This is a genomic window from Enterobacter sp. IF2SW-B1 (assembly GCF_001743375.1).
In the GTDB taxonomy this organism is placed as follows: Bacteria; Pseudomonadota; Gammaproteobacteria; order Enterobacterales; family Enterobacteriaceae; genus Enterobacter; species Enterobacter bugandensis.
Map to the genome: position 1 here is coordinate 1 of NZ_MJAA01000001.1, position 57,671 is coordinate 57,671.

49 protein-coding genes and 4 pseudogenes (1 of these 53 running past the window's edge) are annotated in these 57,671 nt (G+C 56.6%); 32 read left to right on the top strand and 21 right to left on the bottom strand.

Features of this window, described 5'->3' with window-relative positions; genetic code table 11:
• Both A6013_RS00005 and A6013_RS00010 read right to left on the bottom strand, forming a co-directional pair.
• Positions 1-8,354: Ig-like domain-containing protein (locus tag A6013_RS00005; protein WP_139128214.1), on the bottom strand; the 8,354-nt coding region annotated here is incomplete at its 3' end.
• Positions 8,355-8,475: 121 nt separating this feature from the next.
• Positions 8,476-9,813: a TolC family outer membrane protein gene (locus tag A6013_RS00010; protein ID WP_048999260.1), complete on the bottom strand. Its 1,338-nt coding sequence runs from the start codon at positions 9,811-9,813 to the stop codon at positions 8,476-8,478.
• A 716-nt stretch (positions 9,814-10,529) separates the two neighbouring features.
• Here A6013_RS00010 and A6013_RS00015 point away from each other — a divergent pair.
• Positions 10,530-11,273 (top strand): DeoR/GlpR family DNA-binding transcription regulator, encoded by a 744-nt coding sequence (locus A6013_RS00015; RefSeq protein WP_069732291.1) that lies wholly within the window; start codon positions 10,530-10,532, stop codon positions 11,271-11,273.
• 13 nt (positions 11,274-11,286) lie between these two features.
• Complete coding sequence (locus A6013_RS00020) at positions 11,287-12,354, top strand: oxidoreductase (RefSeq protein WP_063437351.1); 1,068 nt, start codon at positions 11,287-11,289, stop codon at positions 12,352-12,354.
• A gap of 44 nt (positions 12,355-12,398) precedes the next feature.
• On the opposite strand, the gene cybB is transcribed toward A6013_RS00020, so the two are convergent.
• Positions 12,399-12,929, bottom strand: coding sequence for a cytochrome b561 (gene cybB / locus A6013_RS00025; RefSeq protein WP_032644876.1), 531 nt, complete (start codon positions 12,927-12,929; stop codon positions 12,399-12,401).
• A 189-nt stretch (positions 12,930-13,118) separates the two neighbouring features.
• On the opposite strand from cybB, the gene gap reads away from it, so the two are divergent.
• Positions 13,119-14,120: a type I glyceraldehyde-3-phosphate dehydrogenase gene (gene gap / locus A6013_RS00030; RefSeq protein ID WP_069732292.1), complete on the top strand. Its 1,002-nt coding sequence runs from the start codon at positions 13,119-13,121 to the stop codon at positions 14,118-14,120.
• Positions 14,121-14,173: 53 nt separating this feature from the next.
• Here the strand turns inward: gap and A6013_RS00035 are convergent, their stop codons facing one another.
• Positions 14,174-14,968: a YdcF family protein gene (locus A6013_RS00035; RefSeq protein WP_069732293.1), complete on the bottom strand. Its 795-nt coding sequence runs from the start codon at positions 14,966-14,968 to the stop codon at positions 14,174-14,176.
• 202 nt (positions 14,969-15,170) lie between these two features.
• Between A6013_RS00035 and A6013_RS00040 the strand changes: the two genes are divergently transcribed.
• The 7 genes and pseudogenes from A6013_RS00040 (at position 15,171) to A6013_RS00070 (ending at position 25,118) form a co-directional block, all read left to right on the top strand.
• Positions 15,171-16,823: an MFS transporter gene (locus A6013_RS00040; RefSeq protein ID WP_048959898.1), complete on the top strand. Its 1,653-nt coding sequence runs from the start codon at positions 15,171-15,173 to the stop codon at positions 16,821-16,823.
• A 22-nt stretch (positions 16,824-16,845) separates the two neighbouring features.
• Complete coding sequence (locus A6013_RS00045) at positions 16,846-17,928, top strand: HlyD family secretion protein (RefSeq protein ID WP_047368507.1); 1,083 nt, start codon at positions 16,846-16,848, stop codon at positions 17,926-17,928.
• Positions 17,925-19,304 carry an efflux transporter outer membrane subunit gene (locus A6013_RS00050; protein WP_069732294.1) on the top strand — a complete coding sequence of 460 codons (1,380 nt, stop codon included), beginning with the start codon at positions 17,925-17,927 and terminating at the stop codon, positions 19,302-19,304. Before A6013_RS00045 ends, A6013_RS00050 begins: the two co-directional genes overlap by 4 nt.
• A 102-nt stretch (positions 19,305-19,406) precedes the next feature.
• Positions 19,407-20,066, top strand: a complete 660-nt coding sequence (locus tag A6013_RS00055) for an O-methyltransferase (RefSeq protein ID WP_069732295.1) — start codon at positions 19,407-19,409, stop codon at positions 20,064-20,066.
• 276 nt (positions 20,067-20,342) lie between these two features.
• A pseudogene (locus tag A6013_RS00060) lies at positions 20,343-22,737 on the top strand (type VI secretion system Vgr family protein).
• Positions 22,632-24,629, top strand: coding sequence for a DUF3289 family protein (locus A6013_RS00065; protein ID WP_069732297.1), 1,998 nt, complete (start codon positions 22,632-22,634; stop codon positions 24,627-24,629). Before A6013_RS00060 ends, A6013_RS00065 begins: the two are co-directional and overlap by 106 nt.
• A 3-nt stretch (positions 24,630-24,632) precedes the next feature.
• A complete protein-coding gene (locus A6013_RS00070) occupies positions 24,633-25,118 on the top strand; it encodes a DUF943 family protein (RefSeq protein WP_063942502.1) in 486 nt (161 codons plus the stop codon).
• 502 nt (positions 25,119-25,620) lie between these two features.
• On the opposite strand, the gene hrpA is transcribed toward A6013_RS00070, so the two are convergent.
• A complete protein-coding gene (gene hrpA / locus A6013_RS00075; RefSeq protein ID WP_041910094.1) occupies positions 25,621-29,523 on the bottom strand; it encodes an ATP-dependent RNA helicase HrpA in 3,903 nt (1,300 codons plus the stop codon).
• 205 nt (positions 29,524-29,728) lie between these two features.
• Between hrpA and azoR the strand changes: the two genes are divergently transcribed.
• Positions 29,729-30,334 (top strand): FMN-dependent NADH-azoreductase, encoded by a 606-nt coding sequence (gene azoR, locus A6013_RS00080; RefSeq protein ID WP_008502313.1) that lies wholly within the window; start codon positions 29,729-29,731, stop codon positions 30,332-30,334.
• Positions 30,335-30,423: 89 nt separating this feature from the next.
• A complete protein-coding gene (locus A6013_RS00085) occupies positions 30,424-31,110 on the top strand; it encodes an RluA family pseudouridine synthase (RefSeq protein WP_069732298.1) in 687 nt (228 codons plus the stop codon).
• 7 nt (positions 31,111-31,117) lie between these two features.
• Here A6013_RS00085 and A6013_RS00090 read toward each other — a convergent pair whose 3' ends face one another.
• Positions 31,118-31,657: a DUF2058 domain-containing protein gene (locus tag A6013_RS00090; protein ID WP_069732299.1), complete on the bottom strand. Its 540-nt coding sequence runs from the start codon at positions 31,655-31,657 to the stop codon at positions 31,118-31,120.
• A 276-nt stretch (positions 31,658-31,933) separates the two neighbouring features.
• Between A6013_RS00090 and A6013_RS00095 the strand changes: the two are divergent.
• The 5 genes and pseudogenes from A6013_RS00095 to A6013_RS00110 all read left to right on the top strand — a co-directional run.
• Positions 31,934-32,179: pseudogene (locus tag A6013_RS00095) on the top strand (DUF6883 domain-containing protein); the annotation flags it as partial.
• A gap of 10 nt (positions 32,180-32,189) precedes the next feature.
• Positions 32,190-32,414, top strand: a pseudogene (locus A6013_RS00100) (DUF4926 domain-containing protein); the annotation flags it as partial.
• Between the two features lie 18 nt (positions 32,415-32,432).
• A pseudogene (locus A6013_RS24870) lies at positions 32,433-32,531 on the top strand (type VI secretion system tube protein Hcp); the annotation flags it as partial.
• A gap of 196 nt (positions 32,532-32,727) precedes the next feature.
• Complete coding sequence (locus A6013_RS00105; RefSeq protein WP_069732301.1) at positions 32,728-33,702, top strand: DUF1852 domain-containing protein; 975 nt, start codon at positions 32,728-32,730, stop codon at positions 33,700-33,702.
• A 23-nt stretch (positions 33,703-33,725) separates the two neighbouring features.
• Positions 33,726-34,754: a methionine synthase gene (locus tag A6013_RS00110; protein ID WP_041910105.1), complete on the top strand. Its 1,029-nt coding sequence runs from the start codon at positions 33,726-33,728 to the stop codon at positions 34,752-34,754.
• A 5-nt stretch (positions 34,755-34,759) separates the two neighbouring features.
• Here the strand turns inward: A6013_RS00110 and A6013_RS00115 are convergent, their stop codons facing one another.
• Positions 34,760-35,692: a LysR family transcriptional regulator gene (locus A6013_RS00115; RefSeq protein WP_047365246.1), complete on the bottom strand. Its 933-nt coding sequence runs from the start codon at positions 35,690-35,692 to the stop codon at positions 34,760-34,762.
• Between the two features lie 95 nt (positions 35,693-35,787).
• Between A6013_RS00115 and A6013_RS00120 the strand changes: the two genes are divergently transcribed.
• Together A6013_RS00120 and A6013_RS00125 are read left to right on the top strand one after the other, a co-directional pair.
• Positions 35,788-36,222 (top strand): DMT family transporter, encoded by a 435-nt coding sequence (locus A6013_RS00120; protein ID WP_048960634.1) that lies wholly within the window; start codon positions 35,788-35,790, stop codon positions 36,220-36,222.
• 4 nt (positions 36,223-36,226) lie between these two features.
• Complete coding sequence (locus A6013_RS00125; protein WP_069732302.1) at positions 36,227-36,685, top strand: DMT family transporter; 459 nt, start codon at positions 36,227-36,229, stop codon at positions 36,683-36,685.
• On the opposite strand, the gene A6013_RS00130 is transcribed toward A6013_RS00125, so the two are convergent.
• Genes A6013_RS00130 through A6013_RS00165 form a run of 8 tightly spaced genes read right to left on the bottom strand, consistent with a single transcriptional unit; the run spans position 36,682 to position 42,562 of the window.
• Positions 36,682-37,215 (bottom strand): DUF3833 domain-containing protein, encoded by a 534-nt coding sequence (locus tag A6013_RS00130; RefSeq protein WP_028013063.1) that lies wholly within the window; start codon positions 37,213-37,215, stop codon positions 36,682-36,684. The two genes, A6013_RS00125 and A6013_RS00130, sit on opposite strands and share 4 nt — an antisense overlap.
• Positions 37,212-37,736 (bottom strand): hypothetical protein, encoded by a 525-nt coding sequence (locus tag A6013_RS00135; RefSeq protein ID WP_048960633.1) that lies wholly within the window; start codon positions 37,734-37,736, stop codon positions 37,212-37,214. Before A6013_RS00135 ends, A6013_RS00130 begins: the two co-directional genes overlap by 4 nt.
• A complete protein-coding gene (locus A6013_RS00140; protein ID WP_028013061.1) occupies positions 37,733-38,218 on the bottom strand; it encodes a DUF2878 domain-containing protein in 486 nt (161 codons plus the stop codon). Before A6013_RS00140 ends, A6013_RS00135 begins: the two co-directional genes overlap by 4 nt.
• Positions 38,215-39,435: a cyclopropane-fatty-acyl-phospholipid synthase family protein gene (locus A6013_RS00145; protein ID WP_069732303.1), complete on the bottom strand. Its 1,221-nt coding sequence runs from the start codon at positions 39,433-39,435 to the stop codon at positions 38,215-38,217. Before A6013_RS00145 ends, A6013_RS00140 begins: the two co-directional genes overlap by 4 nt.
• Positions 39,432-40,154, bottom strand: a complete 723-nt coding sequence (locus A6013_RS00150) for a DUF1365 domain-containing protein (protein ID WP_069732304.1) — start codon at positions 40,152-40,154, stop codon at positions 39,432-39,434. The genes A6013_RS00145 and A6013_RS00150 overlap by 4 nt, the downstream gene beginning before the upstream one ends.
• Position 40,155: 1 nt before the next feature.
• On the bottom strand, positions 40,156-41,415 hold the full coding sequence (locus A6013_RS00155; protein ID WP_069732305.1) for an NAD(P)/FAD-dependent oxidoreductase: 1,260 nt from the start codon (positions 41,413-41,415) through the stop codon (positions 40,156-40,158).
• Positions 41,412-42,131, bottom strand: a complete 720-nt coding sequence (locus tag A6013_RS00160; RefSeq protein WP_045261404.1) for an SDR family NAD(P)-dependent oxidoreductase — start codon at positions 42,129-42,131, stop codon at positions 41,412-41,414. The genes A6013_RS00155 and A6013_RS00160 overlap by 4 nt, the downstream gene beginning before the upstream one ends.
• Positions 42,128-42,562, bottom strand: coding sequence for a nuclear transport factor 2 family protein (locus A6013_RS00165; RefSeq protein ID WP_069732306.1), 435 nt, complete (start codon positions 42,560-42,562; stop codon positions 42,128-42,130). Before A6013_RS00165 ends, A6013_RS00160 begins: the two co-directional genes overlap by 4 nt.
• Positions 42,563-42,819: 257 nt before the next feature.
• Here A6013_RS00165 and A6013_RS00170 point away from each other — a divergent pair, with 257 nt between their 5' ends.
• Together A6013_RS00170 and A6013_RS00175 are read left to right on the top strand one after the other, a co-directional pair.
• The gene (locus A6013_RS00170; protein WP_008502331.1) at positions 42,820-43,017 is read left to right on the top strand and encodes a hypothetical protein; all 198 of its coding nucleotides are present in this window, start codon (positions 42,820-42,822) and stop codon (positions 43,015-43,017) included.
• A gap of 1 nt (position 43,018) precedes the next feature.
• Positions 43,019-43,795, top strand: coding sequence for a hypothetical protein (locus tag A6013_RS00175; RefSeq protein ID WP_028013055.1), 777 nt, complete (start codon positions 43,019-43,021; stop codon positions 43,793-43,795).
• A gap of 67 nt (positions 43,796-43,862) precedes the next feature.
• Here the strand turns inward: A6013_RS00175 and A6013_RS00180 are convergent, their stop codons facing one another.
• Both A6013_RS00180 and A6013_RS00185 read right to left on the bottom strand, forming a co-directional pair.
• Entirely contained in the window at positions 43,863-44,264 is a 402-nt protein-coding gene (locus A6013_RS00180) for a VOC family protein (protein WP_028013054.1), read from the bottom strand.
• 85 nt (positions 44,265-44,349) lie between these two features.
• Complete coding sequence (locus A6013_RS00185; protein WP_069732307.1) at positions 44,350-44,931, bottom strand: TetR/AcrR family transcriptional regulator; 582 nt, start codon at positions 44,929-44,931, stop codon at positions 44,350-44,352.
• A 101-nt stretch (positions 44,932-45,032) separates the two neighbouring features.
• On the opposite strand from A6013_RS00185, the gene A6013_RS00190 reads away from it, so the two are divergent.
• The 7 genes from A6013_RS00190 to A6013_RS00220 all read left to right on the top strand — a co-directional run bounded on the left by A6013_RS00190 (position 45,033) and on the right by A6013_RS00220 (position 52,282).
• On the top strand, positions 45,033-45,500 hold the full coding sequence (locus A6013_RS00190; RefSeq protein WP_069732308.1) for a DUF1348 family protein: 468 nt from the start codon (positions 45,033-45,035) through the stop codon (positions 45,498-45,500).
• A gap of 84 nt (positions 45,501-45,584) precedes the next feature.
• Entirely contained in the window at positions 45,585-45,899 is a 315-nt protein-coding gene (locus A6013_RS00195; RefSeq protein ID WP_069732619.1) for a PTS sugar transporter subunit IIB, read from the top strand.
• 196 nt (positions 45,900-46,095) lie between these two features.
• Positions 46,096-46,710, top strand: a complete 615-nt coding sequence (locus A6013_RS00200) for a TetR/AcrR family transcriptional regulator (RefSeq protein WP_047368492.1) — start codon at positions 46,096-46,098, stop codon at positions 46,708-46,710.
• 74 nt (positions 46,711-46,784) lie between these two features.
• Complete coding sequence (locus A6013_RS00205; RefSeq protein ID WP_069732309.1) at positions 46,785-47,894, top strand: efflux RND transporter periplasmic adaptor subunit; 1,110 nt, start codon at positions 46,785-46,787, stop codon at positions 47,892-47,894.
• A complete protein-coding gene (locus A6013_RS00210) occupies positions 47,891-50,980 on the top strand; it encodes an efflux RND transporter permease subunit (RefSeq protein ID WP_069732310.1) in 3,090 nt (1,029 codons plus the stop codon). The genes A6013_RS00205 and A6013_RS00210 overlap by 4 nt, the downstream gene beginning before the upstream one ends.
• A 34-nt stretch (positions 50,981-51,014) precedes the next feature.
• Positions 51,015-51,608 carry a TetR/AcrR family transcriptional regulator gene (locus A6013_RS00215; protein ID WP_069732311.1) on the top strand — a complete coding sequence of 198 codons (594 nt, stop codon included), beginning with the start codon at positions 51,015-51,017 and terminating at the stop codon, positions 51,606-51,608.
• Positions 51,609-51,682: 74 nt separating this feature from the next.
• Positions 51,683-52,282, top strand: a complete 600-nt coding sequence (locus tag A6013_RS00220; RefSeq protein ID WP_069732312.1) for an NAD(P)H-dependent oxidoreductase — start codon at positions 51,683-51,685, stop codon at positions 52,280-52,282.
• A 51-nt stretch (positions 52,283-52,333) separates the two neighbouring features.
• Here A6013_RS00220 and A6013_RS00225 read toward each other — a convergent pair whose 3' ends face one another.
• Complete coding sequence (locus tag A6013_RS00225; protein ID WP_028013049.1) at positions 52,334-52,810, bottom strand: WbuC family cupin fold metalloprotein; 477 nt, start codon at positions 52,808-52,810, stop codon at positions 52,334-52,336.
• Positions 52,811-53,103: 293 nt separating this feature from the next.
• Between A6013_RS00225 and A6013_RS00230 the strand changes: the two genes are divergently transcribed.
• Positions 53,104-53,574: a hypothetical protein gene (locus A6013_RS00230; RefSeq protein WP_069732313.1), complete on the top strand. Its 471-nt coding sequence runs from the start codon at positions 53,104-53,106 to the stop codon at positions 53,572-53,574.
• Positions 53,575-53,616: 42 nt separating this feature from the next.
• On the opposite strand, the gene A6013_RS00235 is transcribed toward A6013_RS00230, so the two are convergent.
• The gene (locus A6013_RS00235; protein ID WP_045261411.1) at positions 53,617-54,543 is read right to left on the bottom strand and encodes a LysR substrate-binding domain-containing protein; all 927 of its coding nucleotides are present in this window, start codon (positions 54,541-54,543) and stop codon (positions 53,617-53,619) included.
• Between the two features lie 186 nt (positions 54,544-54,729).
• On the opposite strand from A6013_RS00235, the gene A6013_RS00240 reads away from it, so the two are divergent.
• Positions 54,730-55,167 (top strand): VOC family protein, encoded by a 438-nt coding sequence (locus tag A6013_RS00240; RefSeq protein WP_083264149.1) that lies wholly within the window; start codon positions 54,730-54,732, stop codon positions 55,165-55,167.
• 45 nt (positions 55,168-55,212) lie between these two features.
• On the opposite strand, the gene A6013_RS00245 is transcribed toward A6013_RS00240, so the two are convergent.
• Both A6013_RS00245 and A6013_RS00250 read right to left on the bottom strand, forming a co-directional pair.
• The gene (locus A6013_RS00245; protein ID WP_069732315.1) at positions 55,213-56,106 is read right to left on the bottom strand and encodes a dihydrodipicolinate synthase family protein; all 894 of its coding nucleotides are present in this window, start codon (positions 56,104-56,106) and stop codon (positions 55,213-55,215) included.
• A gap of 21 nt (positions 56,107-56,127) precedes the next feature.
• Positions 56,128-56,823: a B3/4 domain-containing protein gene (locus A6013_RS00250; protein WP_069732316.1), complete on the bottom strand. Its 696-nt coding sequence runs from the start codon at positions 56,821-56,823 to the stop codon at positions 56,128-56,130.
• Positions 56,824-56,866: 43 nt separating this feature from the next.
• On the opposite strand from A6013_RS00250, the gene A6013_RS00255 reads away from it, so the two are divergent.
• A complete protein-coding gene (locus A6013_RS00255) occupies positions 56,867-57,469 on the top strand; it encodes an XRE family transcriptional regulator (RefSeq protein WP_069732317.1) in 603 nt (200 codons plus the stop codon).
• A 127-nt stretch (positions 57,470-57,596) separates the two neighbouring features.
• Positions 57,597-57,671 carry the start of a LysE family translocator gene (locus A6013_RS00260; RefSeq protein ID WP_069732318.1) on the top strand. Its footprint extends 546 nt past the window's final position, so only the first 75 of its 621 coding nucleotides appear in the window; it begins with the start codon at positions 57,597-57,599; the stop codon falls past the right edge of the window.

Sequence of the window (57,671 nt, forward strand, 5' to 3'; positions counted from 1 at the left end):
AGGCCCGCCAGATCCGCAGCCGGCACGGTATAGGTCCAGTTGCCGTCTGCTTCTACAGTAGTGGTGTAGATTTTACCGTTCAGGCTCAGGGTGACGGTCTGCCCGGCTTCCACGTTAGTGGTCGCGCCGGACAGCACCAGATCCGCCCCTTTCTCCGCCGCGTTGATCACGTCGTCGGTGGCAATGGCGTTGATGCTGATGGCAACGGTAGCCAGATCGACGGTCACGTCGTGGCTGATGGTAATCGGGTTACCCGCCGCGCTGTCGCCGGTGACGCTGATTTTCACGGTGCCTTCCGGCCACGCGCTCACGTCCGCAGACGGAACCGCCGCGCTCCAGGTGCCGTCCGCCAGCACCGTCGCCGCATAGTCTTTGCCGTTCACGGTAACGGTCAGCGCCGTGCCCGCCGCCAGCCCGTCGCTGGAGCCGGTGACGATCAGGTTCTGCGCATGCTCAATGCTGTTGACCACGTCGTCGCCCGCCACGGTGTTCACGCGCAGGCCCGGCAGGTTAGCGTCTATCGCGATCTCACGCTCGCCGCTGCCGNCCGTGCCCGCCGCCAGCCCGTCGCTGGAGCCGGTGACGATCAGGTTCTGCGCATGCTCAATGCTGTTGACCACGTCGTCGCCCGCCACGGTGTTCACGCGCAGGCCCGGCAGGTTAGCGTCTATCGCGATCTCACGCTCGCCGCTGCCGCTGTTGCCCACGCCGTTCGTCACGCTGGCGGTTACAGTCAGATCGCCGTTGCCCAGCGCCGTCAGGACCGATTCCGGTACATCGACGGACCAGGTCAGATCGCTCTGCACCGTTGCGGTGTAGCTGTTGCCGCCAATCGTTACGGTCACGGTGTTGCCCGCTTCGGCATTCACCACGGTGCCGCTAATAGTCTGGCCTGCGGCCACTTCTGCCGCGTTGATGACGTCATCGCCTGCCACGGTGTTGATCGTGACGCCCGGCAGAACGGACTCCACGTTGACGGTGTTCGAGGTGCTGGTGCTGTTGCCGACGCTGTCCGTTGCGGAGGCAGTGACGGTGTAAAGCGCTTCACCCAGTTGACCTACTTCGCTCGCCGGAACGGTCGTGGACCATTTACCGTTGGCCTCAACCGTGGCGCTGTAGGCTTTGCCGTTGAGCATCACGGTCACCACCGCGCCCGCCGCCAGTCCGGAAGCCGTACCGGTGATGGTCAGATCCTGCGTTTTCTCGCTGCTGTTGATCACATCGTCACCGGAGACGGTGTCGATGGTCAGCACCGGCGCGCTCAGGTTGACTTCCACCTCGCGCGTCGCGCTGTTGCTGTTTCCGGCTTTGTCGGTCAGCGCCGCGGTGATGGTGTAATCCCCGGGGGTCAGGGCACCGACGTCCGCCGCAGGCACGCCCACGCTCCAGTTGCCGGACGCATCCAGCGTCGCCGTGTAATCTTTGTTATTGATGGTGACGGTCACCACGTCGCCCGCCGCCGCGCCGGTCACTGAGCCGGTAACGATCAGAGCCTGCCCGTGCTCGGCGCTGTTGATCACGTCGTCATCGGAAACGGTGTTGATGGTCAGCTGTGGCACGGTGGTATCGACCAGCACATCGCGAGCCGCGGAGGCCGGGTTGCCCGCTTTGTCCGACACGACGGCGCTGACGGTATAGTTCCCGTCGTTAATCGCGCCCAGATCCGCAGAAGGCACGGTCACGCTCCAGCTGCCGTTGGCCTGCACGGTGGTGGTGTAATTCACGCCGTTCAGCGTGACGGTCACGGTCTGGCCCGCTTCGGCGTTAGAGACGCCGTTGACGACCAGATCCTGCTGCGCTTCGGCGGCATTGATGATGTTGTTGTCGCTGACGATTTCGATGGAGACCGTCGGCGCGGTGGCGTCCACGCCGTACTCGCGTCCCGCCGAGGCGCTGTTGCCGTTCACGTTGGTGACGCTCACCTGCACGCTGGCGTCGCCATCCTTCAGGCCAGCCAGATCTGCCGACGGCACGGTCGCCGTCCAGTTGCCGCTGGCATCCACTTTCGCCGTGTAGGACTTGCCGCCGAACGTGATGTAAACCGTCTGGTTCTCTTCCACGTTGCTGGTGGTACCTGAAAGCACCAAATCTGCGCCTTTTTCTGCCGCATTAATCACGTCGTCGGTGGCAATCGCGTCAATGCTGATAGCAACCGTCGCCAGATCGACCTTCACGTCGTGGCTGATGGAGACCGGGTTGCCTGCCGCGCTATTTCCCTCGACCTTCACGGTGACCGTGCCTGCGCCGAGCGCGCTGACGTCTGCCGCCGGAATGGCCGCCGTCCAGGTACCGTCTGCCAGCACCGTGGCCGCGTAGGTTTTGCCGTTGACGATCACGCTCAGCGCCGCGCCCGCTGCCAGGCCGTCGCTGGAGCCGGTGATAATCAGGTTCTGCGCATGCTCAATGCTGTTAATCACGTCGTCGCCCGCCACGGTATCGACGCGCAGGCCCGGCAGATTGGCGTCGATGGTGATGTCGCGCTCGCCGAAGCCGGTGTTGCCGTGGCCGTTAGTGACGCTGGCTGACACCGTCACATCGCCGTTACCGATAGCGGTTAAGACCGTGGACGGCACGTTGACCGACCAGCTCAGATCGTCCTGAACCGTCGCGGTATACGTATTGCCGCCTATTGAAAGGGTGACAGTGTCACCGCTCGCAGCGCCGCTCACCTTCCCGCTCAGGGTTTGTCCGGAAGCGACTTCTGCCGCGTTAATCACGTCATCGATGGCGATTGCGTTAATGGTGACCTGCGGCAGCGCGCTGTCGACCAGCACGCTGTGGCTGGCGTTCGCGCCGTTGCCTGCGCTATCGGTCACGCTTGCCGTGACGGTATAGCTCGCTTCGCCCAGCGCAGAGACGTTCGCCGCCGGAACGGTCACGCTCCAGCCGCCGCTGGCGTTGGTGGTCGCGGCATAGCTGATGCCGTTCAGGATCACCGTAATGGCTGTACCTTCCGGCTGGTTGCTGGTGCCCGAAATCAGCAGATCCTGGCCTTTCTCGACCGCGTTTATCACGTCGTCAAGCGCCAGGGTATTGATGGCAATCTTCGGCGCGGCCAGGGAGACGTCAAATTCATGCGTGGCGGTGGTGCTGTTACCCGCTTTGTCGGTGAGGGTCGCGGAGATCGTCTGCTCGCCGTTAGCCAGCGCGCCCACGTCTGCCGCCGGAACGCCCACGCTCCAGCTTCCGGACGCGTCCAGCATCGCGGTGTAGTCTTTGCCGTTCAGGGTGACGGTAATGACGTCACCCGCCTGCGCGCCCGTGACCTTGCCGGAGACGATCAGCGCCTGGCCGTGCTCGGCAATATTCACGATGTCGTCGCCCGCAACGATGTTAAAACTAATCTGCGGCACGGTGGTATCCACCAGCACGGAGGCGTCCGCGCTGGCCGGGTTGCCCGCTTTGTCGGATACGGAAGCCGTGACCGTGGCGTTACCGTCGGTAATGCCCGCCAGATCGGCTGCCGGCACCTCCAGCGTCCAGCTACCGTCAGCCTGCACCTGCGCGGTGTACTGGTTGCCGTTGAAGGTTACGGTGACCGTCTGGCCTGCTTCGGCAGTGGACGTCCCGCTCAGGGTCAGATCCTGCGCTGCCTCAGCCGCATTCAGCATGTTGTCGCCGCTGATGGTATTGATGGTCACCGTTGGCGCGGCGGTATCGACGCTGAACCCCTGCGCAGACGACGCCGCGTTGCCGTTCACGTTGCTCACGCTGACCTGCACGCTGGCGTCGCCGTCCTTCAGGCCGCTCAAATCGGCTGCCGGTACGGTGTACGTCCAGTCGCCGTTGGCGTTCACCGTCGTGGTGTAGGTTTTACCCGCAAAGGTGATGGTGACGGTCTGGCCCGCTTCTACGTTCGCGGAGGAGCCGGAAAGCACAAGATCCTGGCCTTTTTCTGCCGCGTTGAGCACGTTGTCCGCGGTCACGCTGTTGATGCTGACGGCGACCGGCGCGAGATCGACGTCCACGACGGTGCCGATAGTCACCGGGTTGCCGGAAGGATCCTGCGCGCTTGCCTTGATATCCAGCGAACCGTCCGCCCACTGGGACACGTCCGCTGCCGGAACCGCCGCCTGCCAGGTACCGTCCGCCAGTACGGTTGCGGAATAGATCTTGCCGTTAATGGTCACCGTGACGGTGCTGCCCGCTGCCAGATCGGTGCTTGAACCGGAAACAATCAGGTTCTGAGCGTGCTCAATGACGTTAATGACATCATCACCCGCCACGGTATCAATACGCAGGCCCGGCAGTTGGGCGTCGATGGTGAAGTCCAGCGAAGACGAACCGGTATTGCCGTGCGCGTTGGTGACGCTGGCCGATACGGTCAGATCGCCGTTGCCGAGCGCGGTTAACTGGCTCTCGGTTAACGGCAGGCTCCATGAGAGATCGTCCTGCACGGTAGCGGTGTATGTCTGCCCGCCGAGGATAATCGTGACGGTATCGCCCGATGCCGCGTTAGAGACCTTCCCGGTCAGGGTTTGCCCTGCGGTGACTTCCGCCGCGTTGACGATATTGTCTGTCGCGAAAGTGTTGATAGTGACGACCGGCAACGCGCTGTCCACCAGCACATCGTGCGAGGTTGAGGCGCTGTTGCCCACATTATCGGTAACGCTCGCCGTCACGGTGTAATTGGCTTCGCCCAGCGCGCTCACCGCAGAGGCAGGCACGGTGACGCTCCAGCTGCCGCTGGCGTTAGTGATGGTGGTGTAGTTGATACCGTTCAGGTTTACGGTGATGGTGGTCCCTTCCGGCTGGTTGCTGGTACCGGAAAGCAGCAGATCTTCACCCTTCTCTGCCGCATTGATCACGTCATCTACGGCCAGGGTGTTAATACCGATAACAGGCGTCACGGTATTCACCACCACATCCAGAGAACTGCTGCCGGTGTTGCCGGAGCGATCGGTCACGGAGACGTTAATGGTCCAGGTGCCGTCCGTCAGCCCCTGAACGACGGATGCAGGCAGGCCGAGGCTCCAGTTGCCCGCCGCGTCCACCGCGGTGGTGTAGTCCACGTTATTAATAGTGATGGTGACCAAATCGCCCGCCGCCGCACCGGTGACGGAGCCGCTCAGGATCTGCGCCTGAGAATGGGCCAGCTGGTTAACGGTGTTGGTGTCGGTGACAAAGTCATTAATGGTCACCTGCGGCACGGTGGCATCCACCAGACCAACGCGGTCCGCACTGCTGCTGTTACCTGCCACGTCGCTGACGGAGGCCGTCACGGTGACAGTGCCGTCTGCCAGCGCGCCAACGTCGGCGGCAGGCACGTTCAGCGTCCAGGTGCCGTCAGCTTGTACGGTAGTTTGATAGTTTTTGCCGTTCAGCGTCACGGTGACCGTCTGGCCCGCTTCAGCGGTTGTGCTGCCGCTGAGCACCAGATCCTGCTGCGCTTCTGCCGCATTGATGATGTTGTCGTCGGTCAGATTATCGAGCGTAATGGTCGGCGGCTGCGTATCGACGGTCACCACGCGTGAGGCGTCCGCGCTGTTGCCGTTGACGTTGGTCACGCTGACGCTTACCTGCGCCCGCCCGTCGATCAGCGTTTCCATGGCGTGCGCCGGGACGGTCAGGCTCCAGGAGCCATCCTGCTGCACCTGCGCGGTAAAAGTCTGGTCGGCAAATTTCACCACCACGGTTTGCCCCGCCTCCACGCCCTGCGTCTGGCCGGAAAGGGTTAAATCGCTCCCTTTTTCTGCCGCGTTCAGCAGGTCATCGCCGGAGACGGTATCAATGGTGACCGCCACGGCGTTGAGATCGAGTTCAATCGGGTGTTCAGCCGCAACGGTGTTGCCCCAGGCATCTTCTGCGCTGACGCTGACCGTCATACCTCCGGCCGTCCAGGCCTGCAGATCCGCAGCAGGAACGCCAATGCTCCAGCCGCCGCTGGCGGTCACCACGGCGGGATAGTCGACGTTGTTAATGGTGACGACTATCGGCGTACCTGCGGCCAGATGGGTGCTGCCGCCGGTGACGGTCAGGTCCTGCTGCTGCTCAATGGCGTTGATTACGTCATCGCCGGAAATGGTGTTTACGCGCAGACCCGGCAGTTCCGCGTTGATATTGATATCGCGCTCGCCGGTGCCGGTATTACCGTGCCCGTTGGTCACGGAGGCGGTAAAGGTCAAATCCCCGTCGCCGAACGCCTGAAGATCCGCTGAAGGGATCGTGACGTCCCAGGTCAGATCGCTGCCCACCGTGGCGCTGTAACTCTTACCGCCAACGGTAACAGACACCGTATCGCCCGCCGCCGCGCCGATAACGCGGCCACTGAGGGTTTGGTCCACGCCCGCTTCGGCGTTATTAACCAGGTTATCCCCCGCAAAGGTGTTAATGATCACCTTCGGCAGCACGGTATCGACCAGCAGATTCGCCTCTGCGGAGCCGCTGTTACCCACGCTGTCGGTGCCGCTGACGCTGACGCTATAGAGGGTGTTCGCCAGATTCAGGACGTCGGATACCGGCACCTGAACCGCCCAGATACCGTTTTCGACGGTCGCCTGATAGTTGACGTTGTTCAGCGTCACGGTAACGGCGCTGCCGTCCGGCAGGTTGCTGGTGCCGCTCAGGCTCAGCGGCTGCATCGCCTCCCGGGCATTCAGCACGTTGTCCTGGCTGATGGCGTCAATCGTAAATTCCGGCGGGTTGCCGCTCAGCGCAATGCCGTGCGTGGCGCTACCGGTGTTCCCCGCTGCGTCGGTGACGGAGACGGCAAGGGTGTGGTTGCCCTCACCCAGCGCGCCGACGACGGAGGCAGGAACGCCCACGCTCCAGCTGCCGTCTGCCTGTACGATGCCGGTGAAGGTCTGGCCGCCAAGGGTCACGGTGACGACATCGCCTGCCGCCGCGCCGCTCGCCTGCCCGGAAATAATCTGCGCCTGGCCCTGCTCGCTGGTGTTGAGGATATCGTCGCCCGCGACGGTGTTGATGGTGACGACCGGCGCGTTGGTATCTACCGTGAAATCCGCGGTCACGGACGAACCGTTGCCCGCTTTGTCGCTGACGTTCACCGTCAGGGTGTGGTGACCCTCATTAAGGGCCTGCACCTCGCTGGCCGCCAGCGTGACGGACCAGGTGCCGTCGCTGCCCACCGTGGCGTTATAATTTTTGCCGTTCAGCGTCACCGTCACAATCTGCCCGGCTTCCGCGTTGGTTTTACCACTCAGCGTCAGCGGCTGGTTGTGCTCAGCGGCATTAATGATGTTGTCCTGCGCGAGCGTATCGACGGAGAGCGTTGGCGCAGCGGTATCCACGCCAATCGTCTGGCTTCCGCTCACGGTGTTACCCGCCGCGTCTTTGCCGCTGACGCTGACGGTCCAGGTACCGTCGCTGAGCGCCTGCGCGTCTGCCGCAGGCACGTTAACGCTCCACGCGCCGTCTGCTCCCACCTGAGCGGTGTAGGTTTTGCCGTTCAGCGTTACGGAAACGTCGGTTCCCTGCGCCAGATGCTGACTGCTGCCGGACAGCGTAAAGCCTGCGGACTGTTCGCTGGCGTTAATCACGTTGTCACCCGCCGTTGTCGCCAGCGTAAGCGTGGCCTCGGACGTAGAAACGGTCACGGTGATGTTGCCCGCTGACGTGGTTTTACTGCCGTCGATCTGCACCACCGACCAGGTGTGCTCTCCGTCGGCCTGGGTCGGGAGTTTTACCGTCCAGGTGCCGTCTTTACCGACCATCGCGCTGGCGATGGTACTGCCGCTGCCGTCTTTAATCTGGATGGTCGCGCCCGGCTGACCGGTACCGCTGAAGGTCGGCGCGTTATCGTCCGTGAGGGCGTTTGCGCTCAGCACTCCCTGCTTGTCGCCCACCTTGTCCGACAGCAGGAAGGTCGGCGTGGCGCTTTCCACTTCTTTGGTGTTATCAATGACTTTCGTTTTGGTTTCGCCGTCACCGCCGTGGGCCAGCAGTGCGCCGATAGCACCGCCGCCTAACGCCGCCCCTGCAATCCAGCCCCACGGGGCATCGCTCAGGGCGCTTCCCTGCTCCAGGAAGGGTTCAATGCTGCTAATGGGTGTGGCCTGCGCGATTAATTCAGTAGCGGCAACGCCTGACGCTTCCCCGGCATCGGCAAAAGAGAGATGAGTCAGTTCCTGCCCGTCGTTGAACACCAGCTCTGACTGATGTTGGGTTTCAGGATCTTCAACAAAATAGTTATTGCAGCGAATAACGCTGCCGTCCTTCATATAAATGAGAAGGTCTTTACCCTGGCGGACATAACGCACCACGTCCTGAGCAGAGCCCTGAATTTCAATCACGCTCGGCGATGAAATAGAGACCGACAGATTTCCTTCGCCGGTTAATTTCGTTTTCTCCGCCGTTTTGCGAATGATGACATCAACAACCTTTACGTTACTCATATTCCTCTCCTTGCAGGTGTACGGATCCCTGTGGATATATCCACCAGACGGATGTAGCTATCCCTGGGAAAAAACACCCATTATTTTCAGACTTATTTCGTGCAGCTATGCGTGGCTTTTGTTAACTCAAATCGGGTAATTTTGCGGCAGCGTTTTTCTCTATTCCAATAAGCGGCATTAAATTATCAACCGCGGAAGCATAATTAATTGCCGAACTCCAGCCATCATACTCGGCGATTATTTTCGCCGACGTGGCCTGCCAGACATCCTGCTCAACGCTGAGCAAATCATTAATGCTCCGCTTGCTCAGGGTGTATTCATTTTTATAAACCTCGCGGGCCCGCAGCGCATTTTCCAGCTGCCGCTTCCCGGCCTCCATTCTTCCCCGTGCGCCGGTCCAGTCAGCTTGCGCGACGGAGGCCTTTTGCAGCACGTCGAAACGCGCCTGATCGACCTGAGAGGACGCCATCGCTCGTGCACCCTCAGCCTGACGCACGCGTGCGGATACCGCGCCGCCCTGATAAAGCGGTGCGTCAATATTGAGCTGGATCTGGTCGTCCCAGTATGAGCGGTTGTCCGACTCGTAACGCGTGCGTCCCCCCTTCAGGCTCAGGGTTGGCCAGTGCTGGGACTTCGCCGTTTCAACGCCATACTGGGCCGAACGTTCCATATTCTGCGCGGCCATTACCGCCGGTATTAACGAATAATCAATGCGGTTGAGCGAATCCGGCTCAACGGCGAGGTTTGCGGGTACCGGCGAATAATGATCTGCCTGCATTCCGGTTAATACCGCGAGCCTTGCGCGGGCGCTGTTCAACGCGGCGTTATACTGCGCCACCGTCGCCTGCATGCCGGCAATACGCGTGCGGGTCTGGAGTTCATCGGAGGTGGAACTCACGCCCGCATCGGCGCGCAGTTTTGCCAGCTGCTCCACGTTTTTCAGTGCCTGAACATTCTCTTTTGCCGCCTGTAGCAGATCGGAATAACGTTTGACCTCCACGTAGCCGAGCGCCGTTTTTTCCGCCACGTCAGAAAGCGTGGTCATCAGCTGGTAGCGGTAGCTATCGCGCTGTGCGGAAGACTGGCTGATGCTGTTGTTAGTCTTGCCAAAATCGTATATCAGCTGGGTCAGGCTCACCCCCCAGGCCGCAGAGTTCTTCAGCGAACCGCTGGAATCGGTGGTCTGGCTATGCCCCGTACTTCCGTTCAACGCTATTTGCGGCATCCAGCCGCTGCGCGCCTCGTCTATTTGCGCCTGACCAATACCTAACTGCGCGGCCTGCTGGCTAATTGACGGATCGCGATCGATAGCGAAAAGAATACTTTCTTTTAAGGTCGTCGTTGCCATCGGGGCAATACCCACCGCACCACTATTGGCATAAGCCGTATTTAGGGCTAGTGAAATTAACGCCAGCGTAGCTATAAATTGGCGTGAAACAGGCTTGCGTAATATCGTCATTTTATCTCCCTGACTCTGAGTGATACTCAAGCAATTACCCAAAAAGAGGTACAGATAATTAGACAAATATCTTATTTAACTTCCTCGCTAAATTTCAGGTAAAGCTCCCCATACCCATTTCCGATGGAGATGAGATCCGCCTTTGTCTTATTAAATTTAAGAAATTACTTATTTCATAAGTTGATTTGCAGCATAACAAAATGTGGTATAGGCCACTACACCCACAATGTTAATGCGGTGTTACATATAAGAAAAAACATGGGGTTTCTGGACAAAACTCCGAAAGTAGCCTTTCAGATGAAACATCAAAACACACTGTAATTTAAGGAAAATTCTTAATCTCCTCTGCGCACATTTTTGCGTTAATTTCTGAGCGGGTCAGACACAAAGATTTTCAAAGAAGTGTCAACTTAAGTAAGAGCCATCGATTTGTTGAAAAATAATTCCAATAAAAAACATAAATCAGACATTAAATGCTTTATTTTAATTACTTATCAGCATATTCCACCAGTTAATGACAATGCGTTGGTTACATAACCCAAATCGTTGATTAAAACATAACATTAACACTGTGGTTAACATTCAGAACGGCTTAATGATATCCGCTTAATATAATTCCAATAATTAAACATCAACCTGGTTTACGATGCCCCTTCCTTCTGCGTCAAAATGCTGTATTATGCAATTTATTGCGACATTTTGCAGGATTGCTGCCCATGCACAAAACCGCACGTCAACGCTATGTCCTTGATATTCTCAGTGAACAAGGTCAGGCCAGCATCACCGAGCTGGCAGAAAAGCTGCAGGTTTCGGCGGATACCGTTCGTCGGGATCTGACCGATCTGGAAAATCAGGGGCTTGCCCAGAAGAATCACGGCGGGGCTATTGCTCTGAATCTTTCGGCTATGAATCGTCAGGGCCGCAATACCCTGCTGCCGGAAACCAAGCAGCGTCTGGGGAAACAGGTTGCGCAGGCGGTTCCGCCGGGTTCCACCCTGTTTCTGGATGCCGGCAGTACGGTGATGGCCGTCGCCACTTATCTGCAGGGGCCTCACACCGTGATCACTACCTCGCTGGATATCGCCCAGCATTTTAGCGACCGGGGAGACATTGAGCTTATTCTGCTCGGCGGAAAATGGGACCCGAAGCAGCGCCTGTTTGCCGGCAGCGCCACGTTGTCCCTGCTGTCACGCTATCGGGCCGATATCGCCATTCTCGGTGCGTGCGCCCTTCATGCCGAACTCGGTTTGAGTGCCGGTAAAGAAGCGGATGCCGAGGTGAAACGCGCGATGCTCGCCGCAAGCCATGCGCACTGGATTGTTGCCGATCACCTGAAAGTTAACCGCTGCGAGCCGTATCTGGTCTCCGGGCTAACCGATATTCATCAACTCTTTTTAGATCGTCCCTGGCCTGAGCTTGGGGACCCTGGCGCATTACGGGTCACGGTGTGCGCGCAATAACGTGGAGAAGGTCATGAGTAAAGTTCAAACAATCAACATTGCGCTGATCGGGTATGGTTTTGTCGGTAAAACCTTCCATGCCCCGCTGATCCAGTCCGTGGACGGGCTCAAGCTGGCGGTGGTCTCTTCCCGTGATGAAGAGAAAGTGAAGCGCGATCTTCCGGATGTGCTGGTGGTAGCCACGCCCGAAGAAGCCATTCAACATCCTGATGTTGACCTGGTGGTTATTGCCTCCCCTAACGCCACCCACGCGCCGCTGGCGACGCTGGCCCTGAACTCGGGAAAACACGTGGTCGTGGATAAGCCTTTCACCCTGGACATGCAGGAAGCCCGGGACCTGATTGCCCTGGCGGATGAAAAGCAGCTTCTGCTCTCCGTTTTCCACAACCGCCGCTGGGACAGCGATTTCCTCGGCATTAAGCAGATTATTGAGCAAGGCACGGTTGGCAAGGTTAAACATCTGGAGTCGCATATTGACCGCTTCCGCCCGGAAGTGCGCGTGCGCTGGCGCGAGCAGAACGTCCCCGGCAGCGGTCTGTGGTTTGACCTGGGCCCTCACCTGATCGACCAGACGCTTCAGCTGTTTGGCCTGCCAGAGTCTGTTCAGGGAAATATCGCCACGCTGCGCGACGGCGCAGAGGTTAACGACTGGGCGCACGTGGTCCTCAATTACCCGGATCATAAGGTGGTTCTGCATGCCAGCATGCTGGTGGCTGGCGGTACGGCGCGCTTTACCGTTCACGGGGACAAAGGCAGCGTGGTGAAAGCCAGAATCGATCAGCAGGAAGCGCAGCTGCTGGCTGGCGTAATCCCCGGCAGCGACGCCTGGGGCGAAGACGACGACAGCATGGTGTTCTTCGGAGCTGATGGTAAACCCCAAACGATTGCCACGCCAAAGGGCGATCAGCGGCAGTACTACATCAACGTGCGGGATGCGATGCTCGGGAAGATCGCCAATCCCGTTCACCCTGTCGAGGCGTTAGCGGTCATGGCTGTTCTGGAAGCGGCGGTGAAATCGTCAGAGACGGGGTCAACGCAGACGCTGGCGTTAACTGATGAAGAGTGTGCTCTTCTGGGTTAAAAAACAAGCCGGGTGGCGCTGCGCCGCCCGGCACGAGTTAAAGATTACTGACGCTTATTCGGCATCATGCGCAAAAGAGTATTATCTTTCCAGAAATAGTGGTGCATCAGCGCCGCAAAGGCGTGCAGACCAATCACGAAATAGCCCAGGTTTGCCAGCGTAACGTGCCACTCCTTCAGCACATCCACCAGGTCAAAATTCCCCTCCGCCGCGTGAGGCATCGCCAGACCAAAGGCGAACCAGTCGTTTCCACGGTTATACATCATTACAATGCCAATCAGCGGCAGCGCAATAAACAGCAGATAGACGATCAGATGCCCAAGGTGGGACATACCGGTAATCATCGCTTTAGGTTTAGGTTGAATGGGCGGTGCGGGAAACTTCAGGCGGATCAGCAATCTCGCCACCATCAGCACCAGAACCGATATGCCGCAGGAGACATGGATCATGTTAATAAGCGGTCGGTCGGAACGCGGGAAAAAGCCCCTGAATTCCATCGCGCAGTAGGCGACAACGATTAACAAAAACACCAGCCAGTGAATCGTGATTTGCAGGCTTGTATATTTAGTGCGCATGGGATTTCCTGAAAAAAAACAGTCACCGCGCCAACATAATCTCCTTTCCTTAAAAATTCATTAACTTTTCTGTATGGTTTTTCAAATACTTCCCCTCGCATGAAGCATCTTCAATTGCTGCCCTGCCCGTGATGGTCTAAGCCTGGATGAGTTCAAACTGTCGTATCGACACGTTCACAGGAGAACACCATGAGTAAAATTGGCATTAACGGATTTGGACGCATTGGACGCCTTGTGCTGCGCCGCCTTCTTGAAACCCAGGACAGCAATACCGTCGTCGCCATCAACGACCTCACCTCCCCGAAAGTCCTGGCCTACCTGCTCAGGCATGATTCCAACTACGGTGGCTTCCCCTGGAGCGTAGACTTCACCGAGGATGCGCTGATTGTCGCCGGTAAAACCATCGCGGTGTACGCCGAAAAAGAGGCAAAGCACATTCCGTGGAAAGCCGCGGGCGTGGATATCGTCGTGGAGTGCACCGGCTTTTATACCTCAGAAGAAAAATCGCGGGCGCACCTGGACGCCGGTGCGAAGAAAGTGCTGATTTCGGCGCCCGCGGGTGAGATGAAGACCATCGTCTATAGCGTCAATGACGATACCATTGACGCCAGTGATACCATTATTTCCGTCGCGTCCTGCACCACCAACTGCCTCGCCCCGCTGGCAAAAGCCCTGAACGACGCGTTTGAAATTAAAGTGGGCACCATGACCACCATTCATGCCTATACCGGCACCCAGGCGCTGGTGGATGGCCCGCGCGGGAAAGATCTGCGCGCCTCGCGGGCGGCGGCAGAAAATATTATTCCTCATACCACCGGTGCGGCGAAAGCCATCGGCCTGGTGATCCCCGCGCTCAGCGGCAAACTAAAGGGTCACGCCCAGCGCGTGCCGGTGAAAACCGGATCGGTAACCGAGCTGGTAGCGATTCTGGGTAAAAAGGTGACGGTCGAGGAGATCAACGCCGCGTTGAAAAAGGCGACCCAGGGGAATAAATCGTTCGGTTATACCGATGACGAGATTGTGTCGTCAGATGTGATTGGCTCGCACTATGGTTCGGTGTTTGACGCCACGCAGACGGAGGTGTCAGAAGCGGGAGACCTGCAGCTGGTGAAAGCCGTTGCCTGGTATGACAACGAGTATGGGTTTGTGACGCAGCTGGTGCGGACGCTGGATAAGTTTGCGGCGCTGTGATTTTCCCCGCACCCTAACCCTCTCCCCAATGGGGCGAGGGGATTGTTCCGTGCCTAAATTATTTTACGTGCGCCCTTCAGGACAGGATCCTGCTGTAGCTGTTCCCACGCGACAGTCACCGCCTCCGGAAAGGCAACGTGGGCGATAAAATCCCGCCCGGCCGGGCCATAGCCGTTAACGTCATCATACAGCCGCGGCAGTTCACCCAGAACCAGCGACAGATACCGGTCAACGGGCCACAGCCCGGCGTTGACCCCACTAAACTCCACGCCCTCTGTGCCGTTTTGCAGCGCTGGCGTAAACCCGGGATGGCTGATCCACTGCGGTGATGCGGGTTCATCGCGGCACACGCGGGCAAACGTCGCCATCGTGCGGCGCTGCATCGTTGGGTCCTGTACCACCAGCACGCGCCCGCTTGTCCGCTGACGCTCTTTTAGTATGTTCCAGCTAAAGCGCGCGTTTTCACCGCAGTTGGTGGAGCGATCTTCAACCCACACACGCGCCTCGGGGATCTGCCAGAACGCCCGCGCAATATCGGCGAGAATGCTCGCTTCGGCCCGCCCTTCGACTTGTAAGGTGTGATAACGCGGATGATTGCCGATAGCTGAATATAAAAACGCGGTTGAATGACCAATACCGCCGCTAATCAGGAGCGGGATTTCTCGCTGCGCGGCAATACGGCAGGCTGCCTCAATGGTCGGGATCACCGCGTTCCCTGCCAGAATTACCGCATCGACGTCCGGGTGCAGGCGGCTGCCGCTCAGGTCGTCCTGCGCCAGCCATTCACCGACAGTATTGATGGCCGCCAGCGTGGCATCCGGCAGGATGGGAAAATGGGTCTGTTCCATGATGAACTCCTTCTCACTATCCCTTCAGGGTAGCGACTTCAGGTTCTCAACACAACGGCGACATCGGGCCGCTCTTTTTCCTTAAATTTCCCTCGTACATTTGATTAACATGCGCAAATCATATTCACTTGAATTATCATTTGCGGCAGACGTAGAATCGCTAGCCCGCTAATTATTCAATTATTTCTAAGGTAATGACGTTATGCGCCTGCCCGAACGCGACCCTTATGCTCCTCGCGAGTGGCAGCCCCATGAGAAACCCGCCCTGCTGGGTTCGCCTTCCACCCCCGAGCACAGTACGCCAAAACGCGTCGCCTATGGCGTCGTTGGGCTGCTGGTTTGCCTGACGGGGGCGCTGGGCAATGCGGTGGTCACCGCCAACCTGCAAAACCTGCAGGGGACCTTCGGGGCCTGGTCGACCGAAATCGCCTGGCTGCCCGCAGTCTATGTGATGACCAACATCTCCATTAACCTGCTGCTGGTCAAATTTCGTCAACAGTACGGCCTGCGCGCCTTTACGGAAGGTTTTCTGGTGCTGTACGTGCTGGTCACCTTTTTCCACCTGTTCGTTAACGACCTCAGCTCCGCGCTGATGGTACGCGCCGCGCACGGGATGGTGGCCGCCGCGCTCAGCTCGCTGGGGATTTACTACCAAATCCAGGCCTGGCCTGCGAAGCATCGCCTGAAGGCGCTTACCATCGGGATCACCGGATCGTCGCTCGCTATTCCGCTGGCGCGTCTGTTTTCCACTGAGCTTCTCCAGCTGGACGAGTGGCGCGGGCTCTATTTCTTTGAACTGGGGCTGGCGCTGATCTCCCTGGCCTGCGTAATCGCCTTAAAACTGCCGCCGGGTGACCGACGCAAGGTCTTCGAGAAGAAAGACTTTGTCACCTTCTTTTTACTGGCTCCCGGAATGGCCCTGCTCTGCGCCGTGCTCTCTTTAGGCCGTCTTGACTGGTGGTTCGAGGCGCCGTGGATCGGCTGGTCGCTGGCGCTATCGCTGGTGCTGATTGTTTCCGCCATCGTGTTTGAACATAACCGCGCCAACCCGCTGCTGAACACCCGCTGGCTGTCGAGCGGCAGCATCGTTCGCCTGGGGCTGATCATGCTGCTGATCCGCATCGTGCTGGCGGAGCAAAATACCGGCGTCATCGGCTGGCTGCAGTACGTGGGGTTACAGAATGAGCAGATGACCCATCTGGCGTGGTCTATTTTCGCCGGGATCGTCTGCGGGATCGTCACCAGCTGCCTCACCATCAAGCCCACAAAGCTGGCGTGGCCGATTATCACCTCTCTGGCGCTGATGATTGTTGCCTCGCTGCTGGACAGCCAGTCCAATAATCTGACCCGCCCGGATCAGCTGATGGTCAGCCAGTTCCTGCTGGGCTTCGGCAGCGCCTTCTTCCTGGCGCCCGCCATGCTGGCCGCCATTGGCGGGGTAATTGCCGACCCGCGCAACCTGGTCAGCTTTTCGGTCATGTTTGGCATGAGCCAGAACCTCGGCGGCCTGTTGGGATCGGCGATTCTCGGCACCTTCCAGACCTGGCGCGAGAAATACCACTCCAGCCTGCTGGCGGATCAGCTCACCACGCTTAACCCGCTGGTCAACGAGCGGATTCAGCTTTATACCCAGATGTATAAAAGCCTGATTGGCGACAGTACGCTGCTGGGAACGCAGGCCATTACCCAGCTACAGACGGTGACCACCCTTGAGGCAAATATTCTGGCCTACAACGATACTTATCTGCTGACGGCAAGCATCGCTGCCGCCACGCTGGTCTGGATTTTATGGCGCTTGCTGCGCCTGCGCATTACTGCCCGTATGGCGCTGAAGAACGCCACCGGCAACAAATAATTGTAATATTTCTGGAGAGTTTATGAGTCAGCAGGATGCCGCCAAAGAGCAGGCCAACACCCGCAAAAATGTGCGCATTGTTTCCGTTTTCACCGCCGCTGCCATCGGTATTGTTGGCGTGCTGGTCATTCTTTACGCCTGGCAGCTGCCGCCGTTTACCCGCCACGCGCAGTTTACCGACAACGCCTACGTGCGCGGCCAGACGACGTTCATTAGCCCCCAGGTTAATGGCTATATCACCGAGGTGAAGGTGCAGGACTTTGTGCAGGTCAAAAAAGGCGATCTGCTGTTGCAGATCGATGACCGCATCTATCGCCAGCGCGTCCATCAGGCCGAGGCGCAGCTGGCGATGAAAATTGCCGCGCTGAATAACAACCTGCAGCAGCGGAAAAGCGCCGAAGCGACCATTGCCAAAAATGAAGCCGCGCTGAAAAATGCCCGCGCCCAGAGCCTGAAAACCCAGGCGGATTTAAAGCGCGTGAAGGATCTGACGGCGGATGGGTCGCTTTCCATACGCGAGCGCGATGCCGCGCTGGCCAGTGCGGCTCAGGGCAGCGCGGATATCGACCAGGCGAAAGCCACGCTTGAGATGTCGCGCCAGGATCTGCAGACGGTGATTGTGAACCGCGGCGCGCTGGAGGCAGATGTTGAAAACGCCAAAGCGGCGCTGGAGCTGGCGCAGATTGACCTGCAAAACACCCGCATTATCGCCCCGCGCGACGGCCAGCTCGGCCAGATTGCCGTGCGTCTCGGCGCGTACGTGACCGCCGGAACGCACCTCACTACGCTGGTGCCGCCGCAGCACTGGGTGATTGCCAACATCAAAGAGACCCAGCTGGCGGAGCTGCGCGTCGGTCAGCCGGTGAAGTTTACCGTCGATGCCTTAAACAACAAAGCGTATCAGGGCCGCGTGGAGAGCATCTCTCCGGCGACCGGGGTTGAATTTAGCGCCATCACGCCGGACAACGCCACCGGCAACTTTGTCAAAATCGCCCAGCGTATTCCGGTGCGCATTGAGGTGCTCGGTAAGCCTGAAGAGTCCGCGCTGCTGCGTCCGGGTATGTCGGTACAGGTGACGATTGATACGCGGGAGGCGAAGCCATGATCCTTCGCCCGATAGCCGCGCTGGTGGGGGCGCTCATGCTGGCCGGATGCCAGTCCGTTGACGTCAAGCCGGCGCAGCCGACCCTGCAAATTCCGGCTCAATGGCGCGCCGTCTCAGGGCCAACCAGCCCGACGGAACAGCTCTGGTGGCGCAATTTTCATGACAACAACCTCAACCGCTATGTGGACCAGGCGCTAAAAAACAACAGCGACGTGCTGATCGCGCGGGAACGAATTAACGAATATCAGGCGCGGGTCTTTGCCGCCGACGGCAGCCTGTTTCCTTCGCTCGACGCGGTCGTAACCGGGACGCGCGCCCGTTCGCAATCCGCCGCCACCGGGTTGCCGGTCTACAGCACGCTGTACAGAGGCAGCCTGACGGCGAGCTATGACGTTGATATCTGGGGCGTCAACCGCAGCACGGCCAATGCCGCCGAAGCCTCGCTGGAGGCGCAAAAAGCCGCCGCCGCGGCTGCGGATCTCACCGTCGCCTCGTCCGTTGCCTCCGGGTACGTCACCCTGCTCTCGCTTGATGAACAGCTGCGCGTGACCGAATCCACGCTGAAATCACGCGAAGAGGCGTTTAATCTTGCCAAACGCCAGCTTGAGACGGGCTACAGTTCGCGCCTGGAGCTGATGCAGTCGGATTCCGAGCTTCGCTCAACGCGAGCGCAGGTGCCCGTGCTGCGGCATCAGATTGCGCAGCAGGAGAATGCCCTGAGCCTGCTGCTGGGAAGCAATCCCGGTGCGGTAGCGCGTAGCGAAAGCTTTGCGGCGCTGACGCCGCTCACGCTGCCGTCACAGCTGCCCTCCACGCTCCTGAATCGTCGGCCGGATATCGTGCAGGCTGAGCGACAGCTGGTTGCGGCTGATGCCTCGCTTGCCGCGTCACGCGCCAGCCTGCTGCCGTCAATCAACCTGACCGCAACCGGATCGATCCAGGATCGCACCCTTTCCGGCCTGCTGGATAACCCGCTCCAGCTCTGGAGCACAGGCGGCAGCATTCTCGCCCCGCTGCTGAACCGCCAGGCGCTGAACGCGCAGGTGGATATTTCCCAGTCCCAGCGTAACCAGGCGCTGTATGCGTATGAAAAAACCGTGCGTAACGCGTTTGCCGAAGTGAACAACAGCCTTGATGCCATTACGCGCTATCAGGAACAGCTGACGGAACTGCTTGCCCAGCGGGATGTGGCCCGGGAGACGCTGCGCATTGCGCAGAACCGCTATCGCAACGGTTATTCATCCTATCTTGACGTGCTGGACGCGCAGCGCACGCTGTACTCGGTCCAGACCAGCGTGGTGCAGGTAAAAAATAACCTGCTGCTGGCGCAGATTGATTTGTATAAAGCACTGGGCGGAGGATGGGTCAGTGCCTGAAAACCTGCCCGGTGGCGCTTTGCTTACCGGACCTGCATTTCGCACCCGTAGGCCGGGTAAGGCGTAGCCGCCACCCGGCAATCCCTCTAAAGGAGTCAATCTATGCAACAACAATGGTCTGCAGTAGATAATTACATGATTTCTTCGCTTATCCCTGAGGATGAGGTTCTACTGAAGGTTCTTGAGAACAACAAACGCGCCGGGCTACCCGAACACGATGTTGCGGCCAATCAGGGACAGCTGCTGGCGCTGTTCGTGCGCATGACGCAGGCAAGACGCATTCTTGAGATCGGTACGCTGGGTGCCTTTAGCTCTATCTGGATGGCGCGCGCCCTGCCGCCGGACGGAAAGCTGATTACGCTCGAGGCGGACCCAACGCATGCCGATGTTGCCCGCCAGAATATTCGCCTCGCGGGGCTGAACGATCGTATTGAATTAATAGAAGGCCCGGCGCTGAACTCGCTGGAGAATTTCGGTGACGTTCCGCCGTTCGACCTGATCTTTATTGATGCCGATAAGCCAAACAATCCCGGCTATCTGGAGTGGGCGCTGCACTATTCCCGTCCCGGCACGGTGATTATCGGCGATAACGTGGTCCGCGACGGCGAGGTCATTAACGGGCAAAGCGACGACGCGCGCGTGCTGGGCGTGCGGCGTTTTATCGAGATGACGGGGGATAATCCACGCTTAACCGCCACCGCGCTGCAAACGGTGGGGGTTAAGGGATGGGATGGGTTTACGCTGGCGATTGTGAATGTGTGAAAAAATGTGCGGGCTGATGCCCTCACCCCGACCCTCTCCCACAGGGAGGATCTGATAAAGTATTCCGTTTTCTCCCTGTGTCTCCCGACGTATTTCAAATTTTTGTACCCGCGAAATTAAAAAATCAGTCCGGTCAGAGCAAAATCAAAAAAAGTCCCCGCTCAAAAACAATATCCATATCGCTATCAGGGCTGATTTGCATTACATATTCAATATTGTATATTCCTTCAGCAGGGGCAAAGTGATGCCCTGAAAGTCTTTAAAAGGAATACTGATATGGATTTCGCAGAGGCCATTACCGACACGGGGCAATCCCGCTACAGCCTGCACATAAACGACAGCCGCGCAGAGCCTGATGTGCTGCGTTTTCGTGGACGTGAGGCGCTCAGTGCCCCCTTTAGCTGGCGTATTGAGTTCACCACATCACAGGACGATATTGACGGAACGGATGTACTGAAAAAATACGCCACCTTTCGTATGCGCAGCGGTAAATCGGTGGAGGGCGTGATTACCGGCTTTGAAGTGCTGGGGACAACGGCAGACCAGTCTCATTACAGCGTTACCCTCAGTTCCCGCCTTGCCCTGCTGTCTCACACCCGCCGCTGCGCCGTTTACCAGAATGTTTCCGTAACTGAGCTTGTGGAAACGCTGTTACTGGCGCACGGGCTTGAAGGCAGCGATTTTGAGTTTCGTCTTGAACATACTTATCCGGCCCGCGAGCTGATTACCCAGTGGCGTGAAACTGACCTTCAGTTTATCCAGCGTCTGCTGTCTGAAGTGGGCATATGGTTCCGTTGCAGCCTCAATGGCTCCACCGGGCTGGATACGGTCATTTTTGCCGACAGTCAGCTTTATTACACCTTTAACGTCCCCCTGCCATTTAACGAGCCCTCCGGACTGTATGACGGCGCAGAGGAGTCCGTCTGGGGGCTGCGAACGTGGCATAAGGTCGTCACCGGGCAGGTGCACACCCGCAGCCACAATTACCGGGATGCTGCCATGCCGATGGATTCCGTCGTTGCCGTGCGCAACGAGGCTACAACCACCGGGGAGCATTACCGCTACGGTGATAATTTTCTGAACCCCGGAGACGACCACCCTGCCGCCATACCGGAAACCGAAAGCGGCGCGTTTTATGCCCGGCTTCATCATGAGCGCGAACTGAATAAATCCACCCGGCTTCACGTCTTCAGTAACGCCTCACATCTGATGCCCGGACAGGTGCTGGAAACGCCAGGCTGCGGGCTTAAGGATTTGCGGGAAGGGATGGTTATCACGCTCACGACCTTTATCGCCTCACGTGATTCGCGTCTGCATACGTCCGTATGGGGCATTCCTTACCCCGAGCGCTACTGCTATCGCCCGCCCGCCATTCCGCGCCCGGAAATTTCCGGCACGCTGCCTGCGCGGGTGGAAAGCCGTGATACTCATGACCCGTATTCGCACCTCGATGATACGGGACGATATCGCGTAAAACTGGATTTCAGCCGCGAAGATGCAGAGCCCGGTTTTAACTACCTGTGGGTACGTCAGGCAAAACCGTATGCCGGGGATACTTACGGGTGGCATATGCCGCTGGTGGACGGTACGGAGGTCGGGATTGCCTTCCATCATAGTGACCCGGATAAACCGTATATCGCCCATGTCTTCCACGACTCAGAACATGCTGACGTGGTGAACCGCAACAACCGCAGCCAGAACATTCTGCGCACGGCGGGCGCGAATGAACTCCGGATGGAAGATAATCGGCAGGAAGAACACATTGCCCTGTCCACCCCGTCTGGCGCAACGCAGCTTAATCAGGGGTATATCACCAACACGCAGGGAGAACAGCGCGGCAGCGGCTTTGAACTGCGCACCGACGAGCACGGCGTGATAAGTGTGGCAAAGGGCCTGTTTGTCACCGCTGACGAGCAGCAGAAAGCCGTGGGTGACATACTGGATATGGACACAGCCCTGCACGAGATTGAACTCTGCCGCTGTGCAGGCGCGGGCACTGGAAGCGGATATTGCCAGCCAGCAGGCGATGTTTGCGGAACGATTCCGCGAGCTGAACGAGATGATTCATTTTCACGGCCCTGAAGGGGTGGCATTCACCAGCGGTGAACACATGCAGCTGGCGGCGACGGACAATATTGCCGTCAATGCGGGAGGTGATATCTGCACAGGGTCAATGGGCAATACCACTCTGCTCGCCGGAGAGTCTATTGGCATGTTTTCACATACCGGAAAACTCAGTGTGGTTTCGGCTGAAGGTCCGGTACAGGTTCAGGCACAAAATGGTGCGATGCACCTGAGTGCAGAGCAGAAAGTCAGTATCACCAGCCTGAGCGAAATACTGATTGCGGGAAAAAAACGGGTAACGCTGATTGGCGGCGGCAGCTACGTGCGGACCGATGCAGCGGGGATTGAGTACGGCACAATGGAGATATATACCCGCTATGCCAAACGGACTGCTACGTCCGGCCCCGCTGCAACAGAAATTAGTTTCCCTTCACACCCTGAAGCAGGTGACCCCGCTCCCCATAGGATAATCTTTTATTTTCATAAACAAGGAACGTATTCATGCAAATTTCACCTCCGATCCATTTCCCGCATGCTAATAACGAAACGTTTGGTGAGTGGGTTACCCGTTGTATGCCCGTTGATACACAGCGGAGCTATCCGGTAAACCGTGAAGGATCATGGCATGGGGGGATCCATATTCCCCATACCGATACCGGGGAGCAGGCAAATCCGTTGAGGGCCATTGCAGATGGGGTTGTTGTCTATGCCAATTACCCGGCATCATCGGATAAACGCGACCAGAAGCCGTTAAACTATGGCGGCGCGACGGATAACGGCTGCGTACTGATCCGTCATGAAATGCTGATTGGTGAAGAACCCGAAGCATTCACTTTTTACTCGCTGACCATGCACATGAAGCAGGTAAGGTCTGAACTCCGGGTAAAGAACGGCGTGTCTGTTCGCCGTGGAAAGGTGATCGGTACATCAGGAATGGTTAGCGGAAGAAACGGTTATCACTTCCAGATTTGTTGCGCCCCTTCAGCGCTTGAAGCGCTCAGCGGGCGTGCAAACGGTGTTCTTGATCTGCTCAGCAACGGGCGGGAATTACCTGTATACGGAAATCGCTATTACTATCTCCCGGCAGGGCTGCCCGTATTTGATAACGTTCACAAGATAAATATTTCCGCGCTGACTACCACTGAAGCCCTGTTCGTCATCCATGAAGGGACAAAGACCCGGACTCTGCGTAAAATCCAGGACGGATACGAGAGTGTGGGTGACATTGCCGTGACGGTGAATTTTGTCAGCGAACCCGCCTCTGCGGGAGTATTGACTAAAAAATACAGCGAATGGGTAAACATCGAAACGGCAACGGGTCCCTTCTGGGTGGATGTATCCGATATTAATGTAAAATCCTACAGCGATGCAGATATGCCCGACTGGGCTGGCTGGCGTATAGCTGATGATGATCCGACAAAAGACAGCCAGTGCAATTCTGAAATGGTCAAAAAGCATCTGAACAGCCCGCAGGATCTGCTTACACATTTCATCTGTAAATTTCCGTTTGAATGGGATTTTTCGACCTTTGACACCCGTTTTGCGTGGGTGACCGCCCCCGGTTCCCCGCGTGAACTCAGCGGAACGGATTACAGTGAATTGAAAGCCCACGCAAAAGCACTGTGCTTTTTTGATAAACTTTCCCCGGAGGTTCAGGCAGAACTGAGCGGTGAAATCTGGCATTTTGAGCCACGTACGTTTATTACGTTATTGCAAAAAGCAGAGCCGCGCCTGATATATTACAGCGCGAACGGACGTTCAAAACGACAGCTTAACGATTTTATTACCGATGATATGCGGCACGGTGACCTGACGCAGGAGCAGATACTGGCTCAGGGTCAGCTAAATAAAATCAATCTGTTCGGACATGAGTTAAGAACCAATCTCTTCGATTTTAATAAATCCGTTGATGAACATTTTGCCAGCATGGAACAAATGGCCTTCTGGACTGCATGGGGAGAGTATGCCCCGCTCATTCAGATTATGATTAAGAAATTCGGCAAAAATGAAGGTGGCATTTTTCGACACGAGTTGTTGAATAAAGCATTTCTGGATCACAAGACGACAAAAGAGTGTGTTATTGAAATAAATACAATCATATCAGAAACGCTCGATGATAATGACTTTTCTAGATTATCAATAGATAACCTTAGTGACATTTACAATAAAATCACTGCTAGAATCACATTGCCTAAGTTTAATGATTGGGACTGGTTTAACGGTTTGGGGATCACCATTCACGATACCTACTCAACGAAGATTTATCTTGATTATATGGATATAGATGTGCCGTCGGATACCTACGGCCCGCGCCGATACCGTGCAGGCCTGCGTTTTCAGATACAGGATCATTTTGGGCTGGATGTTCCAGACCTTAACGGCAAAGGATTTGAGAATATTCCCTGGTTTTGCTCATGGTTCATTTTGCAACGCTATAAACATTATGATTTTAAACCATTTATTAATGAAGCAAGCTTCATCATTCATATAAATGGGTGAAATATGAAAAACTATAAATTATTAATTATTCTTTTTGGCTTACTGGTGATTGTTGTCAGGTACTTAACATTAAGTCCGGCTATTTCTGCTATATATCAAAAGAGCTATTACGATCCTCAATGGGGGCGTGGCGAATGTAAATCAACTGTTGTTTTGGTTGAACATGCCCCTATAACCCAACAACAAAAAATTGGATTATGGAACTCAAGCAAACATGACATTTTAAAAAAATGGACCCCACTAAACAATAATAAATGCGATGACATTTTATTTGTGAACAACAATGTAGAACAAGTAATTGATAGCATGGGGATGAAAGAATGGATGGGAGAAGAACAAATATGTTTAGAAGGCAAATTGGGTGCAGGGAAATGCATATCTAGAAATGAAAGGCTGTTCTATATTGTGAGAGACAAACCGCTTTCTAATCATGATATCAAGGACACCACAAATGGCGAAACTTTTTACCTACACTTTGTCAATAACTAGTTTTTAATCAAACAAAGGGCGCTGAAACTTCAGTGCCCTATAAGCTGTTATAATGACATTCGCAAGCCTTATCACATTAAATCTCTTACAAAGAGATTGCCCGCGATGCAGGGCTTAAACCGGATGACGTGAAAGCGATGCTGTCAGCGTATGAGCCGCTGGGAACGAATGACGCGTGGGAGGAGCTTTATTCCATCCGCCAGATGATGGGCGCTCTGTTTCGTGGTCTTCCAGAAATGGGACCGAAAAAGAAGCGGGTCTGAGTTTCGTTTTTATCGCCCTTGCTACGGGCGGGATATTCTCCCGGCCCGTGCTTCCCGTATCGTGGTATACTGTGTCTCCCTCTCCGAAATGTAAGCATCTGTAACAGCCTCATTTTCGCCTTCCGGTGGCCAATTTGGGGGCTAAAAAATCAGAAGAAAAAATAATATCTTTTATTATCAATACACTTGCTGATTTCAGAACATCCCCACAGGGAGAGGGAGAAAACCGGGCAAGGACGTTAAGCGGAAATCTGCTCCATCGCCTGCAATATACGTTTATCCGAAATCGGATACGGCGTACCGAGCTGCTGAGCAAAGAAGCTGACGCGCAGCTCCTCGATCATCCAGCGGATCTCCTGCACATCTTCATCGTCGCGGCGCGCCGGCGGCAGCTTGTTTAACCACTGCTGCCACGCCTGCTGCACGCTTTCGACCTTCAGCATCTGCGCGCGATCGCGGTGCGGATCGATCGCCATTTTCTCCAGACGTTTTTCAATCGCCTGCAGATAGCGCAGCGTATCGCCCAGACGCTTAAAGCCGTTGCCGGTGACAAAGCCGCGGTACACCAGCCCCGCCATCTGCGCCTTCACGTCCGACAGCCCCAGCGCCATGGTCATATCCACGCGCCCCTTCAGGCGCTTGTTGATGTTGAACACGGCGGTGAGGATCTGCTCGACCTGTTTGGCAATCTCCACCACGGTGTCGTTCAGCTCGGCGCGAACCTTGTCATGCAGCTTCGCAAAACCTTCTTCCGTCCAGACCGGGCCGCCCGCCTCGTGGATCAGCTTGTCCACGCCGCAGGAGATGCAGTCGTCAATCAGATCCAGCACTTTGCCGTACGGGTTAAAGTAGAGCCCCAGCTTGGCTTTGTTCGGCAGCTTCTCGTGCAGATACTTGATCGGCGACGGGATGTTGAGCAGCAGCAGGCGGCGCAGCCCGCGCCACATCATCTGCTGCTGTTCCTGCGGGTTATCAAACAGTTTGATCGCCACGCTGTCACGTTCGTCCACCAGCGCCGGCCAGGCTTTGACCTTATAGTTGCCGCGCTTCTGCTCGTAGCTCTCCGGAAGCTGGCCAAAGCTCCAGATATGCAGCCCGCTCTGCTCGATGCCGTCGTCCGCCACCGCAGAAAGCGTCTCCTGAACTTTGCCTTTCAGCGCCTCTTTCAGCTCGCTGAGGGAACGCCCTTCCAGCAGCTTTTTGTTTTTATCATCCACCACGCGGAAGCTGATTTTCAGGTGATCGGGCACCTGATCCCAGTTCCAGTCTTCGCGGTCGATGGTGGTGCCGGTCATGCGGCGGAACTCACGCTCCAGCGCGTCCAGCAGCGGCAGTTCCAGCGGCGTGACGCGGCCCAGAAACGCTTCCGCATAGTTTGGCGCTGGCACAAAATTGCGCCGCACCGGTTTCGGCAGGGATTTGATCAGCGCAATCACCAGCTCGCGGCGCAGGCCGGGAATTTGCCACTCAAACCCGCTCTCGTCGACCTGGTTTAACAGCGGCAGCGGAATGTGGACGGTTACGCCGTCCGCGTCGGTGCCCGGTTCAAACTGGTAGGTCAGACGCAGCTTGAGGTTGCCCTGATGCCAGAAGTTCGGGTAGTCGAGCTTGCTGACCGACTCCGCCCCCTCTTTAATCAGCATGCTCTTTTCGAAGTTGAGCAGGTCCGGCGTCGCTTTGCTGGCCTTCTTCCACCAGCTGTCAAAGTGGCGGGCGGAGATAACATCATGGCTGATGCGCTGGTCGTAAAACTCAAACAGCGCCTCATCGTCCACCAGAATGTCGCGGCGTCGGGACTTGTGCTCAAGCTCTTCCACCTCGGCGCGCAGCTTCAGGTTTTCACGGAAGAACGCGTGGCGCGTCTGCCAGTCCCCCTCCACCAGCGCGTGGCGGATAAACAGCTCGCGGCTGAGCGCCGGATCGATCTGGCTGTAGTTGACCTTACGCGCGGCGACCACCGGCAGGCCGTAAACGGTCACTTTTTCGGTCGCCATCACCGCGCCCTGCGCGCGCTCCCAGTGCGGCTCGCTGTACGAGCGTTTCAGCAGGTGCTGAGCCACCGGCTCAACCCATTCCGGGTCGATGCGCGCGGCAATGCGCCCCCACAGGCGGCTGGTTTCCACAAGCTCGGCGACCATGGTCCACTTCGGCGGCTTCTTGAACAAGCCGGAACCCGGGAAGATGGAGAAACGCGCGTTACGCGCGCCGGTATATTCCTGCTTATCCGCATCCTTCATCCCGATATGGGACAGCAGGCCAGTCAGCAGCGCGATATGAATTTCGCGGTACTCCGCCGGTTCACTGTTCACCGGAATGCCCAGCTCTTTCACCACCTGGCGCAGCTGGGTGTAGATATCCTGCCATTCACGCACGCGCAGATAATTAAGGAAATCCACGCGGCACTGGCGGCGGAACTGGTTCGAGGAGAGCGCTTTCTGCTGCTCGCCGAGGTAGTTCCACAGGTTCACAAAGGCGAGGAAATCAGACTCTTTATCGTGGAAGCGACGGTGCTTTTCGTCCGACGCCTGCTGTTTGTCCATCGGACGCTCGCGAGGGTCCTGAATCGAGAGCGCCGAGGTGATGATCATCGCCTCGCGCACGCAACCGTGCTTTTGCGCTTCCAGCACCATGCGCGCCAGGCGCGGGTCGACCGGCAGCTGGCTGAGCTGGCGGCCCAGCGGCGTCAGCTTATAGATGCTCGCCTGCTCGTCGGTGGTAATCGCCCCGAGCTCTTCCAGCAGACGCACGCCGTCCTGAATGTTGCGCTTGTCCGGCGCTTCCACAAACGGAAACGCCGCGATGTCGCCCAGCCCCAGCGCGGTCATCTGCAGGATAACGGACGCCAGGTTGGTGCGCAGAATTTCCGGGTCGGTAAACTCCGGGCGCGACAGGAAATCGTCTTCGGAATAAAGACGAATACAGATCCCTTCCGACACGCGGCCGCAGCGGCCCTTACGCTGGTTAGCGGAAGCCTGGGAGACCGGCTCAATCGGCAGGCGCTGAACCTTGGTGCGGTAGCTGTAGCGGCTGATGCGCGCCGTGCCCGGGTCGATCACGTATTTAATCCCCGGTACGGTCAGCGAGGTCTCCGCCACGTTGGTCGCCAGCACGATGCGGCGTCCGCTGTGTGGCTGGAAGACGCGGTTTTGCTCGCTGTTCGACAGGCGCGCGTACAGCGGCAGGATCTCGGTGTGGCGCAGGTCGCGCTTGCTGAGCGCATCGGCGGTATCGCGAATTTCGCGCTCGCCGCTCATGAAGATCAGGATGTCGCCCGCGCTCTCGTTGCCCAGCTCGTCAACGGCGTCGAAGATGGCCTGCAGCTGGTCGCGCTCGGTATCGTCCGCCTCTTCCACAATCGGGCGATAGCGCACTTCCACCGGATAGGTGCGGCCCGACACTTCAATAATCGGCGCATTGTTGAAGTGTTTTGAGAAGCGCTCCGGGTCGATGGTAGCGGAGGTGATGATGATTTTCAGATCAGGGCGACGCGGCAGCAGCTCTTTAAGATAGCCAAGCAGGAAGTCGATGTTCAGGCTGCGCTCGTGCGCTTCATCGATGATGATGGTGTCGTACTGCATCAGCAGGCGGTCCTGCTGTATTTCCGCCAGCAGGATACCGTCCGTCATCAGCTTGACCATGGTGTTGTCGCTGACGTGGTCGCTGAATCGCACCTTGTAGCCGATGCAGCCGCCTGGCTCCGTCTGCAGCTCTTCGGCAATACGGTTCGCCACGGTGCGCGCCGCCAGACGACGCGGCTGGGTGTGGCCAATCAACCCCTTCACCCCGCGGCCCAGCTCCATACAGATTTTCGGCAGCTGGGTAGTTTTACCTGAACCGGTTTCCCCCGCGACAATCACCACCTGGTGATCGCGGACGGCCTCAAGGATGTCCTGTTTCTTCTGGCTGACGGGCAGGTTTTCCGGGTAGGTGATCGCCGGACGCGCGGCTTCGCGCAGCACAACCTTCCCTGCCGCCTGTTCAATCTCTTTGGCCATCTCCTGGTAAATGGCCTGTTGTGCATCAGGATTTTTAACCTTCTTCACGCCGTGCAGCCGGCGGGAAAACCGCTGTTTATCGCGCAGCATCAGGGAATCAAGCTGTTGCAGGAGCATCGGGAAGGTGATTTTGGGTTGTTCTGTCATAGCGTTAACGGGCAGTGCTCTGCCGGATAAAATCTCTTTTTAATGATTGCTATAGAGTACCACATTGACGCTTTTAGCGCCTTATTCAAAAAATTCGAACATAGGCTTCGATATATTGCGCTATCTCTGTGGCAGGATTGTGAATAAAGTGTCAACAAGCAACGGGGCACCCCCCTTCAATCAAATGCAACAACAGGAATCACCCATGAGCAAAGTATTAGTTTTGAAATCCAGTATTCTGGCAGGGTACTCTCAGTCTGGTCAGCTGTCTGATTACTTCGTTGAACAGTGGCGTGAACAGCATTCTGCAGACGAAATCACCGTGCGTGACCTGGCAGCAAACCCCATTCCTGTGCTGGACGGCGAGCTGGTTGGCGCGCTGCGCCCAAGCGATGCGCCACTGTCCCCGCGTCAGCAGGAAGCCCTGGCCCTGTCCGACGAGCTGATTGCTGAGCTGCAGGCGCACGACGTTATCGTCATCAACGCCCCAATGTACAACTTCAACATTCCTACCCAGCTGAAGAATTACTTCGACCTGGTGGCGCGCGCTGGCGTAACCTTCCGCTACACCGAGAACGGCCCGGAAGGTCTGGTAAAAGGCAAGCGTGCGATCGTCCTTACCAGCCGTGGCGGTATCCATAAAGATACCCCAACTGACCTGGTTGCGCCGTACCTGAGCCTGTTCCTCGGCTTCATCGGCATCACTGACGTGAACTTCGTGTTTGCGGAAGGCATCGCTTACGGTCCTGAAGTGGCGACCAAAGCGCAGACCGACGCGAAAGCCGCCATCGACAGCCTGGTGGCCGCGTAAGATTTCCCCCTCTCACCGCCCGGTGGGAGGGTTTTTCTTTTCCCCGCATTTCGCTATCATCCGCTCCCACTCTCCAGCCGGGCGGCCTGATGTCTGCGATTATCGATTCTTTTATTGCTCCACCGTGTCACGACGACATTGAGATCCTCTGGCAGGATGAACATCTGCTGCTAATTAATAAGCCTTCTGGCCTGCTCAGCCTCTCGGGCAAAAACCCGCAAAACCTCGATTCTGTCCATTATCGTCTGGTCCAGACGTTCCCCGGCTGCACGCTGATACATCGTCTGGATTTCGGCACGTCCGGACTGATGGTGGTTGCGCGCAATAAGGCCATCAACTCGGCGCTTTGCCAGCAGTTCAGCCAGCGCAGCGTGGAGAAAGTCTACAGCGCCCTGCTTTATGGGCATCTGGAAAACGACGAGGGAATAATAGACGCGCCCATTGCCAAAGACCCGGCGCTGTTCCCGCTGATGTCGATCTGCGCCATCAACGGTAAACCCGCCCGTTCCCGCTATCGGGTGGTGGAACGTTTTTTTCGGGGGACAGGAGTGCCGTTAACGCGGGTGGAACTGACGCCGGAAACCGGGCGAACCCACCAGCTGCGCATCCACTGCCAACAGCTCGGGCACCCTATTCTGGGCTGCGATCTGTATGGCGGTCTTGACGCGGCGGTGGCTGAGGAAACGCCCCGGCTGATGCTGCATGCCAGCGAGCTGAATTTTATTCATCCCGTGAGCGGAGAGCCGGTTAACGCCCGCCACGCCGCCCCGTTTTGAACGCGGTTTACCACATCAAATCGTCAGGAATTTTGAAGTCCGCGTACGGATCGTCTTCGTCCTGCTCTTCCTGACTGAGCGCGCTGTTTAACACGATGCTGTCGACATCGCGCTGGGCAATTTTATCAGCCACCACCGCCGGAATGATCGCGTATTCACAATCGCCGTTTGCATTGAGCACCAGGCGCGCAATGGCCAGACGGCCGTTGATCAGCTGGGTTTGCGTCTGCTTGTCGACCTCAATTTTTTTGATCAGATTACCGTCGGTGAAGTTAAAGGTGATGTTGCCCTTCGCCACGGTGATGCGGTTCATCTCGATCAGCTGCTTCACCTGCGCTTTAAACTCTTTCGCGAGTACGGCCTGCTTCTGCTGCTCGCTCAGCAGCTTGTCACGCTCGATCTGCGCCTTCTTATTCTCTTCTACCGCTTCCCGAGCCTCACGTGCCTGAACGCGTGATTTCTTTGCCGTGCGCTGCACTTTCGCCGCTTTCTTGCTGCTGACCAGGCCCGCTTTCAGCATCTGCTCTTGTAAGGTGAGTTTTGTCATGATCGTTTCTAAACCGGTTGGAAATTTTGGGGATTATAGCGGGAATTGAGGATGGTGTACCAGAGAAGCAGATATGGCGTTTAGCTGCCTGAATCTGGTTCATTATTGATTCAACATATACTCACGCTAACGCCTAAAAAAATGGTTAAAAATTGCCTGGTTATTTTCTTAAAAAAAATGAGCAGTTCATAAATATGATGTGGGTTGAATATCTGTGTTCGCTTCAGGCGTAGGCTGCTTTTTCTTATTAAAGAATGAAAAAATATGCCCTTGAAAGAAACAAGGGTGTTTGAGTCAGCGCTGGGATACAACCCAACTAATGCAGATGTTTTAGCAGCAAGAATTCAGGAAGGCGTATTATCGGTCCCAGCAAAAGTGTTGCAGGCCAACAATTACGGTCAAACAATGGCTGTCGATATGCCCATTTTAGGCGTCAACGGTGAAACAGCGATCGTGCGTACAGGCTGGATGTATGAAACTGACGCGCTAGTTCCTCGCCTGACAACCCTATTCGTTAAATGAGAAAACAAAAATGAAAAGAGCCGAATTAGACGTTGTGGTTTTAGACGAGGATTTACCTGATGAAGGACTGGTAAAAGGGGCTGTTGGTACGATTGTTATGGTATTCGATACCCCGACACTGGGCTATCTTGTCGAATTTTGCGACGAGGAAGGAAGAACAATAGCAATGCCTGCTTTGCTACCCGCTCAGCTAAAGAGTTATTTCATTCCTGGCACCCTCAAAACGCGGTTGGTTCGCCCCGAATAAAGCGTGGTTGAAAGCGTAAGCCTGCAGTATGAAAAAATTACCTGGCGCATCGCCGCTGGGAACATCATGCACAGCGACGCCTGGGACGAACGTCCTACAGCATAGCCCAAAGGGGCCCGATGCCCCTTACTCTTTCACTTCCCTGCCTGAAGCAATCTGAAGTTTCCACTCAGCGTCTCCCTGTTCATGAACTTCCCTCATGTTGCATTGAAATTAAGTCACTTCCCCTGCGCCGCGGGCTCAGGCATAAATTATGCATGAGTAACTTCTTAGCAACATGAACTTAGGATGCATAACCACAATGAGCAAAGCTTTCACATATACCCTTAAGCGCAGTTGCTTCGATGAGAATTACAACCCGTCAGAAAATACGCGTACGACCACCAACTTTGCCAACCTGGCACGTGGGGAAAAACGTCAGGAAAACCTGCGCAATACGCTGGTGATGATCAATAACCGCTTTAATGCCCTGGCGCGCTGGGATAACCCGACCGCCGATCGCTACGCGGTTGAGCTTGAAATCATCTCTGTCGATTTGAACATTGGCGCGGAAAAGCCGTTCCCGGCCATTGAGATTTTGCAGACGTATATTGTCGACAAGAAAAATAACCAGCGTATCGCAGGCATTGTCGGGAATAACTTCTCCTCTTACGTGCGGGATTATGATTTCAGCGTCCTGCTGCTGGAGCACAACAAGAACCAGCAGCACTTCAGTATTCCGGAAAAGTTTGGCGAACTGCACGGCAATATTTTCCGCCATTTTGTGAACTCGCAGGAATACAAAGAGAACTTCAGAAAGGGCCCGGTGATCTGCCTGAGCGTCTCGAGCAAAGACACCTATCGCCGCACCGGTAACCAGCACCCTGTTCTGGGTATTGAGTACGCGCCGGATGGCGAATCGTTAACGGAACTGTACTTCGCAAAAATGGGCCTGAAGGTCCGCTACTTCATGCCTGAGAACAGCGTGGCGCCTTTCGCGTTCTTCTTTACCGGAGACTTGCTGAGCGATTACACCGATCTGGAACTGATCGGCACCATCAGCACGATGGAAACGTTCCAGAAAATCTATCGCCCGGAAATTTATAACGCGAACTCGGCGGCGGGACTGTTTTATCGCCCGGACCTGAACCAGCAGGATCATTCATTAACCAAAATTGTTTATGACCGCGAAGAGCGAAGCCGGCTGGCGATTGAACAGGGTCGATTTACCGAAGAATATTTCATTAAGCCTTATAAACACATTCTCGAGCAGTGGTCTGATAACTACACGCTTTAATTCATCAAAAAAGGTCTTTTATTATGAAAACATTGCTCCCGACGTCTACGGCTGGCAGCCTGCCTAAGCCGACCTGGCTTGCGCAACCTGAAACGCTCTGGTCTCCGTGGAAACTGCAGGATCAGGAATTACTGGCGGGTAAACAGGATGCACTGCGCCTGTCCCTTGACGAGCAGATCCGTGCGGGAATCGATATTGTCAGCGACGGGGAACAGACCCGTCAGCACTTCGTCACCACCTTTATTGAACACCTGAGCGGCGTCGATTTTGAAAATCGCCAGACCGTGCGCATTCGTAACCGCTACGACGCCAGCGTGCCGACCGTGGTTTCTGCCGTTGCGCGTCAGAAGCCGGTATTCGTGGACGATGCAAAGTACCTGCGCCAGCTCACGGACAAGCCGATCAAATGGGCCCTGCCTGGGCCAATGACCATGATCGACACCCTTTACGACGCGCATTATAAAAGCCGCGAAAAGCTGGCCTGGGAATTCGCCAAAATCCTCAACCAGGAAGCGCGTGAATTAGAAGCCGCGGGCGTGGATATTATCCAGTTCGACGAGCCGGCGTTTAACGTCTTTTTTGATGAGGTCAACGACTGGGGTATCGCCGCGCTCGAGCGCGCCATTGAGGGTCTGAAATGCGAAACCGCGGTACACATCTGCTACGGCTACGGCATCAAGGCCAATACCGACTGGAAAAAGACGCTCGGCTCAGAATGGCGCCAGTATGAAGAGGCCTTCCCTAAGCTGCAAACCTCTAACATCGACATCATCTCCCTGGAGTGCCACAACTCCCGCGTACCGATGGATCTGCTGGAGCTGATTCGCGGTAAAAAGGTGATGGTTGGGGCGATTGACGTGGCAACCAACACCGTCGAAACGCCAGAAGAGGTCGCCGACACCCTGCGTAAAGCGCTGCAGTTCGTCGACGCCGACAAGCTTTACCCCTCAACCAACTGCGGCATGGCTCCCCTCTCCCGTCAGGTGGCTAACGGTAAGCTGAAAGCGCTCAGCGCCGGCGCAGAAATTATCCGCAAGGAGCTCGGCGCGTAATTGCCTTACGTTTGCCAGTACGGCGGCGAGCCGAAAAACGCCACGTAATAATCAATCACCGCCCTGACGTTCAGGGGCGGATGACGTGCGTGAGGATAGATCGCCGCAATATTCAGCGGCTCCGTATTGATAGCGCACGCCATTTCCGGCATAAGAGCGACCAGCTCCCCCCGCTGCAGCCTGTCGCCAATCAGCCAGTCCGGAAACAGGACGATCCCCATTCCACCCAGCGCGGCAATGAGCAGCGACTCCGCATTATTGGACGTCATCAGCGGCGCCACGGGATAGTGCACCCAATTCTCCCCCTTGCGTCGCACAAGCCAGCGATTAGGGCCAGACGAACCGCGATACACCAGGCATTTATGCTGGCTCAGCTCGGCCGGGTCGGCCGGTACGCCGTGTTGACGCAGATACGCGGGCGACGCGGCAAGATGGTAGCGCTGCTGCCCGAAGATGCGGGCGTGGAACGTCGAGTCCGTCAGGGTGCCGATGCGAAAAATGAGGTCGGCGGCATCCCGGTGCGGGTCGATAAAGTCATCGGTCAGCGTCAGCTCTATGGTTAACCGTGGATAACGCTCGGCCAGGCCTGCCAGGCCGGGTGCAACGTGCCTCTGTCCAAAAAATACCGGCCCGTTAATGCGTACCGTGCCGGAGGGTTCGGTCGAACGTTCATCCAGCTCCCGACGCGCCTCTTCGAAGTTATCCACCATCGCCCGGGCATAGCGGATAAAAAGATGCCCGTTTTCCGTGGGGATCACCGCCCGGGTATTGCGATAGAACAGCTGCTGGCCGAGCGCGTCTTCAAGCTGATGAATAATCCGCGACACCTGCGAGGCAGAAATTCCCTCTCGTCGCGCAACGACGGAAAAGTTCTGCGTTTCATAGACGGCAATAAACAGCAGCAGTGAGCGAAGGTTCATGCTTCCGGCATCTGACATTAATGCATTTCCTGCAAAGGTGTTTCCTGCATTATGGCATTTTTCTCACATGTCTACCGACGTAATCTTCTTCGCCTGAAAACGGAGGAAGCATAATGCAGTTTGTATTGATTTTACTGGTGATTGCCGGCGGGATGGGCCTCTCCGTCGAGGCGGGTTTGCTGGGGCCGTTAGGGGGAGAAGTAGGCGATTTATGGGCCACGTTCAGCATTTTCGGGGTCGGCGCTGCGCTGACCTTTCTGCTGATGCTGTTTTTTAGCCCGCGCAACGGTCCGTCGTTTTTCGCACAGCCCGGCTGGCAGCTGCTCGGCGGCGTGCTGGGTCCTGTTTACGTTATCATTCTGACTATCGCCACCCCCGCTATCGGCATCGCTCTGACGATGATCGGCATTCTGGCAGGTCAGGTTTTTAAAAGCCTGATCATTGACCACTTTGGCCTGCTGGGTACGCCGCACAGGAAGATAAACGCAAGACGCATCGTGGCGCTGGTTTTTATTATTGCCGCACTGGTACTGGTCGCAAAGGGGTAAGCACATGACACTGATGATGATAATTCTGGCCATCTGCGGCGGCGCGACGCTGAGCATACAGGCCGCAATTAACGGACAGCTCGGCAGCAGCGTGGGCGTTTTCAAGAGCGCGTTTCTGACGTTTTCCGTCGGCGCGCTGGTGACCGCCCTGCTCATTTTCTTCTTTGAGCCTAAGCAGACGGTCACGCTGCTGGACGTGCCGAAATGGCAGCTCCTCGGGGCGATGTTCGGCGTGCCCTACATTGTGATCATGGTGCTTGCCGTGCAGCGCATCGGCACCGCCATCGCCACGGTGGCGGTGATATTCGGCCAGCTCGCCATGAGCATGCTGATAGATAACTTTGGCTGGTTGAACAATCCCGCTATTCCGTTTTCACCGAGCCGTCTGGGCGCGGTGGTGTGCCTGGGGATTGCCCTGTACTTCATTTACTCCAGCAGCAAAACCGGCGATGTTCGCGACTAAGCTTCCGTATTCCGGGTAAAGAACAGCGTCACCGTGGCGACGGTGACGCCAAATTTCTTCATCTCGGTTTTATTGAACAGATGCGTCTCATCCTGCAGGTACATCCAGTCATCAAAGTTTAGCAGCCACGTTTTGCCGTTGGCCTTCACGTTCATGCTGTAATGCCAGTTAAAGGCGTTGCCTGCGGCCTGCCCGGTGGCAACCCCTTCAATATCACCTGCCGTTCCCTCGTAGCGGTCGTTCCCCACGCGACGGATGTGCCATACCCGCTGCTGCTTCTCGCCGTCGTCGTAAACGAAACGCTCGTTCAGCGTCAGCGTATCGCCGATGACGTCCCCGGCAATCTCAACGTGAAAGCGGCGGATCTGCTTGCCGCTGCGATCCTGCACCATGCCCCACGCTTCGGTTTTGCCCTGGAAGTAGTGGAAGATATCAAGCCGCGGCTGCTGCTGGCGATACTCGGACACCTCCGTACTGCAGCCGGCCAGCAGCATCGTGAATGCCAGCGCCAGCGTCAGGATTCGTTTCATTTTTTGCCTCCGATTAGCTGCTGACGCAGCTCAGGATATTGCGTGCGGGGATCGAGCCAGATGGCCAGAAAGCGGGTGCTGAACGCTTCTGACTGGCGCGGACCGAGCGGAATAAAAGATTTTTGCGCCGACGACGCGCGGTACCAGAACTGCCCCTGCTTATCGTTGAGAACAAACGCCAGCTGTGAACCCGGTCTGACATCCGGCCACAGGGACTGGAGCATCCTTAGCCAGGCTTCACTTTGCGGTTCCTGCGTCAGGATCCCCTGCGCCTGCCACTGGTCGCGGGTCGCCTCAACCAGTTCATCGCGATCTATGTCGCGCGCGTAGGTAATAATCAGCGCCTGATCCTGATCGTCCCGGCTGTAACGGCCATCCGGCGTGCGGAGCTGAGAGGTATAGACCGTGAACGGCCCCCAGGTCAGCGTGGCGTCGCCCACCTTGCGCCAGGCCAGCCAGTCGGCGGCCTGAGCACCAGGAACAACCAGCATGAGCCAAAACAGCAGAACCGCAGTCCTCATTTTTGTCTCCCCATTAGCAGGTGGAAAAACAGCATCAGCACCAGCCAGCCCGGCGCCATCCAGCTGACGACGATAAAGGTCGGCTCCAGAAACGTGATGGCGCCCAACCGCTCGCCAATCAGGTAGGCCACCGGGCCTCCCACGGCCGCCAGCAGGGTCAGCAGCCAGCCGGGTAACGTGGTGGTACGCGCAAGCTGCGTCCAGACCACGGCGAACATCAGCCACAATGCCACCATCCATAGTGGCATCAGGGAGTCGCCCGTGAAGGCAATCAGCCCCGTCAGCGCCCAGAGCGCATCCAGCAGGCTGCCCGCCGCGGCCAGCCCAATGGCGTAAAGACGGTATGCTGACGGCAAGAGAAGGCACGCCAGGATCGCCAGCCCGAGCCAGATAATCAGGCCCTGTTCGCGAAAAAGCACTACCAGCGCCCAGTAAAGATCGAACGCGACGGCCAGCAGAAAGACCTGAAGGTAGCGTCTCATACGCGCTCGGCGGTCAGCTGCACCACGCTGATGGTGCGGGCGTTAAACCCGGCTTCGCAGTAGCCGAAGTAGTACAGCCACATGCGGCGGAACCGTTCATCAAAGCCAAGCTTTTCAATCTCCTGCCAGGCGTGGACAAAGCGCTGCCGCCAGTTGGCCAGTGTGCGGGCGTAGTCCGGCCCCATGTCGAAGAGATTGCGCACCACGAAATCGGTGTGGCGCGTCATCAGCTCGTTCATCGCCGTAATGCTCGGCAGGAAGCCGCCGGGGAAAATGTAGCGCTGGATAAAATCGACGCTTTTGCTGTAGTCGCGATAGCGCTGGTCCTGAATGGTGATGGCCTGAATCGCCATCCGTCCACCGGGGCGCAGCCGCGCCTGACAGGTACGGAAGAACGTGGGCAGATAGCGTTGCCCGACGGCTTCAATCATCTCTATCGAGACCAGCTTATCGTACTGCCCGGTGAGGTCGCGATAGTCGCAGAGCAGTACCTCAACCCGATCCTGCAGCCCGGCGCGGGCAATGCGCTCGGTCGCCCAGATATATTGCTCCTGCGACAGCGTGGTAGTGGTCACCCGACAGCCGTAGTGACGGGCGGCGTATTCCGCCATCGCCCCCCAGCCGGTGCCAATTTCCAGCAGGTGATCACCCGGGTTTAGCGCCAGCTGCTCGCACAGGCGCGCCATTTTGGCCTGCTGAGCCGCCGTCAGATCCTGCTCGTCCGCGGTAAACAGTGCGCTGGAGTAAAGCAGTTCCTTATCCAGAAAATGGGCATAGAAAGCGTTGCCCAGATCGTAATGGGCGGCAATATTTTCGCGGGCCTGGGCACGAGAGTTGCGCCGCGTCCAGTGGCGCAGCCGCTCCAGCGGTCGGCCAAGCAGCCGGAACCCGTTCTCCAGACGACCAAGCACCTCGCCGTTGAGGGCCAGGATTTGCAGAAGCGGCGTAAGCTGCGCGGTCTCCCATTCGCCGTCCATCCAGGCTTCTGCGGCGGCAAGGCTACCGCCCGTTAAGACGCGCCAGTAGACGCCGGGCGTGAGGATCTGCACGTCCGCGTGCAGCGCGGAGGATGTCTCGCCAAAATGGAAGGTCTGCGCCCCTTCACGCAGGGTGAGTGAGCCGCCGCGAATGCCGCTTAACAGACGAAACAGCAGCCATCGCGCGATGCGGACGTTGCGCGGGATATCGGGTTCTAGCGCAAAGACGGGATCGGTCATGAGCGTTCACTCCTGCTGACGGGATGGTTATACAGCGGCACGCGCTTGAGCCACAGCCTCAGCGCCTGCCAGTAAATGGCGAAAACGGTTTTCAGAGTCATCAGCGGGATGCGCAGCAGCAGCGCGCGCAGCGCCGGACGGGTCAGAGGCTCCCGGCGCAGGGCCAGCGTGGCGTCAAAGACCTTCGTTTCCTGATGATTTTCAATGTGCATATGCAGCGTGTTGTCCGGGTTGTTGAAGCGCCAGTGGTAAACCATGTCCATCGGGTTGAAGGGGGAAACGTGAAACGCTTTTTCCGTGGGCCGGGCATTTTGCCCGTCGACCGCGTAATAATGGCGCTCGTTCCACGGCGTGTTGCGCACCTCCGCCAACACCCAGCGAAGCGTGTTTTCCTGGTCATAGCAGTAGTAAAAATTAACCGGATTGAAATGAAACCCGAAGTAGCGCAGCTGCGTCAGAAGCATGACCCGCCCTGCGGGACGTTCCCCGGTCAGGCTCTCCAGCCTGTTCAGCACGTTCTCTTTAAGCGGCGTGCCGAGCGGATAGTCCGCGTCATGGAACGCGGCGGCGGCAAAGCGGTTGCGCCGCACGCCGACGGACGCCAGCAGCGGCAGTTCATCAAGATCCAGCCAGGCCATAAAAACGCCGTAGCTGAATTCATGCGTTTTCGGCTGAAGGCGGCGGTGGCGCAATACGCCGTGATAGAGGCAGCTGTTCATGTCAGTTCCCCTCCCCGGCGGCTATTTCATTGACCACGTCCAGTGCGCTGCGCACGCCGTCTTCATGAAAACCGTTGTACCAGTAAGCGCCGCAGAACCAGCTCCGGTGATGACCGTTGATCTCCCCACGGCGCGCCTGCGCACGCCAGCTTTGCGGGTTAAACAGCGGATGCTCATAGACAAAGCGTTGCAGGACGAAGCGTTCATCCACCGGCGCGTCCGGGTTCAGGGTGACGCAGAACAGTGGGCTGCCCGCAGGCAGACCCTGCAGAATGTTCATGTTGTAGGTGACGCAGGCGCTGGCCTGCTCCTGCGCGCTCAGGCGGTAGTTCCAGCTGGCCCAGGCGCGTTGCCGCACCGGCAGCCAGCGCGGATCGCTGTGCAAAACAACCTCGTTGCGCTGCCAGCCGATATCGCCCAGCACTTCGCGCTCCGCGGGCGTAGGATCCTCAAGCATCGCCAGTGCAGCGGCGGAGTGGCAGGCAAATATCACCTGGTCGAAGGTGTGGCTGCCGTTTTCAAGCTGAAGCGTGGCCCCGCGCGCGTGGCGGCTCACCCGCAGAACAGGCGTGTTCAGGTGCAGCGTCAGGCGGTCGCCCAGTTTTTCCAGCATGGCGCGGATATACTCCCGCGAGCCGCCCGGCACCACGTACCACTGCGGACGCTGGGTGATATCCAGCAGGCCGTGGTGATGAAAGAAGCGCAGGAAGAGCGGCAGCGGGAAACGCTTCATCTCCTGCAGCGACGACGACCAGATCGCGGCCCCCATCGGCAGAATGTAGTGGCGCGCAAAAAACGGCGTGAAGCCGTGCTGGTCCAGAAACGTCTGCAGCGTGGCGTTCGGATCGACTTCTCCTTCAAGGGCCTGTTTCGCCAGGCGGTTAAAGCGGACGATGTCACCGAGCAGACGCCAGAATGCCGGATTCACCAGGTTTCGGCGCTGGGCAAACAGCGACGTCAGGGTGTGGCCGTTGTACTCAAGCCCCGTCTCGGGGTTGTGTACTGAAAAGCTCATCTGTGTTTTTTGCCCGCTGATGCCGAGCTCGCTGAGCAGGCCCATAAAGCGCGGGTAGGTGCGGTCGTTGTAGACAATAAACCCGGTATCGATCGCGTATGTGCCCTGGGGCGTTGAGACGTCAACCGTCGCGGTATGGCCGCCGGGCGTGGTGCCCGCTTCAAACAGGGTTACCTGATGATGCCCTGCCAGCCGCCAGGCGCAGGTCAGCCCGGCGATGCCGCTGCCGATAATTGCAATGTTCATGAGCGCACCATCCTGCGCAGCAGCGTGCGCTGCAAAAACGCGGGCAGCCCGGAGAGCAGCCGCAAAATAAGGCCAAACCCGGCCGGAAACGCGATATGCATTTTGCCCTTCGCCAGCCCGGTACGGATCGCCTTGACCGCTTCGTCAACGCTCACCCTGCCCGGCATGGCAAAATCGTTTTTGCGCGTCAGCGGGGTATCGACAAATCCCGGAGAGACGACCGTCACGGCAATCCCCTTTGGCTCCCAGTCCAGACGCAGACTGTCGGCAAACCAGCTCAGCGCCGCTTTGGAAGCACCGTAGGCCTCTGCCCGCGGGAAGGGAAGCCAGTGGGCCATCGAGCTCACCAGCACCACGCGGTTACCGGCAACCAGCTGCGGCTGCAGCGCGGCCAGGCAGTTCACTGGCCCGAGAAAATTGGTGGTCATGACCCGCTCCACCAGCGCCGCATCCACCACGCCGCCGTCGAGATATTCGCAGGTACCGGCGCAGAGAATAACCAGATCGGCGTAAACGCTGCTGAGCGCCTGGCGACAGGCGTCCCTGTCTGTCATATCGAACAGGCGAACGGTGAGACTGGGGCAGGTCTGATGCAAAACTTCCAGACGCGCCGGATCGCGCCCGCAGGCAATAACGTGGTAGCCGTCAGCGGCAAAGGACTTCGCCAGCCCCGCGCCGATGCCCGAGCTCGCGCCGGTAATCAGCACCGTCTTCATGATTTGACCCTCCGCTTCACGCCGCGTACCGCCCAGCCCAGCAGAGGGAGGTGTTCGTAGATCATCTCTCCCGCATCGTAGAAGTCCCGCTGACGCGTGATGAGATTGTTTTCGGTGTCCACCACCGAACATCCTGGCAGTTCAAGCGGCTCGCCTCCGGCAATGCGCGGATGCGACCAGTGCATTACCCAGGTGACAACAAACCGGTTCCCGCTGCACAGCGGCGGATCGATGATAAAACGGCATTTCTCGACGTTTGCCAGCAGATGGGTGAAATAGCGCTGAAGCGCGAAAATACCGTTGTGCTCGCCGAACGGATCAATAAGGGTGGCATTCGAATGGTAAAGCCCGACCAGCGCGGTCGGCGGCTGGCTATCCAGTGCGGCGTAGTACTCAATAAACCGACTCACGACAGAGGGCAAAGTGCTCATGGGTCACATCCTGGCTGTAAACAACGTGGCGTAATCGCATAATTAAAACTTACACAATTAACGTTATTTGTCCAAGTTTGTGCAAATTTATTTTTTATTACCCATAAATATCAATAATTTGAAAACACAATCACTTGACGGTTTTGTAGACCGGGTAAGGTGTAGCCGCCACCCGGCTTTCACTTTCAGGTTATCCTTAAGGCAAATTCAGCCGTCATCTTCCAGGCTTATCCTTTTTATTCATAAGGATGCCTGACATGAAACGTTTCTTTCTCTCCCTATTCTCAAGCCCGGAATCCTTACTGCAGGTGATGAGTCAGCAGGAAATTATTGAAGCCGTGGAAGATGGCGACCGCATCATTATCGACCAGGACGGGAACGCCTCGGTGAACTACAAGAGCAACGAGGTGCGGCAGGACTTTCTGCGTCACGTTAACGCGCTGAAGAGGGCCTGATATGGGAACGGCGATATTTATGGTGCTGATGGTCTGCGGGTACTGGTACACCAGCCGCGACCTGTCGACCCGCTTTAAAATCAAGCGTTCCTTTGGCTGGGACGTCTATTTTCTCGTCGCGCTTTACGGCTGTATTTTCGTTTTGCAGGGCGTAATCGCCACGGGATTGCTCTGGCTGCTGCTGTTCGCCCTTTCCGCCGCCAACAACGCTTTCCACTTTGCCTCACCGAAATACACCGACTGGCAAATCGACTTTATGAACTGGAGCTTTTTAGGCATTCAGGCTCCGGTGGTCGTGATGCTGGCGTTTGCTATCCTGTTTTGCCTCTACCGCTCTAACTGGGCAGGAAGCGCCAGGCTGGACGGCGAGAGCCGGAAAAAGCTCTACAAACGGCTTGCGCAGGCGAGCGGGATTGAACAACTGCTCTATCAGTGTATGGAGCAAGGCGAGCTGGCGCAGGTGACGCTCCGGTCGCGGCGGATTTACGTCGGCATGATCCACACCGCGACGCTGGAATATGAAAAAACGGCCAATATCGTGCTGATCCCAATGTTGAGCGGGTACCGGGATGCGAAGACGATGAATCTGCGTATCGAGAATAATTACAGCAAGTGGTATGCGGAGCATGACATCACGCTCGACTCTGAACCCCGCAGCGCCATGTCATTCCGCAAGGTGATTTTGCTTAATCAGATTGAGAGCATCTCGCTGTTCGACCCCGCCAGCGCCAGCGCGCTGTCGCTGGCACAGCGGGACGAGAGCCAGACGTCCCCATAATGTTGAGTACGCTCTGCTGGGAAGCGTGCACGACGAAAGGCGAATGACACATCATTTATGGTGATATTCACGGTTGCGCATTCTGATAAAGATCCCAGCGGTTGCCGTAAATATCTTCAAACACCACCACCGTACCGTACTCTTCCTCACGCGGTTCTTCGCAGAAATGAACGCCTTTTGCTTTCATGGCATGGTAATCGCGCCAAAAGTCATCCGTCTGAAGGAACAGGAAAACTCTTCCACCGCTTTGATTACCGATAAAACCTTCCTGCCTTTCGTTGGAGGCACGAGCCAGCAGGATATTGCAGTCGCTTTCCGGGTTGGGTGAGACGACGACCCAGCGTTTCCCCGGTTGGGGCGTATCCTCTACGAGGGTAAAACCCAGCCTGTCGGTGTAGTATTCAATGGCGCGATCGTAGTCATCAACCACGATAGCCACGCATCCCAGGCATCGTTTCTGCGTTCTCATATTTTTCGTTTCCTTTGGATAAATAGCTTACCGATTCGGTGAGTCGATATTCCAGCTACCGTAATACTTGCGGCAGATTCAGGACTTATTTCTGACCGGTCAACGCCTCTAACCCACTTTTTAACACATTTATTACCGTCTCTGAATCCATGCCCATTTGTGCATGAATAATGGCGCCGTCAATAAGCAGCGTGATTTCATTGACGACGCGCTCATCAGCGATCTTCGTCAGCAACGCAATCATATTCTTAGTTTCGATTTTATGACCGCGGCATATCGCTTTTATTTCGCTTTCTATATCTTCGGATTTGGCTTCTGCGCTGGCATTAATAAACGCGCAGCCGTGGAACTCGGGCGAAATAAACCATTCATAAAGGGTTGCAGATATCGCATCAGAAGGTATTTCGCCTTCATCAAGATGTCGACGCAGCGTGGTCTCAAACCAGTTAATCCATATTTCATGTCGATAGTGCAGGTAGGCGAGAATCAGTAAACTTTTACTCGGAAAATGGCGATAAAACGTCACCTTGGTCACCTTCGCCTCTTTAATCAGCGTATCCACCCCCGTCGCCCTGAAGCCATTGGAATAAAAAAGATCGTGCGCCGTCAGTAATATTTTATCCCTGACGCTGATTATTGCTTCGTTGCCTGCGTGCTCGGTTTTCACTTTTCGGTAGCCTCAAAACGGATGTTGACAGCGTTATTTTTCAGGCATAGATTAGCGCAAGTAGACAGACCTGTCTACTTCATCATACAGAGGTAATCGCCATGAACACACGCCCACCCTTACCGCCCTTCACCCGTGAAAGCGCGATCGAAAAGGTCAGACTGGCAGAAGATGGCTGGAACAGTCGCGACCCGGCGAAGGTCGCGCTGGCCTATACGCAGGATACTCAATGGCGCAACCGCGCGGAGTTCGCCACCAACCGTGAAGAGGCGCAGGCGTTTCTGGCGCGGAAATGGAAAAAAGAGCTCGACTATCGTCTGATTAAAGAGCTCTGGGCATTTACGGGCAACCGGATCGCGGTGCGCTATGCCTATGAATGGCATGATGATTCCGGCAACTGGTTCCGCTCGTACGGCAATGAAAACTGGGAGTTTGAACCGGACGGACTGATGAAGCGCCGTTTTGCCTGCGTTAACGATATGCCGATAAAAGAATCCGAGCGACTGTTCCACTGGCCGTTGGGTAGACGCCCGGACGATCATCCCTCATTGAGCGATCTGGGGTTATAGTTTTGTCACCAAAATCAGAGATAGCGCGCATTTCGGTGACCACCTCAGGACTACCCTATGAGCGGTTTTCAGGAGGAACAAAATATGAAAAAGCTTCTGATATGTTGTTTGTTCGGTAATACCGCAAACGCTCTTGCCAAAAAAATGCAGTCCCTGACAGAACAAGAAGGCTATCCACTGATGATTAGCGCCGTTGGGCTGGATAACTTCGCCAGCGTCGCCCCCGCTTTCGACGGTTTTCTTATCGCGCCGCACATTCAGTACAAACTCGACGAGATACACGCAACGGTGGGCAATACACGTTCAATCGCCATCATTGAGAGTCTTCCCTACGCGTCTCTGGACGCGAAGAAGGTGTTGAATTTCGTAAAGGAGCAAATGCCTGAACTGGCTGCCTGACAGACAAGGCCGCATCGCTATTGCGGCCTCCTCGCCCCCGCAGACAGATAGATGCCATAGCGCGCGAAAAACAGTGATACACTTACCCCACCTGGTTGATCGTCCCGTCTGAACGGCTCACGACGAAAACGGATGTAACCAAAATACGAAATGGTCACTCGTTGTCAATCGTAGCTCGTCACGCTAAGCTTACATAATGACTAAAACTATGAACGCCCCATCAATACGTGGTCCACTTGACCATTCTGTCAGAGAGCAAATCGTCGAAGCGGCCTTTGAGCACTTCGGTCACTATGGCTATGAAAAAACCACCGTCGCCGAGCTGGCGAAATCTATCGGTTTTTCAAAATCCTACATTTATAAGTTCTTCGATTCCAAGCAGGCTATCGGCGAGGTGATCTGCGCTAACCGCCTGGAGCTGATCATGACGGCCGTGCTTTCCGCCATTGCGGATGCGCCGTCAGCCAGCGAAAAAATCCGCCGTCTCTTCAAAGCACTTACCGAGGCCGGAAGCGAGCTGTTTTTCCACGATCGCAAGCTCTACGACATCGCCGCCGTCGCGTCACGGGAGAAGTGGCCTTCGACGGAAAGGTATACCGAAAGCCTCCTGAAGCTGATTGAGAGCATCATTATCGAAGGCAGACAGGCTGGAGAGTTCGAAAGGAAGACGCCGCTGGATGAGGTCACCTGCGCCGTTTACATGGTGATGTGCCCTTACATTAACCCCGTTCAGCTGCAGTACAACCTTGAAACTGCCCCAACGGCAGCGGTACTCCTCTCCTCACTGATTTTAAGAAGCCTGGCCCCCTGATTAGTGACCATTGACTTTATTGGTCACTAATCACAGAATGCGGAAACTGTCCTGTTACTTCAAAAGGGTTTCCCATGCTCAGGCTCACTTCAGCCCGCCTTGCCATATGTCTTCTGCCGTTTGCCCTCGCGGCATGCGGCGATATTTCCGCGAGTGACGATCCGCGCACCAGGCCACCGCTTGTCAGATCCGCCTCCGTCGAGATGGCGAATCCAGCCGCTCGCACCTTTACGGGCGTGGTGGTGGCAAGAACGCAAAGCGACCTGGGCTTCAGGGTTCAGGGTAAAATCCTCGAACGTCTGGTGGATACCGGGCAGACTGTCAAACAGGGCCAGCCCTTACTGCGCCTGGATCCGGTTGACCTGAAATTACAGGCTCAGGCGCAGCAGCGCGCGGTGGATGCTGCCCAGGCGCGGGCGAGAAAAGCCACCAGCGATGAGGCGCGTTATCGCGGTCTGGTGGCATCCGGCGCGGTGTCCGCCGCGGAGTACGATCAGATTAAAGCGGCGGCCGATACGACCAGGGCGGATCTCAGCGCCGCCCGGGCGCAGGCCAACGTGGCGCAAAACGCCACGGGCTATGCCGTCCTGCTGGCGGATTCAGACGGCGTGGTGATGGAGACGCTTGCCGAACCCGGTCAGGTGGTCAGCGCCGGGCAGGTGGCGATCCGCCTTGCCAGAGCGGGACAGCGCGAAGCGCTCGTGCAGCTTCCGGAGACGCTGCGCCCTGCCGTCGGCAGCGAAGCACGAGCCACGCTTTATGGCCGTGAACAACACCCGATCACCGCCACGTTGCGCCTGCTGTCTGACTCCGCGGATGCCACAACCCGGACGTATGAAGCACGCTACGTGCTGGCTGGCCAGCTGGCGAACGCGCCGCTGGGGGCGACCGTCACGCTCAGCCTTGAAGACCCGAAAGCGGAAGGTCAGGCCATGCAGGTCCCGCTGGCCTCACTCTACGATGCGGGTAAAGGGCCCGGCGTCTGGCGTATTTCCGCCCAGCCGGCAAAGGTCACATGGACGCCGGTTAAGGTGCTGAGCGTGGGCGAAGATGCGGTCCAGGTCACGGGCGGCGTGAAGCCCGGGGAGAAAATTGTTGCGTTAGGCGCCCATCTTCTGCACGAAGGTGAAGTTGTCAGGCTGGCAGAACAACGCCATGCCGCTCCGGCGGAGAACGCGCCATGAGCCAAAGTCGCTTCAACCTGTCCGCGCTGGCCGTCCGCGAGCGTTCCGTCACGCTGTTTCTGATCGTTCTGGTGACGATTGCCGGTATTTACGCTTTTTTTGGACTGGGACGCGCGGAAGATCCGCCCTTCACCGTGAAGCAGATGACGGCAATTGCCGTCTGGCCGGGCGCAACCGCGCAGGAGATCCAGGATCAGGTGGCCGAACCGCTGGAAAAGCGCCTGCAGGAACTCAAATGGTATGACCGTACGGAAACCTATACCCGCCCCGGCATGGCGTTTATCACCCTGTCACTGCAGGACAAAACCCCGCCTTCTGAGGTGCAGGAGGAGTTCTATCAGGCGCGTAAAAAGCTTGGGGATGAATCGCAGCGTCTCCCGGCGGGCGTCATCGGCCCGATGATCAATGACGAATTCTCGGATGTCACCTTTGCCCTCTTTGCTCTGAAAGCAAAAGGCGAACCGCAGCGGCAGCTGGTACGCGATGCCGAAGGCCTGCGCCAGCAGCTTCTGCACGTTCCAGGGGTCAAAAAAGTGAATATCATCGGTGAACAGGCCGAGCGGATTTATATCGCCTTCTCCCATGACCGTCTGGCGACGATGGGCCTCTCACCGCAGGATATTTTCAATGCCCTCAACGACCAGAATGCCCTGGCCGCGGCGGGCGCCATTGAGACCCGGGGCGCGCAGATTTTTATCCGCCTGGACGGCGCGTTCGATGAACTGCAGAAAATCCGCGATACGCCTTTAGTCGCTCAGGGCAAAACGCTCACGCTCTCGGATGTGGCAACGGTTGAACGAGGCTATGAAGATCCCCCGACGATGCTGATACGCAATCAGCATGAACCCGCCCTGCTGCTGGGTGTTGTCATGCGTGAGGGCTGGAACGGCCTGGCGCTGGGTAAAGCGCTGGATGCGGAGACGGCGAAAATCAATGATAGCCTGCCGCTTGGCATGACCCTGACCAAGGTGACCGACCAGTCCGTGAATATCCGCTCGTCGGTCGATGAGTTTATGATCAAATTCTTCGTCGCCCTGCTCGTGGTTATGGTGGTCTGTTTTATCAGCATGGGCTGGCGCGCGGGCGTGGTGGTCGCGGCGGCGGTCCCGCTGACGCTGGCGGTCGTCTTCGTGGTGATGGAGGCCGCGGGAATAAACTTTGACCGCGTCACGCTGGGCTCCCTGATCCTCGCCCTCGGCCTGTTGGTTGACGATGCCATTATCGCCATCGAAATGATGGTGGTGAAAATGGAGGAAGGTTACGACAGAATCAAAGCCTCAGCCTACGCCTGGAGCCACACCGCCGCGCCGATGCTGGCCGGTACCCTGGTGACGGCGATTGGCTTTATGCCGAATGGGTTTGCCCAGTCGACAGCTGGGGAATACACCAGCAATATGTTCTGGATTGTCGGCCTCGCCCTGATTGCCTCATGGTTTGTTGCGGTGGTGTTCACGCCGTATCTGGGGGTGAAGATCCTGCCGGCGATCCCTAAAGTGGAAGGCGGCCATGCCGCCATCTATAACACGCCTCGCTATAACCGTTTTCGCCAGCTGCTTGGCCACGTTATCGCCAGAAAATGGCCTGTGGCCGGGTCCGTGGTCGCCATTTTCATTCTGGCCGTGCTCGGCATGGGGCTGGTAAAAAAACAGTTCTTCCCGACCTCCGATCGCCCGGAAGTGCTGGTTGAAGTACAGATGCCTTATGGTACCTCGATTGCGCAAACCAGCGCCGCTACTGCAAAAATAGAAGCGTGGCTGGGCAAGCAGCCAGAAGCCAAAATCGTCACGGCCTATATTGGTCAGGGCTCGCCCCGTTTCTATCTGGCAATGGCCCCCGAGCTGCCCGATCCCTCTTTTGCGAAAATCGTGATCCTGACGGACAGCGAGACGTCACGCGAGGCGCTCAAGTACAGGCTCAGGGAGGCCGTCGCCAGCGGCCTTGCGCCCGAAGCCCGCGTGCGAGTGACGCAGCTGGTGTTTGGCCCCTACTCACCTTTCCCGGTTGCCTGGCGCGTGTCAGGGCCGGATGTCAAACAGGTGCAAGACATCGCCGAACGGGTGAAAGCCGTGCTTCAGGCAAGCCCGATGATGCGAACCGTTAACACCGACTGGGGCTCGCGCGTTCCGGTGCTCCATTTCACTCTCGATCAGAACCGCCTGCAGGCGACCGGCTTAACTTCCAGCGCCGTTGCCGGGCAGCTTCAGTTCCTGCTCTCAGGCGTGCCTGTCACCTCCGTGCGGGAAGATATTCGATCGGTAGAGGTCGTTGCCCGCGCGGCGGGTGATATCCGCCTTGACCCGGCAAAAATCGAAGGCTTTACCCTGGTCGGCCATGCGGGACAGCGCGTGCCACTGTCTCAAATTGGCAAGATAGAGGTCGGCATGGAAGACCCGGTCCTTCGCCGTCGCGATCGCACCCCCACGATTACCGTACGGGGCGATATCGCCGACAATCTTCAGCCGCCGGACGTGTCGGTCGCCATCATGAAGCAGCTCCAGCCGATCGTTGATACGCTGCCGGCCGGCTACCGCATTGACATGGCGGGGTCGATTGAGGAGTCGGGCAAAGCCACGCAGGCCATGTTACCGCTGTTCCCGATCATGATTGCCCTGACGCTGCTGATCATCATTTTGCAGGTGCGCTCACTCTCCGCGATGGTCATGGTGTTCTTAACCGCGCCGCTGGGGCTGATTGGCGTTGTGCCGACCCTGCTGATATTTAATCAGCCGTTTGGCATCAACGCGCTGGTCGGCCTGATCGCCCTTTCTGGCATTCTGATGCGCAATACGCTGATCCTGATCGGTCAAATCGATCATAACCAGAGGGACGGCCTCGATCCGTTCCAGGCGGTGGTCGAGGCGACGGTCCAGCGAGCGCGGCCGGTCTTACTCACCGCCATGGCGGCCGTGCTGGCGTTCATTCCCCTGACGCATTCGGTATTCTGGGGCACGCTGGCCTGGACGCTGATCGGCGGCACGCTGGGCGGGACGATCATTACGCTCGTCTTCCTGCCCGCGATGTATGCGATCTGGTTCCGGATCCGCCCGGCTGAACAACGCGTGCAGCATGCCACGGAAAACGTGTAAACTACCATCAGTAGATAACTGACCTGAGGCAAGCATGGTTGTTAAGCGCTTAAGAAAAGAGGACCGCCGCGTGCAGCTCCTGGAGGTTGCGCGAGGGATCGTGCGTCAGCAAGGCACGGAGGCGTTGACCCTTGGCTATCTGGCAGAACGGGCTAACGTGACCAAGCCTATCCCCTACGACCACTTTGGCGATCGTGAGGGGCTATTGATGGCACTGTATCAGGACTATAGCGATCGGCAGCTGGAGAAATTCCGCGAGACGCTCGCGGTAGACAGCAAAACGCTGGAGAAGACGATCCGCTTTTTCAGCGCGGCCTATATCGACTGTGCCATTGCCGCCGGGCCTGAAACCGGGCCAATCGCCGCGGCGCTGTCCGGTTCTCGCGCGCTGCAGACGTTTCGGGAAGCATGCGTGGCCGAATGCGCCGACTGCCTGCGCACCGCGCTTTCTCCTTTTATCGTCTTAAAAGGTGTTCAGGGAGAAGCGGTACTGACGGCCATCATTGGCGCGGCGGAGGCGCTCAGCACCTCGGCGGGCAACGGCGTGCTCGCCCGGAATGTGGCAGAAGATATGCTCTGCGGCGTCATGACCGGGGTGCTTGAGACCTACGCGAATAGCACAAAATGATTGCCGGGGGCGGATTGACACCTAAGTTACCAATAGTAATATAGGCATCACTTCTCCCCCATCTGGAGGTCGCTATGTCTGCAACCCATGCCATTAAAAACGCGCTGATCGTGACGGCACACCCGATCGACAATTCGTTATCCCATACGCTGGCAGCCCGTATTGCCGGGAAATTACGCGAGGAAGGTACGCAGGTTGAGATCGCCGATCTGCATGCTGAAGAGTTTAACCCGGCGATGACCCGCGCCGATCTCGATTTGTATCACGGCGATCCGAGCGCCCTTCCTGACGATATTCTGCGCGAGCAAAAGCGCGTCGAGCGCGCGGATATGCTGGTATTCGTCTTCCCGGTGTACTGGTGGTCGGTTCCCGCGCTGTTGAAAGGCTGGTTCGATCGCATGTTAACCCTGAACTGGGCGTATAAGGTGGCCGACGACGGCCGGATTGTGGGCAACTTACGTGATGTTCCCGTCCGCCTGATTGCCACCGGCGGTAGCGATCTTGCCGGGTTCGACAAACACGGCTATTCGACGGCGATTCAGACGCAGATAATCGAAGGGGTATTTGGCTTCTGCGGGTTGAAGAACGTTAAGCTCGAAATCCTTTACCAGGCAGACACGGCTACGCCTGAGCAGGTTGAGGAATTCCTGCAAAGACTCGGCGACATCCAGTAAACCATACGGTTCTGGCGCGCTTTTCTGCGCGCCGGGAACACTACAGGAAAATTACAGGGTAAAACGCCTATCACCCACCTGCGCCTGGGCGTACCATTTCATCAACTCTACAGTACCTGGCGCGTTCTCAGCAGGCGACCACGGGGCGGTATCATGCTCAGGCACGGGCTGATACGCCCCGTGTTTTACCTCAAAAATGACGCCGCCTTTATCCAGCGACAGCACGGCATGCCAGGTTCCGGCATCCATCTCCAGAACTTTACACTCTTCGCCTAACACCACGCGCCGGGTCACGTTTCCGCTGTCGTCAAAATTCAGCACCAGAAAGCGACCGCTCAGCGCCGTCAGCAGTTCAAACGTGTGCGGATGGCGATGGGGGCGGACATAGGTACCGGGTTCCATTGCAATGGCCAGGCGCTGCACCGGATCGCTCAGGTCAGGGTGTAAATTACGGTGTGCGCGTAAGCGAGGAGAATGTGCGGCCTGCTCGCTTTGCTGCTGCAGGTCACTAAAAGTAATTTGTTTCATATAAGCCTTTGAGAATGTGGCGATTAACGGCAAGCCGATTGCTGCACGACGTTATACCATCCTGAAAAGCCGATAAGCTAAGGCATTTGTGAAACAAAACGCTGCCGTGAGAGGATCTGCAATGTTGGAGCCCAGAGCGCCACATTGAGTAAAACTCACATTAATGCCAACTATTTATCGTTTTTCAAACATAACCGCACTGAAATACCATCCATTTACCCCTGGTATACCGCTATCAAAAACAGATAGCGACGTAAAAACAATAAATAATAATGTGCGGATATGGAGCACCTATGACACTCGATGTTTTATTCCATTTATTGAAAACCCTCTCACCAGAAAAAAGCACCGCTGATGAAAAAATACCTGCGCTAATCACCTTACTTTCCTCAGAAAGTCATCGTTCAGAAGCGCTTTCGCCATTTATACATCGACTGCACCTGCTCTCATTTGCCCAGAACGCTCCTGGCAATGCCGAGGAGCTACTCTCAGCACATATTACAAAAGACGACGGACTCTCCCCCCAGCCTGACTTCGCGGACTGGCCACGGGTGCGTTACGCCGAGTCCGGTGAAGTACAGACGCCGGAATCAGAAGAGTATTTTCGTAAAATGACCTCGGCTGCCAATGTGCTACGTTCTTCGCTGATCGACGAAGAGCGCGCAAAGGGGACGCCAGCGCTTTATATTCTGGATAAATTACTTAACCTGAATAGCGCACTGCCGGAAAGATATAAAAAGATGGCGAATATACCCTACGCGTAAACTTATTAAACAGGATAGTCCGTAAGGAATATCCTGTTTAATTTAAGACAGCCGCTTTTCATTATACTCAAGACAGACGATATCCAGCGAAGGAACGACCGGCGAATTAAGGTTAAGCCAGGCCAGCAACCGTTCAATACTCTGTCCTCTGAGCGAATTTTTCGGCCAGACAAGATAGTAACCATCCCCTGTTGCTATCGCCTCCCGGAAGGGCAGCGCGAGCAAGCCGCTTTTCAGCGCGTCGAGCGTGAGCCGGAGATCGGCCATCGCCACGCCGTGTCCGTGCATGGCCGCAAGGCTTCCCTGCTCCAGGGTGTCGAACACGATCCCGCCGCTCATGTCGAGGCCGGGGAATAAGCCCGTCCTTTTCAGCCAGCGCTTCCAGTCCCGTCGGTCCGGTGACGGATGAATAAGATCGCACTCAGGAAGCTGATGCCGGGCAGGCTCCAGCAAAGACGGCGTACAAACCGGAATAAGCCATTCGCTGAACAGTAGCCTGCTCTCCGTTGACTCGCCGAAATAGCCGTTACCGAGGAGGATCGCACAATCGTAGGGCTCGCGGCTGAAGTCAACGGTGTCGAAGTCCATCCAGACGCTGGCGATTTCGATTTTCGGCTTCGCATGATTCTCCCGAAAGGATTTAAGCACATTGAGAAGCCATCGCATCGTCAGGGTGCTGGGGGCCTTGAGGCGCAGAAGGTGGTTTTCACTTTTGAATGCGCGACAGGCCCACTCAATATTCGAGAAACTTTCGCTAAGCTGCCCGGCCAGAATACGCCCGGCGTCGCTGACTTCCACTCTCGGTCCCTGCCGTTTAAACAGCTCGCAGTCGAACCACATCTCAAGCGTGCGGACATGCCTGCTGACCGCCCCCGGCGTGATATTCAAGACTTCAGCCGCTTTGCTGAACGAGTTCAGCCGTGCGGCAACTTCGAACGCGCGCAGCGCATACAGTGGCGGTAAAGACATACATTCCCTTTTTGGAAGGTGTAATCATACAGTTTTTGTATTATCGGCACACGATGACGTCAGCCAACATTTTTTATCGCCGGGGCTTCCTGCTGAGGCATGCCGATGATCCTGGCCTGGGTGGTGATGAAGATAGCTACTTTGCGATAATCTCTGTTCAGACTGACGGAAAAGAGGATGTTTAAAGTGCTGGCTTATATCACGATTGGGACAAATGACTTTCAGCGCGCCGTGAACTTTTATGACGCTATTTTTAACGTGCTGGGCTATACGCGTCTGCCCGCCTGGACTGATAGCTGGGCAATGTGGGGAAACGAAAATCATCCGGATGACGAATTTAGCTTCTGTATTTGTCCTCCATTTGACCAGCAACCCGCGACGGCGGGAAACGGGACAATGTTCGCTTTCAGAGCAGATAACGCGGACATTGTCAGACGCTTCCATGCAGCGGGCCTCCGTGCGGGTGGGAAAAATGAAGGCGTGCCCGGTACACGAACCGCCTACGGCCCCGACTTTTATGTTGCCTATCTGCGCGATCCTGACGGACATAAACTGGCGTGCGTTTGCCAGCATTATTCTCCTGATGCAGATAAGGTATCAGGCGAAGAAGAGTCACTTCAATAATAAAATTTTTCGGTAAGGACCGGTAGACACCCAGTCCTGCGGAGATCACTTCAGTTCCAGCATGCTTATTACATGGGAAATATCCGCGATGTCGCCAGCCGACAATGGTTGCAGAGGTCGAGGCAGGCAATCCATGTCGGTAAGACCAAGCACGCCAGCCGCAGCAGCAATAACGCGAATACTTCCGCCATGTTTACGGAACAGCGACCACAATGGCTCAAGGCGGGTTGTCAGGGCTGTAACGCGTTGACGATCGTTTGCCGCCGCGGCTTCAGTGATTTGTTTCGCCATCTCAGGGAACAGACCGCCACACACGGAATACCACACTTCACAACCGGCGTTTAATCCCAGTCCCGCATAAGCGTCGCCACTTATACCGATTGTTACGCCAGGATGCAGATGTTGACGTAACCCCTTCACCCGCTCAGTTGCTGCAGCGGGGCTATTCGGGACGCCAGGGATCTTGACCGAGCGAACACCCTCAAGTGATGAGAGACGACCGTGGAGTTCATCCGTAAAGGTAAAATGCGTCGTGCCCGGATTATCATAGATACACACCGGTACAGACACGTGCCGGGTAACGGTCTCAAAGAGTGAGAAGACTTCTTCGTCACGGAGTGGCTGGTAGCTGACCGCCGGGAGTAACAGCGCATTCGCACCAGCGGCCTGTGCATCATCTGCCAGATGCAGAATGGCATCGGTACTGACCGCTCCCACACACACCATCACGGGGATGTCCCCTGCATGCTGTTTGGCCAGCGTTGCTACGCGCTTGCGCTGCTCCCGGGTCAGATAGGCGTAGCTTCCGGTTGACCCCAGGATGCCCATAGAATCAACCCGAGCGTCTGTAAGACGGGAAAGGATATGGCTGAAACCCTTTTCATCCACGCCGCTGGCGGTGACTGGGGTTAATGGAAATGCCGACAAGCCGGTAAACATACATGTTTCTCCTGAAGGATATTACTGCTGTTGTTCTTCGATGAGAGCAACGTCAAACCACAGACCGGGCATCATTTTTTCCAGGCCGTCGGTCAGCATTTTTCCGGCTTCGTGAAGCGTCTCCAGCGGCATCTGCGGGAGACTCTCCAGAATGAACCACATTTGCTGCGCTTCCACGCCTAAGCGGGTTCTGATCCCCTGTCGCCAGTTCCAGCGACGGCAGGTCACGCCGATATCATCACACCAGATAACCTCCCCTTGTGAAGGATACTCAACGGTGGTCTCTCCCTCTTTGACCGTATCAAAAAGTTCTGTTCCTTTTGCCACAGTCAGACGCGGCGCCCCCTGATAGGCAGAGAGATCCTCTCCACCAACCGGAACGGCATAGCGGAGACTGACGGCATTATAAAGATCAACGACAGGATCGAGCGCTGGCATCGTTCCGTCACGTAAGACGCGCTTGCGTAACGCATCCGCTGAGCAAGGGGTGCGTTTAGGTTTAGCCCCAAATTTTTGAAAAACGTCGGCCCATGCCGCCAGATGAGATTCCGCCCAGGCAGGCTCACCGGCCAGAACCGCCTCACAGGCTTCTCGCAGCGCCGTTTCTCCAGTGCCGGGATTAAGCACTGGCGCAGCTTTTACGCGGATACTGAGCGCCCGAAAGCCAGGAGCAATACGATAAATTTCAGGAGAAATTGACGGAGATACTGTTAACACGTGATAATCCTGTAATGACCAATTTATTCCATGATAATGACCAATGACCAAAAAAGTCAATTTAATGACCGATGCAAATTCGATCGCCAGCTCCGTGAATGAAGCCGTATCGCAGCGAATTAAACTGTATCGTAAGCAAAAGAAAATCTCCCTTGATGAACTCTCGCGTCAGGCGGGTGTAAGTAAGGGAGCGTTGGTTGAGATAGAGGGATGCCGGGCGAATCCCAGCATTGCCCTGTTATGTCGCCTGGCTGCCGCGATGGGGGTTTCGGTGGCTGATTTTGTGGATGTCAGTGCCAAACCGACCGTGCATCTCATTGCTGAAGATGAGATCCCAGAATTGTGGAAAAGTGAAACAGGCGGGAGAGCAAGATTGCTCGCAGGGTCGGGTGGCCCTGATATGACCGAGCTCTGGATGTGGGAAATGCAGCCCGGGGAAAAGTTTGCGTCACCCGGCCACGCGGAAGGAACGCTTGAACTGTTTTATGTTCAGTCGGGCACGCTCACACTCGGCGTACAGGATCACGTGTATCAGATAAAAACTGGCTGTTCGGCAACTGCCAGAACGGACGTTCCTCATTTCTATGAAAACCGGGAGAAGGACCCATTGGTATTCATCATGACAGTGCATGAGAAAGCGTCCTGAGTTGTAGTCCGGTATGCCAGCAGGGCTTGTCTCATTAAAGCAATTTACAATTTATTCACATAACTGCCTTTGTCTAATTGATTGGCGCAAAGTAAGGGGGTAACATCCACTTTTTCGGATAAAGAAAATGTCTGTTACTGATTCTCTCCTTGCCTTCTCTCTCGCTGCACTACTGCTCACCCTCACTCCGGGCCTGGATACG

Excerpts from the sequence above, each read along its gene's own strand:
- A6013_RS00120 (WP_048960634.1), top strand. The coding sequence starts at position 35,788 with ATGCAGTTTGTATTGATTTTACTGGTGATTGCCGGCGGGATGGGCCTC.
- A6013_RS00140 (WP_028013061.1), bottom strand. The coding sequence starts at position 38,218 with ATGAGACGCTACCTTCAGGTCTTTCTGCTGGCCGTCGCGTTCGATCTT.
- A6013_RS00145 (WP_069732303.1), bottom strand. The coding sequence starts at position 39,435 with ATGACCGATCCCGTCTTTGCGCTAGAACCCGATATCCCGCGCAACGTC.
- A6013_RS00035 (WP_069732293.1), bottom strand. The coding sequence starts at position 14,968 with ATGGAACAGACCCATTTTCCCATCCTGCCGGATGCCACGCTGGCGGCC.
- A6013_RS00255 (WP_069732317.1), top strand. The coding sequence starts at position 56,867 with ATGACCAAAAAAGTCAATTTAATGACCGATGCAAATTCGATCGCCAGC.
- cybB (WP_032644876.1), bottom strand. The coding sequence starts at position 12,929 with ATGCGCACTAAATATACAAGCCTGCAAATCACGATTCACTGGCTGGTG.
- A6013_RS00220 (WP_069732312.1), top strand. The coding sequence starts at position 51,683 with ATGTCTGCAACCCATGCCATTAAAAACGCGCTGATCGTGACGGCACAC.
- A6013_RS00110 (WP_041910105.1), top strand. The coding sequence starts at position 33,726 with ATGAAAACATTGCTCCCGACGTCTACGGCTGGCAGCCTGCCTAAGCCG.
- A6013_RS00195 (WP_069732619.1), top strand. The coding sequence starts at position 45,585 with ATGAAAAAGCTTCTGATATGTTGTTTGTTCGGTAATACCGCAAACGCT.
- A6013_RS00150 (WP_069732304.1), bottom strand. The coding sequence starts at position 40,154 with ATGAACAGCTGCCTCTATCACGGCGTATTGCGCCACCGCCGCCTTCAG.
- A6013_RS00020 (WP_063437351.1), top strand. The coding sequence starts at position 11,287 with ATGAGTAAAGTTCAAACAATCAACATTGCGCTGATCGGGTATGGTTTT.
- gap (WP_069732292.1), top strand. The coding sequence starts at position 13,119 with ATGAGTAAAATTGGCATTAACGGATTTGGACGCATTGGACGCCTTGTG.
- A6013_RS00130 (WP_028013063.1), bottom strand. The coding sequence starts at position 37,215 with ATGAAACGAATCCTGACGCTGGCGCTGGCATTCACGATGCTGCTGGCC.
- A6013_RS00070 (WP_063942502.1), top strand. The coding sequence starts at position 24,633 with ATGAAAAACTATAAATTATTAATTATTCTTTTTGGCTTACTGGTGATT.
- A6013_RS00135 (WP_048960633.1), bottom strand. The coding sequence starts at position 37,736 with ATGAGGACTGCGGTTCTGCTGTTTTGGCTCATGCTGGTTGTTCCTGGT.
- A6013_RS00085 (WP_069732298.1), top strand. The coding sequence starts at position 30,424 with ATGTCTGCGATTATCGATTCTTTTATTGCTCCACCGTGTCACGACGAC.
- A6013_RS00180 (WP_028013054.1), bottom strand. The coding sequence starts at position 44,264 with ATGAGAACGCAGAAACGATGCCTGGGATGCGTGGCTATCGTGGTTGAT.
- A6013_RS00050 (WP_069732294.1), top strand. The coding sequence starts at position 17,925 with ATGATCCTTCGCCCGATAGCCGCGCTGGTGGGGGCGCTCATGCTGGCC.
- A6013_RS00015 (WP_069732291.1), top strand. The coding sequence starts at position 10,530 with ATGCACAAAACCGCACGTCAACGCTATGTCCTTGATATTCTCAGTGAA.
- hrpA (WP_041910094.1), bottom strand. The coding sequence starts at position 29,523 with ATGACAGAACAACCCAAAATCACCTTCCCGATGCTCCTGCAACAGCTT.
- A6013_RS00230 (WP_069732313.1), top strand. The coding sequence starts at position 53,104 with ATGACACTCGATGTTTTATTCCATTTATTGAAAACCCTCTCACCAGAA.
- A6013_RS00065 (WP_069732297.1), top strand. The coding sequence starts at position 22,632 with ATGCAAATTTCACCTCCGATCCATTTCCCGCATGCTAATAACGAAACG.
- A6013_RS00090 (WP_069732299.1), bottom strand. The coding sequence starts at position 31,657 with ATGACAAAACTCACCTTACAAGAGCAGATGCTGAAAGCGGGCCTGGTC.
- A6013_RS00175 (WP_028013055.1), top strand. The coding sequence starts at position 43,019 with ATGGGAACGGCGATATTTATGGTGCTGATGGTCTGCGGGTACTGGTAC.
- A6013_RS00160 (WP_045261404.1), bottom strand. The coding sequence starts at position 42,131 with ATGAAGACGGTGCTGATTACCGGCGCGAGCTCGGGCATCGGCGCGGGG.
- A6013_RS00215 (WP_069732311.1), top strand. The coding sequence starts at position 51,015 with ATGGTTGTTAAGCGCTTAAGAAAAGAGGACCGCCGCGTGCAGCTCCTG.
- A6013_RS00125 (WP_069732302.1), top strand. The coding sequence starts at position 36,227 with ATGACACTGATGATGATAATTCTGGCCATCTGCGGCGGCGCGACGCTG.
- A6013_RS00105 (WP_069732301.1), top strand. The coding sequence starts at position 32,728 with ATGAGCAAAGCTTTCACATATACCCTTAAGCGCAGTTGCTTCGATGAG.
- A6013_RS00165 (WP_069732306.1), bottom strand. The coding sequence starts at position 42,562 with ATGAGCACTTTGCCCTCTGTCGTGAGTCGGTTTATTGAGTACTACGCC.
- A6013_RS00045 (WP_047368507.1), top strand. The coding sequence starts at position 16,846 with ATGAGTCAGCAGGATGCCGCCAAAGAGCAGGCCAACACCCGCAAAAAT.
- A6013_RS00055 (WP_069732295.1), top strand. The coding sequence starts at position 19,407 with ATGCAACAACAATGGTCTGCAGTAGATAATTACATGATTTCTTCGCTT.
- A6013_RS00210 (WP_069732310.1), top strand. The coding sequence starts at position 47,891 with ATGAGCCAAAGTCGCTTCAACCTGTCCGCGCTGGCCGTCCGCGAGCGT.
- azoR (WP_008502313.1), top strand. The coding sequence starts at position 29,729 with ATGAGCAAAGTATTAGTTTTGAAATCCAGTATTCTGGCAGGGTACTCT.
- A6013_RS00225 (WP_028013049.1), bottom strand. The coding sequence starts at position 52,810 with ATGAAACAAATTACTTTTAGTGACCTGCAGCAGCAAAGCGAGCAGGCC.
- A6013_RS00245 (WP_069732315.1), bottom strand. The coding sequence starts at position 56,106 with ATGTTTACCGGCTTGTCGGCATTTCCATTAACCCCAGTCACCGCCAGC.
- A6013_RS00155 (WP_069732305.1), bottom strand. The coding sequence starts at position 41,415 with ATGAACATTGCAATTATCGGCAGCGGCATCGCCGGGCTGACCTGCGCC.
- A6013_RS00200 (WP_047368492.1), top strand. The coding sequence starts at position 46,096 with ATGACTAAAACTATGAACGCCCCATCAATACGTGGTCCACTTGACCAT.
- A6013_RS00170 (WP_008502331.1), top strand. The coding sequence starts at position 42,820 with ATGAAACGTTTCTTTCTCTCCCTATTCTCAAGCCCGGAATCCTTACTG.
- A6013_RS00115 (WP_047365246.1), bottom strand. The coding sequence starts at position 35,692 with ATGTCAGATGCCGGAAGCATGAACCTTCGCTCACTGCTGCTGTTTATT.
- A6013_RS00190 (WP_069732308.1), top strand. The coding sequence starts at position 45,033 with ATGAACACACGCCCACCCTTACCGCCCTTCACCCGTGAAAGCGCGATC.
- A6013_RS00205 (WP_069732309.1), top strand. The coding sequence starts at position 46,785 with ATGCTCAGGCTCACTTCAGCCCGCCTTGCCATATGTCTTCTGCCGTTT.
- A6013_RS00010 (WP_048999260.1), bottom strand. The coding sequence starts at position 9,813 with ATGACGATATTACGCAAGCCTGTTTCACGCCAATTTATAGCTACGCTG.
- A6013_RS00040 (WP_048959898.1), top strand. The coding sequence starts at position 15,171 with ATGCGCCTGCCCGAACGCGACCCTTATGCTCCTCGCGAGTGGCAGCCC.
- A6013_RS00235 (WP_045261411.1), bottom strand. The coding sequence starts at position 54,543 with ATGTCTTTACCGCCACTGTATGCGCTGCGCGCGTTCGAAGTTGCCGCA.